The 57,671-nt window shown below is 45.2% G+C and carries 58 protein-coding genes and 3 pseudogenes (2 of these 61 cut by a window edge); 56 read left to right on the top strand and 5 right to left on the bottom strand.

The features are described 5' to 3' along the window. Positions 1-419, bottom strand: partial view of an O-antigen ligase family protein gene (locus NTW12_14270; GenBank protein ID MCX5847496.1) — the beginning only. It extends 586 nt beyond the left edge of the window; 419 of the gene's 1,005 nt are visible here — the first part of the coding sequence; its start codon is at positions 417-419; its stop codon lies beyond the left edge, outside the window. A gap of 450 nt (positions 420-869) precedes the next feature. Between NTW12_14270 and NTW12_14275 the strand changes: the two genes are divergently transcribed. The 47 genes and pseudogenes from NTW12_14275 to NTW12_14505 all read left to right on the top strand — a co-directional run bounded on the left by NTW12_14275 (position 870) and on the right by NTW12_14505 (position 45,875). Continuing rightward, entirely contained in the window at positions 870-1,793 is a 924-nt protein-coding gene (locus NTW12_14275) for a glycosyltransferase (protein ID MCX5847497.1), read from the top strand. Positions 1,794-1,964: 171 nt separating this feature from the next. Then, positions 1,965-2,735 carry a glycosyltransferase family 2 protein gene (locus tag NTW12_14280; protein ID MCX5847498.1) on the top strand — a complete coding sequence of 257 codons (771 nt, stop codon included), beginning with the start codon at positions 1,965-1,967 and terminating at the stop codon, positions 2,733-2,735. 185 nt (positions 2,736-2,920) lie between these two features. After that, complete coding sequence (locus tag NTW12_14285) at positions 2,921-3,118, top strand: DUF2191 domain-containing protein (protein ID MCX5847499.1); 198 nt, start codon at positions 2,921-2,923, stop codon at positions 3,116-3,118. Continuing rightward, the gene (locus NTW12_14290) at positions 3,108-3,512 is read left to right on the top strand and encodes a PIN domain-containing protein (GenBank protein ID MCX5847500.1); all 405 of its coding nucleotides are present in this window, start codon (positions 3,108-3,110) and stop codon (positions 3,510-3,512) included. Before NTW12_14285 ends, NTW12_14290 begins: the two co-directional genes overlap by 11 nt. Before the next feature lie 171 nt (positions 3,513-3,683). Further along, positions 3,684-4,118 carry a nucleotidyltransferase domain-containing protein gene (locus NTW12_14295; protein ID MCX5847501.1) on the top strand — a complete coding sequence of 145 codons (435 nt, stop codon included), beginning with the start codon at positions 3,684-3,686 and terminating at the stop codon, positions 4,116-4,118. Positions 4,119-4,314: 196 nt separating this feature from the next. After that, the gene (locus tag NTW12_14300; protein ID MCX5847502.1) at positions 4,315-5,241 is read left to right on the top strand and encodes a glycosyltransferase family 2 protein; all 927 of its coding nucleotides are present in this window, start codon (positions 4,315-4,317) and stop codon (positions 5,239-5,241) included. 117 nt (positions 5,242-5,358) lie between these two features. Continuing rightward, positions 5,359-5,727, top strand: coding sequence for a MarR family EPS-associated transcriptional regulator (locus NTW12_14305; GenBank protein ID MCX5847503.1), 369 nt, complete (start codon positions 5,359-5,361; stop codon positions 5,725-5,727). Between the two features lie 226 nt (positions 5,728-5,953). Then, positions 5,954-6,994, top strand: a complete 1,041-nt coding sequence (pseB, locus tag NTW12_14310) for a UDP-N-acetylglucosamine 4,6-dehydratase (inverting) (protein MCX5847504.1) — start codon at positions 5,954-5,956, stop codon at positions 6,992-6,994. 7 nt (positions 6,995-7,001) lie between these two features. Beyond that, a pseudogene (locus NTW12_14315) lies at positions 7,002-7,877 on the top strand (SDR family oxidoreductase). Between the two features lie 33 nt (positions 7,878-7,910). After that, positions 7,911-9,155, top strand: a complete 1,245-nt coding sequence (gene pseC, locus NTW12_14320) for a UDP-4-amino-4,6-dideoxy-N-acetyl-beta-L-altrosamine transaminase (protein ID MCX5847505.1) — start codon at positions 7,911-7,913, stop codon at positions 9,153-9,155. A gap of 2 nt (positions 9,156-9,157) precedes the next feature. Continuing rightward, complete coding sequence (locus tag NTW12_14325) at positions 9,158-10,474, top strand: aminotransferase class III-fold pyridoxal phosphate-dependent enzyme (protein ID MCX5847506.1); 1,317 nt, start codon at positions 9,158-9,160, stop codon at positions 10,472-10,474. Positions 10,475-10,495: 21 nt separating this feature from the next. Then, the gene (locus tag NTW12_14330; protein MCX5847507.1) at positions 10,496-11,383 is read left to right on the top strand and encodes an aldo/keto reductase; all 888 of its coding nucleotides are present in this window, start codon (positions 10,496-10,498) and stop codon (positions 11,381-11,383) included. A 95-nt stretch (positions 11,384-11,478) separates the two neighbouring features. After that, complete coding sequence (pseF, locus tag NTW12_14335) at positions 11,479-12,168, top strand: pseudaminic acid cytidylyltransferase (GenBank protein ID MCX5847508.1); 690 nt, start codon at positions 11,479-11,481, stop codon at positions 12,166-12,168. An 8-nt stretch (positions 12,169-12,176) separates the two neighbouring features. Continuing rightward, positions 12,177-12,956 carry a TIM barrel protein gene (locus tag NTW12_14340; protein ID MCX5847509.1) on the top strand — a complete coding sequence of 260 codons (780 nt, stop codon included), beginning with the start codon at positions 12,177-12,179 and terminating at the stop codon, positions 12,954-12,956. Beyond that, positions 12,953-14,005, top strand: coding sequence for a pseudaminic acid synthase (gene pseI / locus NTW12_14345; GenBank protein MCX5847510.1), 1,053 nt, complete (start codon positions 12,953-12,955; stop codon positions 14,003-14,005). Before NTW12_14340 ends, pseI begins: the two co-directional genes overlap by 4 nt. Before the next feature lie 126 nt (positions 14,006-14,131). Beyond that, entirely contained in the window at positions 14,132-14,992 is an 861-nt protein-coding gene (locus NTW12_14350) for a class I SAM-dependent methyltransferase (protein ID MCX5847511.1), read from the top strand. After that, on the top strand, positions 14,989-15,681 hold the full coding sequence (locus NTW12_14355) for a metallophosphoesterase family protein (GenBank protein MCX5847512.1): 693 nt from the start codon (positions 14,989-14,991) through the stop codon (positions 15,679-15,681). Before NTW12_14350 ends, NTW12_14355 begins: the two co-directional genes overlap by 4 nt. Beyond that, positions 15,678-16,649, top strand: a complete 972-nt coding sequence (locus NTW12_14360; GenBank protein MCX5847513.1) for an ATP-grasp domain-containing protein — start codon at positions 15,678-15,680, stop codon at positions 16,647-16,649. The genes NTW12_14355 and NTW12_14360 overlap by 4 nt, the downstream gene beginning before the upstream one ends. Next, positions 16,646-17,215: a GNAT family N-acetyltransferase gene (locus NTW12_14365; protein ID MCX5847514.1), complete on the top strand. Its 570-nt coding sequence runs from the start codon at positions 16,646-16,648 to the stop codon at positions 17,213-17,215. The genes NTW12_14360 and NTW12_14365 overlap by 4 nt, the downstream gene beginning before the upstream one ends. Positions 17,216-17,325: 110 nt before the next feature. Beyond that, positions 17,326-18,672 carry a radical SAM protein gene (locus NTW12_14370; protein ID MCX5847515.1) on the top strand — a complete coding sequence of 449 codons (1,347 nt, stop codon included), beginning with the start codon at positions 17,326-17,328 and terminating at the stop codon, positions 18,670-18,672. A 238-nt stretch (positions 18,673-18,910) separates the two neighbouring features. Continuing rightward, the gene (locus NTW12_14375) at positions 18,911-20,197 is read left to right on the top strand and encodes a DUF4910 domain-containing protein (protein MCX5847516.1); all 1,287 of its coding nucleotides are present in this window, start codon (positions 18,911-18,913) and stop codon (positions 20,195-20,197) included. A gap of 19 nt (positions 20,198-20,216) precedes the next feature. Further along, on the top strand, positions 20,217-20,984 hold the full coding sequence (locus NTW12_14380) for an AAC(3) family N-acetyltransferase (GenBank protein MCX5847517.1): 768 nt from the start codon (positions 20,217-20,219) through the stop codon (positions 20,982-20,984). A gap of 22 nt (positions 20,985-21,006) precedes the next feature. After that, complete coding sequence (locus tag NTW12_14385) at positions 21,007-22,938, top strand: polysaccharide biosynthesis PFTS motif protein (protein MCX5847518.1); 1,932 nt, start codon at positions 21,007-21,009, stop codon at positions 22,936-22,938. Beyond that, positions 22,938-24,416 carry an oligosaccharide flippase family protein gene (locus NTW12_14390; protein MCX5847519.1) on the top strand — a complete coding sequence of 493 codons (1,479 nt, stop codon included), beginning with the start codon at positions 22,938-22,940 and terminating at the stop codon, positions 24,414-24,416. The genes NTW12_14385 and NTW12_14390 overlap by 1 nt, the downstream gene beginning before the upstream one ends. A gap of 15 nt (positions 24,417-24,431) precedes the next feature. Next, positions 24,432-25,313 (top strand): 3-deoxy-8-phosphooctulonate synthase, encoded by an 882-nt coding sequence (kdsA, locus tag NTW12_14395; protein MCX5847520.1) that lies wholly within the window; start codon positions 24,432-24,434, stop codon positions 25,311-25,313. Continuing rightward, positions 25,294-25,719, top strand: a complete 426-nt coding sequence (locus NTW12_14400) for a CBS domain-containing protein (protein MCX5847521.1) — start codon at positions 25,294-25,296, stop codon at positions 25,717-25,719. Before kdsA ends, NTW12_14400 begins: the two co-directional genes overlap by 20 nt. 181 nt (positions 25,720-25,900) lie before the next feature. Beyond that, positions 25,901-26,686 carry an aldolase/citrate lyase family protein gene (locus NTW12_14405; protein ID MCX5847522.1) on the top strand — a complete coding sequence of 262 codons (786 nt, stop codon included), beginning with the start codon at positions 25,901-25,903 and terminating at the stop codon, positions 26,684-26,686. 17 nt (positions 26,687-26,703) lie between these two features. After that, entirely contained in the window at positions 26,704-27,486 is a 783-nt protein-coding gene (locus NTW12_14410; protein MCX5847523.1) for an SDR family oxidoreductase, read from the top strand. 57 nt (positions 27,487-27,543) lie between these two features. After that, positions 27,544-28,293 (top strand): SDR family NAD(P)-dependent oxidoreductase, encoded by a 750-nt coding sequence (locus tag NTW12_14415; protein MCX5847524.1) that lies wholly within the window; start codon positions 27,544-27,546, stop codon positions 28,291-28,293. Between the two features lie 8 nt (positions 28,294-28,301). Further along, the gene (locus NTW12_14420) at positions 28,302-29,072 is read left to right on the top strand and encodes an NTP transferase domain-containing protein (GenBank protein ID MCX5847525.1); all 771 of its coding nucleotides are present in this window, start codon (positions 28,302-28,304) and stop codon (positions 29,070-29,072) included. Positions 29,073-29,115: 43 nt separating this feature from the next. After that, positions 29,116-30,654: a hypothetical protein gene (locus tag NTW12_14425; GenBank protein ID MCX5847526.1), complete on the top strand. Its 1,539-nt coding sequence runs from the start codon at positions 29,116-29,118 to the stop codon at positions 30,652-30,654. A 12-nt stretch (positions 30,655-30,666) separates the two neighbouring features. Then, complete coding sequence (locus tag NTW12_14430) at positions 30,667-31,767, top strand: glycosyltransferase (protein ID MCX5847527.1); 1,101 nt, start codon at positions 30,667-30,669, stop codon at positions 31,765-31,767. Positions 31,768-31,772: 5 nt separating this feature from the next. Further along, on the top strand, positions 31,773-32,735 hold the full coding sequence (locus NTW12_14435) for an NAD-dependent epimerase/dehydratase family protein (protein ID MCX5847528.1): 963 nt from the start codon (positions 31,773-31,775) through the stop codon (positions 32,733-32,735). 20 nt (positions 32,736-32,755) lie between these two features. Next, positions 32,756-33,898, top strand: coding sequence for a glycosyltransferase (locus NTW12_14440; GenBank protein ID MCX5847529.1), 1,143 nt, complete (start codon positions 32,756-32,758; stop codon positions 33,896-33,898). Between the two features lie 82 nt (positions 33,899-33,980). Beyond that, the gene (locus NTW12_14445) at positions 33,981-34,883 is read left to right on the top strand and encodes an SDR family oxidoreductase (GenBank protein ID MCX5847530.1); all 903 of its coding nucleotides are present in this window, start codon (positions 33,981-33,983) and stop codon (positions 34,881-34,883) included. Positions 34,884-34,922: 39 nt separating this feature from the next. Next, positions 34,923-36,050 (top strand): UDP-N-acetylglucosamine 2-epimerase (non-hydrolyzing), encoded by a 1,128-nt coding sequence (gene wecB, locus NTW12_14450; protein MCX5847531.1) that lies wholly within the window; start codon positions 34,923-34,925, stop codon positions 36,048-36,050. 52 nt (positions 36,051-36,102) lie between these two features. Next, the gene (locus NTW12_14455; GenBank protein MCX5847532.1) at positions 36,103-37,299 is read left to right on the top strand and encodes a glycosyltransferase family 4 protein; all 1,197 of its coding nucleotides are present in this window, start codon (positions 36,103-36,105) and stop codon (positions 37,297-37,299) included. A gap of 1 nt (position 37,300) precedes the next feature. After that, positions 37,301-38,305, top strand: a complete 1,005-nt coding sequence (locus NTW12_14460) for an NAD-dependent epimerase/dehydratase family protein (GenBank protein MCX5847533.1) — start codon at positions 37,301-37,303, stop codon at positions 38,303-38,305. Next, entirely contained in the window at positions 38,302-38,862 is a 561-nt protein-coding gene (locus tag NTW12_14465; GenBank protein MCX5847534.1) for a sugar transferase, read from the top strand. The genes NTW12_14460 and NTW12_14465 overlap by 4 nt, the downstream gene beginning before the upstream one ends. A 15-nt stretch (positions 38,863-38,877) precedes the next feature. Next, entirely contained in the window at positions 38,878-40,788 is a 1,911-nt protein-coding gene (locus NTW12_14470) for a nucleoside-diphosphate sugar epimerase/dehydratase (protein MCX5847535.1), read from the top strand. 33 nt (positions 40,789-40,821) lie between these two features. Next, positions 40,822-41,937 (top strand): glycosyltransferase family 9 protein, encoded by a 1,116-nt coding sequence (locus NTW12_14475; protein ID MCX5847536.1) that lies wholly within the window; start codon positions 40,822-40,824, stop codon positions 41,935-41,937. A gap of 208 nt (positions 41,938-42,145) precedes the next feature. Beyond that, positions 42,146-42,508: pseudogene (locus NTW12_14480) on the top strand (NAD-dependent epimerase/dehydratase family protein). A gap of 17 nt (positions 42,509-42,525) precedes the next feature. Continuing rightward, positions 42,526-42,717 (top strand): annotated as a pseudogene (locus NTW12_14485) (type II toxin-antitoxin system RelE/ParE family toxin). Between the two features lie 109 nt (positions 42,718-42,826). After that, a complete protein-coding gene (locus NTW12_14490) occupies positions 42,827-42,997 on the top strand; it encodes a hypothetical protein (GenBank protein MCX5847537.1) in 171 nt (56 codons plus the stop codon). Beyond that, positions 42,994-43,503 (top strand): nucleotidyltransferase, encoded by a 510-nt coding sequence (locus NTW12_14495; GenBank protein ID MCX5847538.1) that lies wholly within the window; start codon positions 42,994-42,996, stop codon positions 43,501-43,503. Before NTW12_14490 ends, NTW12_14495 begins: the two co-directional genes overlap by 4 nt. 852 nt (positions 43,504-44,355) lie before the next feature. Continuing rightward, a complete protein-coding gene (locus NTW12_14500) occupies positions 44,356-45,054 on the top strand; it encodes an FKBP-type peptidyl-prolyl cis-trans isomerase (protein ID MCX5847539.1) in 699 nt (232 codons plus the stop codon). 143 nt (positions 45,055-45,197) lie between these two features. Next, positions 45,198-45,875 (top strand): transglycosylase SLT domain-containing protein, encoded by a 678-nt coding sequence (locus NTW12_14505; protein MCX5847540.1) that lies wholly within the window; start codon positions 45,198-45,200, stop codon positions 45,873-45,875. A gap of 3 nt (positions 45,876-45,878) precedes the next feature. Here the strand turns inward: NTW12_14505 and NTW12_14510 are convergent, their stop codons facing one another. Both NTW12_14510 and gspG read right to left on the bottom strand, forming a co-directional pair. Continuing rightward, positions 45,879-48,032, bottom strand: coding sequence for a hypothetical protein (locus tag NTW12_14510; protein MCX5847541.1), 2,154 nt, complete (start codon positions 48,030-48,032; stop codon positions 45,879-45,881). 121 nt (positions 48,033-48,153) lie between these two features. After that, positions 48,154-48,585, bottom strand: coding sequence for a type II secretion system major pseudopilin GspG (gspG, locus tag NTW12_14515; GenBank protein ID MCX5847542.1), 432 nt, complete (start codon positions 48,583-48,585; stop codon positions 48,154-48,156). Between the two features lie 477 nt (positions 48,586-49,062). On the opposite strand from gspG, the gene NTW12_14520 reads away from it, so the two are divergent. The 9 genes from NTW12_14520 (at position 49,063) to NTW12_14560 (ending at position 54,932) form a co-directional block, all read left to right on the top strand. Then, positions 49,063-49,302, top strand: coding sequence for a CDGSH iron-sulfur domain-containing protein (locus NTW12_14520; GenBank protein ID MCX5847543.1), 240 nt, complete (start codon positions 49,063-49,065; stop codon positions 49,300-49,302). After that, positions 49,244-49,384, top strand: a complete 141-nt coding sequence (locus NTW12_14525; GenBank protein MCX5847544.1) for a hypothetical protein — start codon at positions 49,244-49,246, stop codon at positions 49,382-49,384. Before NTW12_14520 ends, NTW12_14525 begins: the two co-directional genes overlap by 59 nt. 244 nt (positions 49,385-49,628) lie before the next feature. Further along, positions 49,629-50,114 carry a hypothetical protein gene (locus NTW12_14530; protein ID MCX5847545.1) on the top strand — a complete coding sequence of 162 codons (486 nt, stop codon included), beginning with the start codon at positions 49,629-49,631 and terminating at the stop codon, positions 50,112-50,114. After that, the gene (locus NTW12_14535; protein ID MCX5847546.1) at positions 50,107-51,108 is read left to right on the top strand and encodes a hypothetical protein; all 1,002 of its coding nucleotides are present in this window, start codon (positions 50,107-50,109) and stop codon (positions 51,106-51,108) included. The genes NTW12_14530 and NTW12_14535 overlap by 8 nt, the downstream gene beginning before the upstream one ends. A gap of 26 nt (positions 51,109-51,134) precedes the next feature. Next, positions 51,135-51,776: a hypothetical protein gene (locus tag NTW12_14540; protein MCX5847547.1), complete on the top strand. Its 642-nt coding sequence runs from the start codon at positions 51,135-51,137 to the stop codon at positions 51,774-51,776. A gap of 23 nt (positions 51,777-51,799) precedes the next feature. Further along, on the top strand, positions 51,800-52,993 hold the full coding sequence (locus NTW12_14545; protein ID MCX5847548.1) for an ABC transporter permease: 1,194 nt from the start codon (positions 51,800-51,802) through the stop codon (positions 52,991-52,993). Then, positions 52,990-53,736 carry an ABC transporter ATP-binding protein gene (locus NTW12_14550; protein MCX5847549.1) on the top strand — a complete coding sequence of 249 codons (747 nt, stop codon included), beginning with the start codon at positions 52,990-52,992 and terminating at the stop codon, positions 53,734-53,736. The genes NTW12_14545 and NTW12_14550 overlap by 4 nt, the downstream gene beginning before the upstream one ends. Before the next feature lie 169 nt (positions 53,737-53,905). Continuing rightward, complete coding sequence (locus NTW12_14555) at positions 53,906-54,436, top strand: nitrous oxide reductase accessory protein NosL (GenBank protein MCX5847550.1); 531 nt, start codon at positions 53,906-53,908, stop codon at positions 54,434-54,436. 19 nt (positions 54,437-54,455) lie between these two features. After that, complete coding sequence (locus NTW12_14560) at positions 54,456-54,932, top strand: nitrous oxide reductase accessory protein NosL (GenBank protein ID MCX5847551.1); 477 nt, start codon at positions 54,456-54,458, stop codon at positions 54,930-54,932. Between the two features lie 42 nt (positions 54,933-54,974). On the opposite strand, the gene NTW12_14565 is transcribed toward NTW12_14560, so the two are convergent. Together NTW12_14565 and NTW12_14570 are read right to left on the bottom strand one after the other, a co-directional pair. After that, complete coding sequence (locus NTW12_14565; GenBank protein ID MCX5847552.1) at positions 54,975-55,628, bottom strand: response regulator transcription factor; 654 nt, start codon at positions 55,626-55,628, stop codon at positions 54,975-54,977. Further along, positions 55,625-57,671, bottom strand: partial view of a PAS domain S-box protein gene (locus NTW12_14570; GenBank protein MCX5847553.1) — the 3' portion only. Its footprint extends 458 nt past the window's final position; the window shows 2,047 of its 2,505 coding nt (coding positions 459-2,505); the start codon falls outside the window, past its right edge; it ends in the stop codon at positions 55,625-55,627. Before NTW12_14570 ends, NTW12_14565 begins: the two co-directional genes overlap by 4 nt.

Here is a 57,671-nt window from a genome sequence, read left to right on the forward strand (position 1 = left end):
GATGCAATCACCAGAGATACGAAAGATCCTTTGCTTTGAGTCAAAAGCGTAGCGACAAGTAATGGAATCGTACAAGTAATGATAGTAACACGACGATCGAAACGAGACTCTTGAAAAAAAAAGTTCAGACAGATGAGAATGGCAAAAATGGTTAATGTTCCGATAAAATTTACGGGAAGTTCCGTAGACACATTAACCGAATCAAACAATAAATGGCCGAACCTTATCGTCTCAATCGGATTATCCATTATTGTATAATAATAGAACATTCCGGTAATTGAAAAAGTAGTAGCCGATATGACAATAATCCATGCCAGCGAAGTTAGCCGCTTTTTAGAATTAAAAGAGTTGATTAACAAAAAATATAGAATAATGTGGTTCAGCAAATGCCCCCGCACGTCATGGATAGTATTTTCCATATTCAGCGACCAGAAAATACTTAGAAATGACCATAACAAAAAAAGCATCAAGGGCAAGGTTAAAGGTGTTTTGAATATAAAGTTACTGCGTTTAAAAACAATTAAAACCAGCGCAATTAAAAGTGAAAAATAAAAACATAAATTCTTGATAGCGGTTGTATGTGGGAAAGGATTGCAAAAAATGAATATTCCCATCAATATGGGAATACACAAATTCAAGCATTCAAATAATCGGCTGTACTTAGTTTTCAATGTTAGCTCATTCATACAGTTACAATTTTAAATGCCTTCAGAGATTGGATGCAAATTAAGTGCGTTTCACTATCACACTCTCCTTTAAATTACACTATTTTAATGATACTGTCATTATGGTATAGATCGGCAGCGAACACGATAGAGAAATGTTGCTCGTGATTAAAAATTTAAAAAAGAATTGTGTAACCATCACCAATGATTCCTGATATTGCCTATCTGATTTTGAATTATAATCCGGCCGGGGAACAAAAAGCCACGGGAATTCTCGGTACGGTACTCGATACATTCTATAATCGTAAAAGTCGGAATTTGTCCTGCGATGTTTTTCTCTTAGATCAGGGTTCACCTGAAATCCATCGAAAATGGATTGTCGATAAACAGAACCAGTACGGGTTTTCTACAATACTTTTGAACCGTAACATTGGTATCAGCCGGGCGATAAACCTTTTTGTGAGGACCTGTAAATCTCCGGTTTTGGGGTTGATAACCTCTGACGTTCTTATTACTACCGGAATGGACGAGGATTTGTTCAGCAAGGTGCAAATTCCGGAGGTTTATCAAGCCACACCGTTTACGGATAAGAGTGACGTGGATTACCAAATGTGGCAGCCCAGAGAAGAATTCGGCGCTGATCACCTCGATCTAACGGATCTTAAAAAAACGAAAATATCTTTGCTCGAAAAACTAATCAATAAAGAGAAAAAAAGCTATCTCAGGTATATCGGTGTTGAATTTAATGTCATGTTCTGGCGAAGAGCCATATTTGATGAAATCGGCTATTTTGATGAACAGTGGAAGGCATGCTATGAGAACAACGATTTTTCGCTGAGGTGTTTTCTTGCCGGTGGCTGCACGGCACTGAGCCTGAATTCATTTGTCTGGCATTATCACAAGGTTACGGAGAAGAATAGATCAAGAAGGCAATGCTTCACCCATTATGGAAACGATTGGGCGCAAAAAATGAGAAGAATGTGGGATGATAAATGGCCTGGCTTAAATAATTATATTGATATCTACAAACCGCTAAAAGATAAAAATATCTCCCATTACCCGAAACTATACGAGCAATTCAAAAAAAACATATATTTGTCGTATGAGCAGGATATTGATTATTTTTAGACTTTTTAACTTTTATACTTTCTGTTTTACTTTGCCATTATACATGGAAGGAAATATTGAGAAGATCCTTCGTAATTCAGAAAAGTGGAAACAAATGCCGTAACGAAGTATCCTCAAAATATCCGAGTTTTATTTTTCCTGTTTAATTAATGCGGGTGATTTGAAAGGAATATGGAAAAGTTATCATTATCAGTGGCTGTCATCACAAAAAACGAAGCAGGAAATTTATCCGACTGCCTGAAAAGTGTCGATTTTGCAGAACAGATTGTGGTGGTGGACTCTGGTAGCATAGATGATACCGTTACAATTGCATCCGACTTCGGTTGCGATGTATTTATAGAACCATGGCGAGGTTTCGGTCCCCAAAAACAGTTTGCCATTGATCAATGCAGAAATTCATGGGTTCTTGTTCTTGACGCCGATGAACGTATTCCCAAGGATACTGCTCTGGCAATAAAAAAGCTAGTTTTAAGTCCGTTGACAGCAGCTAATGGTTTCAGTTTTCCCCGGAAAAACTTTTTTCAGGAGCGATGGATTAGACATGCAGGGTGGTGGCCGGATAGGGTCGTGAGGCTTTTCCGAAAAAATATGGGCCGTATGACGCAGGTAAAGGTTCACGAATCGGTAGAAGTCGACGGTCTCGTGGAAGCGCTTGTTTATCCTATAGAACATCTGACAGAAGGACGCCTGAGCCAGATTCTCCAAAAAATCGACCTGTATTCAACCCTCGGCGCCGAGGAAGCTTTCGTAGAAGGGAAAACAGCTACAATGTGGTCCGCAGCCTTCCGGGCAAAACTCACATTTCTTCAAAACTACATTTTGAGACTTGGTTGTCTCGATGGTTCTCAGGGCCTTACTCTGGCAATTACCGATGCAGTGAATAAATTTTTTAAATACGCCAAGCTGGCAGAAATGAACAAACAATTCAAAAAAAAGCAATGAATTGTGCTTCAATTTAGCACGATTTGTATCGTATAATTAGTGTACAAAAATGCATTTGACATATGAACAATTTTGGTGTAAAAACCTATCAAGAGAACTTTGAAGAGTTGCATTTCAAGCCATTGCGAGAAGCTGACCCCGGCTGGGAATTTACCAAATCTCTTATTCCAAAAAGGTGCTTTTTTATGAGATCCACTGTCACCATTGAAAAAGATATTCTTGATGAACTTCTCAGAGAAACAAAAGCCAGGAGCAAGGCGTCTGCTGTGAAGATAGCTATCAGCGGATACCTGAAACGAAAAAAAATAGAGAGGATCAGGTCTATGAGGGGCAAATTGGATTTTGATCTGACGGCTGATGAAATAAGGCACTATGAACGGTAGAAAAATCCTGGTCGATACTTCCATCTGGATTGATTATTTCAAAAATAAATCATCCGGTATTGCCGATAAAGTGGACGAAATGCTTGCCGGGGACGAAGTGTATGTGCCGAAAATCGTCATTGCTGAATTGATCCAGGGGGCTAAATCAGAACGGGAAGTTGCGGTAATAGAAGAATTTATCGATGCCTTCCATATTGTTGATCAAGGAGCAGATACCTGGATCAAAGCAGGTAAGCTGTCTTTCAGTTTGAAAAAGAAAGGCAAGAACATCAATTTGTCTGACTGTTATATTGCTGTCATAGCCGAGGAACATGGTTGCCACATTTTTACGCTGGATGGGCACTTCGAAGAGATTCAGAAATTTTTTGACATTCATTTAATGATGAGTTCGTAAAAAAAGTTATTTATTCAGTCATTTCCGTACTAACGACAAAAAGGGAGAATTTTTATAGTTCTCAGGAGGGATAGGCCAACGAGGCCCTCTCATGGGTTGTAAATGACCCAAAAAAAAGAAAGGGGGATTCTAAATTACCTCAATCCAAGTGGAGTAAGAGAGAAAGAGATAATGAAAGACATGATCCCAGCGCTGGTGCATTTTTTTCAGAATGAGGCAGAACGCTTCGGCGTAAGGGCGGCGTTTTTGTACGGTTCATTTGCACGTGGATTTCCCCGCCAGGATTCCGACCTTGACGTGGCAATCGTCTTCGATGACGACTCCGATGAGGACATCATTTACCGGCGACTTGTGGACATTTCTTTGCTTCTGTCGGAAAGAAGCGGTCGGGATGTCAATGTAATTCCCATCTATTGGGATTTCAGAAAACCTCTACTTTATTACAATGCCATCGTATTGGGCATTCCTGTTTTCATTAAAAATATCGATGACTTGAAATACTTTAAACTGGAAGCTCTGCTTCAAATGGAAGATTTCGCAATCTTTGGCCTGGAATGGCAGTCTAACATGGCCAGGCATAATCTGGAGGTTATCCGTCATGCCTGAATTTCGATACGCCAGGGGCAGAATCCTCGATTCCTTTGAACATTTACACCTGATGTCATTGTGAGCAACCGATATGCGTTACATCGAGGTTAATGAAAGTAACATACATATTGTCATCGCGAAGTGCACAGCGCCGTGGCGATCTCTTTAACTGGGGCTGTCCCGCCTGATCCGCAATGGCATTTTTTTTGACCGGATGGATATTTCAATCATCATCGTTAACTGGAACACCAGAGACCTTCTTCACAATTGTCTCGAATCTATTTATAAAACCATTCATAGTATAGACTATGAGGTTATCGTGGTAGACAACGCCTCTCAAGATGGCAGTTTTGCCATGCTGCAGGAAAAACATCCGCAGGTGAAAGTGATACAAAATACTGAAAACCGCGGCTTCGGAGCAGCGAACAACCAGGCGATGCATATCATGACTGGACAATATGCTCTTTTGTTGAATTCAGACACAATCTTAACAGATAATGCCGTTGCAGAATTGTTCACTTTTATGGAAACTCATCCCGATGCAGCCATGACGTGCAGCCAACTCCTCAATGCCGACGGGAGCAAACAAAACTCCGTTGCCAGCTTTCCCAATATCCTTACATTGCTGACCAACACACCACTGCTTGAATACTTATTCCCCAAGTATTACCCAAGCAAGCGTTATAACTATGACAAACCGATAGAAGTCGATTCGGGTATCGGCGCCTGCCTTCTGGTTCGTAAGAAGGCTATCGATGATGTGGGTATGTTTGACGAACGTTACTTTTTCTTTTTTGAAGAAACCGACTGGGCTTATCGAATGAAGTCTGCTGGTTGGAAGATATTTCATGTGCCGACGGCATTCATTTATCACTTACAGGGACAAAGCATCGGCAGAGACATCCGATCAAGAATTGAATTTTACCGTTCCCGCTACCATTTTTTCCACAAGTGGAAAAGCCAGCCTTATTATATACTTGTTTGCGTTGTGATAATGCTTCGGTTATGTTTCAACTGGCTGCTGACATCAATTGCGAACATCTTCTCACTGGGTATGAATCGGGAAATCCGTAATAAATTTTTTATCTACTCCAGGCTCATCCTATGGCATTTGCGTATTGCCTCTGATGTAAAGGGATAACCTTTGATCTTTTCAGCCATTATCTTTTGCTATCCCCAACTCTTTTTTCTTGACAATGCTTTTATATTAAATTAATCTCAACCCTGCGTTCATGGAGTGAACATATCGGATTTCAATATGCTTTTGTCAAATAAACACAATCTGGAAAGTGAAGAAGTCCTTAAAGTCCTCAGGGAAATAACAAAAAACCCTGAAATGACCCAGCGTGAATTATCTTCCCGGTTAGGCATCAGTCTCGGCAAGGTCAACTTCTTGATGAATGCCCTTATCCAAAAAGGTTTTGTCAAGGCTCATAATTTCAAAAATTCCAACAATAAAAAAGCCTATCTCTACTATTTAACGCCCAGAGGCTTTGAGAAAAAGGCGAGGATTACCTATAACTTTCTGAGAAGAAAAATGAAGGAATACGAGCAACTCAACGAAGAAATCAGACAACTGAGACAGGAAGTAAGCGATATTAGGATTACGCCTGAAATCCGTGATTAATCACGGATAAATTATATAACTCCTTGTAAAAATTATAAAAAGTCGATTCTTAAAGAAAAATTTTGCTCCTGATGTAACTCAGAGGGCGGAGCTGTATCTATAGAGACCTTTGAAAAATGCCCCATCTCTGTCATTCCCGCCTGCGCGGGAATGACAACTTAGACCCTATACGGAGAAATTCTAAGATCTCAATATCGCGTGAGATACCGTTATTTGGAGGAATGATATGTTGAATGGTAAAACAATTTTAATTACCGGCGGTACTGGATCATTGGGAAAGAAAATGACCCAGATTATCCTTGAAAGTTATGCCATAAATAAGCTCATCATTTTCAGTCGCGATGAGTTAAAGCAGTTTGAAATGGGGCAAAGGTGGAATCCCACAAAGCATCCCATAAAATATATTCTTGGCGATGTCAGAGACAAAGAAAGATTGATGCAGGCATTTCAGGGTGTAGATTATGTTATCCATGCCGCCGCACTCAAACAGGTGCCTGCTGCCGAATACAATCCAAGCGAATATATCAAAACCAACATCATTGGCGCTATGAATGTCATAGATGCGGCCCAACATAATAAAGTAAAAAAGGTGATCGCGTTATCAACAGACAAAGCGTGCAACCCAATCAATTTGTATGGCGCCACAAAGCTTTGTTCGGACAAATTGTTCGTTGCCGTTAATGCATACCGCGATCAGGATACCACACAGTTTGCTGTCGTCCGCTATGGCAATGTCCTTGGCAGTCGCGGCTCTGTTATTCCATTTTTTAAAGAAAGGGCTCAGACAGGGGTTTTACCTATTACAGATCCCCGCATGACCCGCTTTTGGATCACCTTGGATCAGGCAGTCCATTTCGTAATTAAAACCCTTGAGTTGTCAAAGGGTGGAGAAATATTTGTTCCCCGGATAGCGTCTATGAAAATTGTAGACCTTGCAAATGCAATTGCTGCGGACTGCAAACATGAAGTCGTTGGTATTCGACCCGGAGAAAAGCTTCATGAAATCCTCATTGGCGAAGATGATGCACGTAATACGGTGGAATTCAACGAGTGTTACATTATTCAACCGAATCCGCAGGCGAAGGAAGAATTCATTAAAAATAACGAAAATATTTGCGGTCATGCATGCGATGATGGTTTCAGTTACACATCCAACAATAATACAGACTGGATGACTGTGGATGATCTCAAGAACTTGATTGATTCGATAGCAGATGATTACTCCATCGAAAAATCCCGGTGGTCTATGGTTGACGTGCCTCAGTAAATTTTACATGAAAAACGCAATAAGAAAAAAAATATTAATTACTGGTGTAAGCGGGATGTTAGGAAGCAACCTCGCTTACTATTTTAAAGACTGCCATGAAATTTTAGGCCTGTATAATACCCATCCGGTTGAAATCGACAATGCCCAAACGCTCCCGGTCGATATTTTATCAGAAAACTCAATAAAAAATGCGATTAACGATTTTAACCCCGACATTGTCATCCATTGTGCATCACTGACCGATATTGATTATTGTGAGGGAAACAAAGGTGAGTCTTATCTTGTAAACGTTCTTGGCACAAAAAATATTGTGGAAAGTGTAAGTATCTGTAACGCCAAAATCATATACATCTCTTCAGATTCCGTTTATGACGGCAGCAAAGGCAATCATTTAGAAACAGACAAGGTAAATCCTCAAAATTACTATGGTATGACAAAATATCAGGGTGAGTCGGAAGTGCTGAAGAGGAGCAATTCGCTCATTCTCAGAACAAATATATTTGGTTGGAATGTCCAGGATAAGTTTAGCATAGCCGAATGGATACTTCATGAGTTGACTGAAAAAACTCAAATAAATGGCTTCAAGGACGTTTATTTTTCCTCTATTTATACCTTCGATCTGGCTAAAATATTGGATAAGGCAATTGAACAGGATTTGGCAGGAATATATAATTGCGGAAGCAGCGATTCTATTTCAAAATACGAATTTGCCCGGCTTCTCGCCACGCGCTTTACTCTCGATAAAAGACTGATACACCCCATTTCTATTGATGATTTTAAGTTTAAGGCAAAGAGAGGGAAAAATCTTTCCTTAAATGTCAGCAAGCTGGCGAATGCTTTAAATTGTAACCTTCCTCGGATTCATGACACAGTAGAAGCGTTCTACAAGGATTTTAAAGATGGGATCACCAGGAAAATGGGAAAGCAAATGCTGTCCGGCATAGAAGCCCAGCCCTTTTTAAACTATGGGAAACAATCTATTGATGAAGATGATATTCAAGCAGTTGTTGAAGTTCTTAAATCAACAAACCTGACCCAGGGACCTAAAGTTGCAGAATTCGAAGAAGAACTGTGCCGCTATACGGGGGCGCGTTTTGCGGTTGCCTGCAATTCGGGAACCTCTGCATTACATATGGCTTGTCTTGCTGCGGGAGTTCAACAGGGTGATGAGGTTATCACATCACCCATTACATTTGTTGCCTCTGCAAATTGCGCTGCGTATTGTGGCGCAAGACCGGTATTTGCCGATATTGATCCATTAACCTATAATCTTTCTCCTTCCGAACTCGAAAAAAAAATTACCAACAATACCAGGGTAATCATTCCGGTTCATTTTGCGGGACAGAGCTGTGATATGGTTGCCATTAAGCAAACCAAAGGGGATGCAGAAAAACGATATAACCGCAAGATATATTTGATTGAAGATGCTTCGCATGCACTCGGTTCCTTGTATAAAGGCAGCAAAGTGGGGTCCTGTACATTTTCAGACATGACAGTTACGAGTTTTCACCCTGTCAAACATATCACTACAGGAGAAGGAGGCGTCGTATTTACTAATGATGAAACATTGTATTGCAAACTGCGAAAACTCCGCTCCCACGGCATCACAAACGATCAAAGCGAATTTCTCAATCATGATTTGGCGTTTCAACCGCCCCAAGCAGGTGGCAGTAAAATGGTGAATCCCTGGTATTACGAACAAATCACGCTTGGCTATAATTATCGTATTACTGATATTCAATGTGCCCTGGGTCTTTCCCAGCTTAAAAAGCTCGAAATGTTCAAAAAACGCCGGCGTGAAATCGTTAAAACCTATAACGGGGGCTTCAGAAATTTAAAACATGTGAAAACTCCCTTTGAAACTAAGGATTGCGACAGCAATTTCCATCTGTATGTTCTTCTTTTCGATTTCGAGGAAATAGGTATGGACCGGGCGACCTTCATGACGAAATTAAAGGGAAAGGGTATTCAGGCACAGGTGCACTATATCCCGGTGCATCTGCAACCTTTTTATAGAAAGCATTTTGGCACAAACAGGGGTGATTGTCCCATTGCTGAAAATTATTATACAAAATGTCTTTCCATTCCCTTGCATCCGTCCTTGACTGATCGGCATGTTGAGCGAGTCATCGGTGAAATAAAGAATTTGATAGGAAAATAGTTATGAATATTCAAAAAAGTCTGGACACCCAGCGCAAAGCGCAAAATCTTATTCCCGGGATGACACAGCTTCTGTCAAAGAGGCCTGATATGTTTGCCCCCGGCGTATGGCCCGGTTATTTCAGCAAGGCAAAAGGTGTTGAAATCTGGGATCTGGATGGTAATCGTTATATCGATATGAGCATTGCCGGGATTGGAGCCAATGTGTTGGGGTATGCCGATCCTGACGTTGACGCAGCAGTACGATCGGCAATCGATGCCGGTATCAGCAGTTCCCTCAATTGTCCAGAAGAAGTAGATCTGGCAGAACTGTTATGCGATCTTCATCCCTGGGCCGACATGGTTCGTTATGCGAGGACCGGGGGGGAATCCATGACCATTGCGGTTCGAATTGCACGGGCCTATACGGGCAAAGATAAAATCGCTTTTTGCGGTTATCACGGCTGGCATGACTGGTATCTGGCGGCAAACCTGGGAACGGAGAACGCTTTGGGTGAGCATCTTCTGCCGGGTCTCAGTCCCAGAGGCGTTCCAAAGGGTCTGGAAGGCACAGCCCTGCCATTTCGTTACAATCATCTTGAGGAATTGCAGGCAATTATTCAAGAGCATCGGAATGAGTTTGCCGCAATTGTTATGGAGCCCATCCGTAATGAGCAGCCCCTGCCGGGCTTTTTAGAGGGTGTCAGGGCCTTGGCTGACGATACAGGGGCAGTTCTTGTCGTCGATGAAATATCAGCAGGATTCAGATTGAATACGGGTGGGGCGCATCTCCTGTTTAACCTGATGCCGGATATTGCCGTTTTTTCCAAAGCCTTGGGTAACGGATATTCTATTGCAGCCGTTATTGGTAAAAGGCACATCATGGAGATTGCACAGAGCACCTTTATCAGTAGCACGATGTGGACGGAACGCATAGGACCGACTGCCGCTCTGGCCACCATCAAGAAACACAGAAGTTGTAACGCCGGTAAGCATTTGGAGTCCATAGGAAAGAAAATCCAGGAAGGCTGGGCCAGTCTTGCGGAAAAGAACGCATTGAATATCAGTATTGGCGGCATTCCTCCGCTTAGTCATTTTACCTTCGATTATGACAACTCGCCTACCATGAAGGCCTTATTCGTGCAGCGCATGCTCGAAAGGGGATTTTTGGCAGCTACCCTTTTCTATTCCATGTACGCCCATACTGAAGAACATGTAAAGCAGTATCTACAAGCCGTTGATTCCGTATTTTCTGAAATATCAAAAGTGAATCAGGTGGGAGATGTTGGGAAACTGTTAAAAGGTAAACCTGCCAGCATTGGCTTTAAACGGCTAACATAACCTGCTTTCAAATTAACAATCATGCCTTTTACTAAATTGGTTTTAGGGACTGCCCAGCTTGGAATGATGTATGGCATTGCCAATCGGACTGGCCAGCCTGACCAGGAACTTGCCACGGAAATAATCAGGGTAGCGTGGGAAAATGGGATCCAGGAGTTTGATACCGCCCAAGGTTATGGAGAAAGCGAGCGAGTTCTCGGGAAATCACTCCTTCAGTTGGAGCTTTCGGATAAAGTAAAGGTTATTACAAAGCCCCATCCCCTCCTGGATCATCTTAATCCTGCTATACTGGAAAATGCCATCGCTGAATCACTGAAAAATATTGGCGTTGCCCGACTGTATGGTGTCATGCTGCACAGGGAGGAAATGCTTGCCCTCTGGCATAAGGGACTGGCCGAAATTCTTACAAGGTTGGTTGTAAAAGGCATGGTTCAGAAAATTGGTGTGTCCGTATATTCGCCGGAGAAAGCAATTGAAGCCATAAACACGGAGGGCATCGATATAGTCCAGGTGCCCACCAACATCCTTGACAGGAGGTTTGAACGGGCAGGCGTTTTCAAAATAGCAGAAGCAAAGAGAAAAGATATTTACATAAGGAGTATTTTTCTCCAGGGTCTGTTGCTGATGAATATCCGTACGCTTCCGGAAAAAATGACATTTGCTGCCCCTTTTATTAAAAGGCTTGAAAGCCTTTCAAAAGATTTTGGTTTAACACGGCACGAAATCGCATTTGGTTATATAAAGTCTGAGATGCCCACAGCCAAGGTTGTTTTTGGCGTTGAGACCAAAGAACAGATCACAGAGAATTTAGCGGCATGGCACAAAGATTTTCCCGCAAACTTAGGTGAAAAGATCCGAATGAATTTCTCCAACGTGAGTGAACAGATATTGAATCCTCATTTGTGGTGAAGGGGGTGCTCCTGTTACAGGGGCATTAGTCCGTAATCTGTATTGCTATTGAAGTCCCAAAAAACAATCCCACGAATCAAATTATAGAGGAACATATGCGACTTGCGGTTATACCTGCTCGAGGCGGCAGTAAACGAATTCCGGGGAAAAATATTATACCTTTCTGCGGAAGACCAATGATTTCATATCCTATCAGTGCCGCGAAGGCATCGGGCCTGTTTCATAAAATTCACGTTTCTACAGATTCAGATGAAATCCGACAGACGGTTGAGACTCTCGGTCTGCCGGTTGATTTCATGCGAGACCCTGCTCTTGCTGATGATTACACCGGACTACTCCCCGTCCTGAGATGGGTTGTAGATGAATATCAACAACGAGGAGAGATATATAACGAGGTTTGTTGCATTATGCCGGCAGCGCCTCTTTTACAGAGTAAAGACCTTAACGCTGCATTCGAGCTATTTCACAACCATAAATCTAAATATCCGCTCTTGGTGATGACCCGCTATCCTGTTCCCATAGAATGGGCTTTCCGGCGTGACAAAGATGGATTTATGACAGCGGTATCTTCCTCGCAACTTAACTGTCGCTCACAGGACCTTCCGGATACATATTATGAGAGTGGGCCTTTTACAATCTGGAGTACTTCCCAGCTGATAGCTGAAAATCCTCTGTCCGGTAAAATCCTTTCCTATGTGATGCCCGGCTATAAAGTAGTGGATATCGATACTCCAGAGGATATTGCTCGAGCGGAGCTTTTGTTCCGGCTCATTGAAAAAGAATGATAAACTTTATGAATTTTCGGTTCAAAGTAGGTCTTAAGCTTTATTCTACTAATACTGATTTAATACCAGAGGCAATTCTTTCAAAAAACAAATTTTTCAATTTTGTTGAATTATATATTATCCCGGGTTCCTATGACAAAACGATTAACGCATGGAAAGAATTTGATGTTCCCTATGTAATTCATGCGCCACACTTTTTTCAAGGTGTGAATCTTGCTCAGATGGAAAAGTGGGAAACGAATCTGTTATCTTATAATGAAACAAGGCTTTTTGCCGATGTTCTCAATTCGGATATAATCATTGCTCATGGAGGGAATAAGGGGTCTTTCGACGAAACAATTCGACAAGTTAGAAGTATTGGCGATAAACGAATAGTTCTTGAGAATAAGCCTAAGTTAGGACTTAACAATGAGATATGCGTTGGCTGGTCACCGGCAGAATTCAGGAAGATCTTTGATGAACATATTATTAACGGAATTGCTCTTGATTATGGTCATGCTTCTTGTGCTGCACGATCTTTAGATGTTGATGTTATGGACATTGTTAAAGAATTAATGTTGTTTAATCCAAAAATATTTCACTTGTCGGACAACGATAGCCTATCTGAACAAGATAAGCACTTTAATTTAGGGAAAGGGAATCTGAACCTTTTGCAATTTATTCGTGTCGTTCCCGTTAATGGGCTGTTAACAATTGAAACACCAAGAAACTCATCAAAAGGATTAACTGATTTTATAGATGATGTAAAATATTTGAAGAAACTGTTAGCGATTGAGGAAAATTTATGAAGAAGGAAATTTCCATCAAGGAAAAAAGCATTGGATGTGGACAGCCTGTTTACGTGATTGCTGAAATGTCTGCTAACCACGGTGGAGAGTTCGAGCAAGCGGTGAAAATAATTCATGCAGCGAAGGAAGTGGGTGCTGATGCTATTAAACTGCAGACTTATACTCCGGATACGATGACTATTGATTGTGAAAAAGTTGATTTTCTTGTTGGTAAGGGCACTCTTTGGGAAGGCCGCAATCTTTATGAGTTATACGGAGAAGCTTTTACTCCATGGGATTGGCAACCAGAATTAAAACGAATTGCGGAGGGTATTGGACTACATCTTTTTTCTACACCTTTTGATTCGACCGCCGTGGATTATCTTGAAAAAATGGATGTGCCGGCACATAAAGTCGCATCATTTGAATTGGTTGACATCCCATTGCTCCAGAAAATCGGCTCGACAAAAAAGCCGGTGATCATGTCAACCGGTATGGCAAACCTTACAGAAATTGAGGAAGCGGTGATGACATTGCGGGAATCTGGTTGTACGGAAATCGCAATATTAAAATGCACAAGCGCATACCCTGCCCCGGCTGAGGAAATGAATCTTAGAACGATACCGCATCTTTCGGAAGCATTCGGCTGTCCGGTGGGATTGTCTGACCATACCTTGGGAATAGCCGTCCCGGTAGCGGCTGTTTCTTTAGGTGCGTGTATTATTGAGAAGCACTTTACCTTATCCCGTTCAATTCCAGGACCGGACAGTGCGTTTTCCCTTGAGCCTCATGAATTCGGAGAAATGGTAAAATCAATCCGAATTGTTGAAAAGGCATTGGGGACAATAACCTATACGCCAAGTGCACAAGAGGAAAAAATGCGAGTATATAGACGCTCGCTTTTCGTGGTCAACGATATGAAAGCTGGAGAGAGATTTACACAAGATAGTGTGAGGTCAATACGTCCCGGATATGGTCTGCATCCCAAGTATTTAGACATTATATTGGGGCGTAAAGCAGCTCGATATATTGAGCGCGGGACACCCGTATCTTGGGATCTGGTTGGCTAGCTTTCAGAAGAGTACTGGAAATTCTGAACGACGACAGACCAAAAAAATGTGAACCATGAGCGGACCGACTATGGGCAGACGCCTTTTGATGCACCACGTAATATTATCAAAAACAAGGAGAACGGAATGAACGATAGTTGTCATGGTAAATTGCTATCGGAACGGGACGGACGCAGAATAATTGCATGCGACAAATGCGGCCATAATCATGTGGTGCCGATGTATACCGAGGAGGAATTGGAAAATTTTTATGAAAACGTTTATTCCGAGAGTACCCCGAGCTTTCTCTGGCATGAAAAGGTTGAAAACATTAAAAGATTTAAAAAAGCAGGAAAAGTGCTCGATATTGGATGCTGGGAAGGCCAACAACTTGAGCATTTTATAAAGACTGGATGGAAATGCGTTGGAACAGAGCTAAACAAGAGAGCCGCAAACGTAGCCATCTCTAAAGGCATTGATGTCCATCAAATATCTATCAGGGAATTCTTTCATCAATTTGAAAATGAGAAATGGGATGTCATTAACGTCGCTTACATACTTGAACATATTCCCGATCCAATTGATCTGTTGATCAAACTGAAGGGCAATTTGGAAAATGATGGCATCATAATTGTCGAGGTTCCCAATGATTTTAGTCCGTTTCAATTAGCCTATATTGCTGAACACAACATCGAACCATATTGGATTACGCTTCCTGATCATTTGAACTATTTTGATAGAAAGGGCATTGAAAATCTTTTGAAAAGAGCAGGATTTAGCATTATTCACGGAGAAACATCTTTCCCAATGGAGATGTTTCTTCTTATGGGTGATAACTATTTACATAATAGATCAATTGGCAAGGCGTCATTTCAAAAGGTAGTAGCAATGGAGAGAATCCTTCGTAATTATGATTCGACATTGGTTTCCGAATTGTATGCTTCTCTATATATGTGTGGTGTAGGTAGAAGCATTGTCCTTTACGTAAAGTCGTCTGACAATAAATGAGAATTTGTGTCTTTTCCGATATCCATGGAAATGGGCCTGCCTTCGCTGCCGCTGTAGGAAGTATTATCTCCGAGCATGCTGATATTAACGTTTTTTTAGGGGATCTTTGCGGCTACTACTATGACCAAATGGCAATATTTTATCGCCTCCAGGCAATCCCAAACCTCGTTTCACTCAGGGGAAACCATGATTCGTTGTTCATCAAAATCTATAATGGTGATGAGAATGTTCGACAGAATTATCGGAGCCGTTATGGAAATTCCATGGAGAAACTCCTTCAATCCGATTGTCATGAACTGGCTGACTGGTTATCAAATCTACCCGATTCCATAACATGGGATAACTATAGTATCTGTCTTTGCCACGGCAGTCCTTGGGCGCCATCAGACGGCTATGTCTATCCGGATGCGCCATTGGATCAATTTGAGATCGACACCGCATCAGTTTTTATCCTCGGAAACACCCACTATCCCATGCACAGAAAGTTGGGTGAAAAAATTATCATCAATCCGGGATCCTTGGGGCAACCACGTCATGGAGGATGGTCATCATATGCCGTGTTCGACCTTCCGTCCGGTAATGTCGTATTCCGGGAAGTTCGATACGATAAGGCCCCCCTGTATTGCCAGATTGAAGAGGCAATGGAAACCAATCCCTATCTGAAGGAGGTTCTCTGCAGGAGCAAATGAAGACCCGTCCTGTTATCCTGATATCGGCTGTCTGTGGAGATATCGGCGGGGGCGCTGTTCGCGCTCTCAGAGCATCAGCCTCAAGGCTCATCGGGTGCGATATGAGGGATGGGTGTCCCGTTAGCCCAATACTTGATTCTTTTTATAAGGCGCCTGCCGCATCTGATCCGGATTATTACATGTCTTTTCTTAAAGATATAATTAGTGCAGAGGAAGTTGACGCATTTCTCCCCATTTCGGAGCCTGAAATCGAAGTACTCAACGAACGAAGGGCAGAGATAGAATCGCTGGGAGTCAAGCTTCTTCTCAACAACCAACTTATTATTGATAACTTCCTCGACAAGTTCAAAATGATACACTTTCTCAATAGGCTTGGGATTAAGGTGCCGAGAACAATGCCGCTTCGCAACTACGATGGAACCATAGGATTTCCCCTTATCATTAAGCCAAGAAGAGGCTATGGAAGCAAGCGGCTCTGGATAGTAGAAGACGAGCATGATTTGGCTTATGTGAAGAAAAAAGACGAGGGGCTCCTCATCGTTCAAGAATACCTCGGCCGTGTTGAAGAAGAATACACAACGGGGGTGTTTTCCGACGGCCGCAATGTTTCTTCCATTACTTTTAAACGCCGTTTGGGTTTCGGGGGACTTTCAGCAGAAGCTGTTTATTCTGAATGCCCCTTTCTGGAGGAACTCTCCAAAAGAATCGCTTCGGCCACAGGTCTACGCGGCTGCATCAATATTCAGTCGCGGCGTCTCAACGAGAACCTCTTTGTTCCTTTTGAAATCAACCCGAGGCTTTCAAGTACGCTGCCTTTCCGTAAACATTTTGGGTTTGACGATGCTGTATGGTGGTTGAATATTCTTTTCGGGGGAAGCTATAATTACATCAAGAAATTCAAAGCGGGTAAGGTTGTACGCTTTGTATCGGACTACTATTTTGACATGGAAGAGACCGCTGGAAGATGATCAATAAACAGGAGATTCTCCTTCAAGCGGATAATATCTTGGTCCGACCCTTGAAAGTAACGGATGTTAGTGATGAATATATCGCAGGTCTGAACGATCCCGATGTGAATCGGTATCTTGTTGCAGTGCGTCAGCATCGCCAAACGAAAGAAAGTGTCACACGCTATGTGGAGGCGGACGGGGATAATCCCCTTTCGATTCTGTTTGGCATATTCGTTAAAAAAGATGAAAATCCTTTTGTTGGCACGCTCAGGGTTCATAATATTGATTTCTTCCACTTTTCTGCATCCATAGGTGTTTGTCTTTTCGCCAAGCGGGCATGGAAAAGGGGCTATGCTTGTCATGGACTACGGTTGATTAAAAAATATTTATTTGAAGACGTCAAACTGCATTATTTGGAAGCAGGGGTTTATGCAGAAAATGTGGATAGCATAGCATGTTTTTTAAACGCAGGGTTTGTTGAACAGTATCGCATCAATAATAAATATCGCCACATTGACAGCTTTGAAGAGGTAATCTTTTTTGCAGCAATTAATCCTCTATTCGACTCATCTCTCTTGAAGTAGCGAATACAAAACTGTCAATTTACTAAAATGATGCAAAGCTCTCGTAAGATAATGAATAGAAAGGAAATATTTTGAAAATACTTTTGATAAATATCTGTTTAAGGTCAGATGTGGAAAAGATACTCTATCCCGTCGGGTTGAGTTATATCGCCAGTGCCATTTATCGTTCATCGCATGAACTTAGCATTCTTGATATGGACGCAAACCGTATCGGATTTGTCGAATTGGAAGAACAGCTTCGTAAACTTAATTTTGATGCTGTTGGTTTCGGATGCATCGTGACAGGATATAAAATTGTAAAAGAAATTGCACTGATCGTAAAGAAGGTAAATCCAGTTGCATGGGTGATTGTCGGAAATTCTGTAGCCAGTTCGATTCCACAAACGCTGTTAAAAAACACCGTGGTTGATATTGCAGTTATCGGCGAAGGCGATATCACAATAGTCGAGGTTCTGGACTGTCTTGATAAATGTGGAAAATTACAAGAAGTTGAAGGAATTTACTACAAAGATAAAAACGAAATCAAAAAGTCCGCCGCCCGAAAAATCATTCCCGATATAGACGCGATACCTTTTCCTGAGTGGGATCTTTTCGATGTTCATAGATATCTGGAAATGTCTTGTAAATACGTGTCAGAGCCTTATCCCATGGAACTGCAAAAAATTAGGGCTTTTCCAGTAAATACCGCACGCGGATGTGCTTTTAAATGCACATTTTGTTATCACGTATTTAGAAATGATAAATACCGCTACCGTAGTGCCTCTAATATTATCCAAGAAATTTCTGAACTACAGAAAAGATACCAAGTCAACTACGTCAATTTTTGGGATGAGCTGACTTTGTTATCGATCAAACAGACGGAAATCCTTGTCGATACGATTCTTGCATCCGGACTTGAATTTTATTGGACGGCTGCTTGCCGGGGGGATCTGTTTAATATGAAAGATATTGATTTGCTGAAAAAAATGAAAAAAACCGGATGTATAGGGCTGGGCTACGCATTGGAGTCTGCCAATCGGAATATATTAAAAAGTATGAATAAAAAATTGGATCCCAATGATTTTATCGAACAGACTAAGGCACTGAAAAAAGCCGGAATTGTAAGCTGGACAAGCTTAGTGATAGGTTATCCGGAAGAAACCGAAGACACGATTCGGGAAACATTTGAATTATGTTATCAGAATGACATCTATCCGAGTTCTGGTTTTCTTCTGCCCCAACCCGGTACTCCGATGTACGAATATGCCGTAAAAAATGGGTTTATCTGCGATGAAGAATCCTACTTAATGGATATGGGTGATCGCCAGGATCTTAGGGTAAACCTTACCAAAATACCGAATGACCAACTTCATGATTATGTCAGTGCACACCTACGCAGGATTAGAGATAAGCTACAGCTTAATTTATCAGATGATCAGCTCCTCAAGTCTGGTAAATATCGCCGGAATCCTTCCTGAATGGTAAGGCATAAACTCAAAGAGAAACCTTTGAATAACTCCTCACGTGTAACAAAAATTGCGCTCTATCAGAATACAACGGGTCGTTTTGTCGATCTCAAGCTTTTTCCAAAGGCTCTCGCATACAAGGGATTACAAAGACGACCCCTCAAGATGCTAAAAGAAAAGCCATGGCATCAGAAGGGGGAAACATGCTCCATTGAGATGCCGCAACAGCCGACGTTTATGAGGAGGGTATATGTCCCAATTTGAGGGACAGGAAATGTACAGGCTCATTGAGAAGCTGTTTCCTATTCACCGGAGTATTACGGGAGACGGCGTCAGGGAAACACTGGCCATCTTGGGTGACTACATGGGTGGTCTCGATATCTCTGAGATTTCAACGGGGGAAAAGTGCTTTGATTGGACAATCCCCAACGAGTGGAACATCCGAGAGGCATTCATCGAAGACAGTTCCGGCAGAAGGATCATCGATTTCAAGAACAATAACCTTCATGTTTCGAGCTATAGCACACCGGTCGACGGCGTTTTCAGTTTGGAAGAGTTAACCCCGCACATTTACTCTTTGCCGGACCAGCCCGATGCCATTCCATACAAAACCTCATACTATGCCGAGCGATGGGGCTTTTGTATGTCCCATTCTCAATTTGAAAGTTTGAAAAACGACAACTACCGTGTCAAAATCGATTCCACGTTGGCTCCGGGCAGCTTGACCTATGCCGACAAGCGCATTCCCGGCCTCGAGGAACGTGAAGTTCTGATTTCGACGTATGTTTGTCACCCGTCTATGGCGAACAATGAACTATCAGGCCCGGCGCTGGCCGTAGGGTTGTATCATTTCCTTTTTCAGAGAAAGAACCGCTATTCCTATCGTTTTGTTTTCGTTACTGAAACAATCGGGGCCGTGGCTTATCTGAGCAGGAATTTGGTGGAGATGAAGAAAAATACCATTGCCGGTTTTCAGTTAACCTGTGTCGGCGACAACCGCAGCTACTCTTATGTGCCATCCCGCAAGGGCGGTACCCTCGCTGACAAAGTCGCCAAACATATCTTAGACAAGAAAATCAGAACCTACGTTCCGTATACGTATTTAGACCGAGGCAGCGATGAAAGGCAGTACTGTGCTCCGGGCATTGATCTACCGGTCGTATCTATGCCAAGGACCAAATACGGAAAATATCCGGAATATCACACGTCTCTTGACAATCTGGAACTAGTGTCTTCGGAAGGATTGCAGGGCTCGCTCGACCTGCACAAAGACTGCATTCGTCTCTTGGAAGAGAACCGGAAGTATCAGGTAACAACACTTTGCGAACCTCATCTGGGGAAAAGAAACCTGAGAAACAGTTTAGGTGCAGACAAAAGGATGCATGATCGGGACAGGATGATCAGCAACTTGATCGCGTATTGCGACGGGGACAACGATTTAATCGATCTGGGCGAAATCTTCGGCGTATGCGCCCTGGAGCTGATTCCCTACATTGAAGAACTCAGAGCTTGTGATTTACTGAGAATTGTAGAGTAAACGGAGGAGGTAGTAATCCATGTTGACAAAGCAACAATTACAAAGCCAGTTGGCAAAAACAGGGATTCGTCGTGGTGACCACATAATGGTGTACAGTTCGTACAAGTCCCTGGGCGGAGTGGAAGGCGGAGTGGACACGGTCATCGACGCCTTCCTGGAGCTTGTCGGCCCGGAGGGAAACGCACTATTCCCGACCTTTAATTTCAGGTCGTGGACCGAGAACCATTATTTTGACATTAATGAAACCCCGTCAGATGTGGGGGCCATTTCCGAGGTCGCCCGGCTGAGGAAAGAGGCGGTTCGGACACCGCACCCTATCTATTCCTTTGCGGCCATTGGAAAACACGCCGAAGAGTATGAACAATGCGATGACATCGAGGCGTATGGTGAGAATTCGGTTTTCTCCCTGTTTCATAAAATGAACGGATTGATTATCAGCATCGGTCTGGAGTGGAATAGCACCTTTTCGAATCATCATTACGTGGAATACAGGAATGGGGTGCACTACCGAAAGGTCAAGGGTTTCTCAGGAATCTATGTTGATAAGAACAATCAGGCGCAGATCAAAACCTACACCATGTACGTGAGAAGAACCTTAAAGGTGAAAACATACATTGTCCCCGCCATGTCGGAGCTATATGCCCGGAAAATCATAGAAGCCGTGGACGTGGGAAGCACCAAAGTGCATTTTTGCCGAGCCAGCACTTTTTTTGATCACATGGGCGAGATCATTAGAACCCACCCTGAAAAACTGCATTATATCGAGGGGTCTCCTTCCAAATCGTAAAATGACGAGATTCAGGTATTAAATGAGGATAACAACAAAACTTATACTGGAAGCGCCCAGTAACAAAGACCGGCGATTTGTCCTTGAACAAGTTAATCGTGGCGTTCCGGTGTATGTAATCGAACCCTTTTATGCGTATCATCACCAGGGAAAAATAATGTTTTTCCCTCCTCCGTTAGTTCCGTTCATTGAATCTTTGCTGGAAAAGGGACGTATTCAACTTATTAGCGCCGATTCACTATATTCTAGAGAGATATATTTATTGGCCGCCGAACGTGCGGTTGAGCATGTAGAGAAGGTATATCCATTTTATTTGTCGCAGCATAGAAATCTGATATCTGCTATTATACAGCAATTAGATTCCGAACAGGCGGAACGCATATTCAAAAAACGTTTATGTGAACAACTTGCCATATTTTTTTCTATAAACCTAACTTTTGAAAAAGTTAGGCATGTTTTAGGGGATGGAGAATTAATTGTTCATGCACCGATCGATGTGAATTTATACAAATCGCTTGAATACATGATCACTCAAACTGGCGGGATACCGATACAAACTGATAACCATATAAAATTTTCTACCATTTCACGAAGGCGATCTTCTGTCACGGCATTCAAAAAAAGTGCGAGTATTTTCATCAAAATAGTATGTCAATTTTTCGCTAGCCTCATTTTATCCCGGCAGCCGAAAATGTCTGGTAGAGGATTCAAATATGGCATCGCAGTTATTTCACCGCAACGGCAGTTCAGAGGAAATAATAGGGGACCGGATTTTCTGATAGACAATCATACAATCAAAAAATCAGAGGTTGCCTATTTTCCTTTGGTACCCATGCAACCAGAATATTTAACAGCTTTGCATAAACTTGGTTCCGATGTAATACCACTTCCAGCACCCGGACGGTTTTTTTCCGATGGGAAACAATGGAGGCATCTATTAGCGTGCTCATTAAAAGAACTTCCCTTTGGTTACAGAGAGGTCGAGACTGCGGCAGCTAACCTGTTTAATTATCTGCGTTGGAAGTATATTTTATCAAAAACAAAGGTTCAGCATTTTATTACCCATGCAGATTTTGGAGACTACCATATATCCAGAAACATCGCCTTGAATCAGCATGGTGCACAAACGTGGTATTATACCGATGCCAGCAATTTCAGCCTTAATTTCAGAGAAGATAATGGACGATGGAATCTTCATCCCTTCTGGACTTATCTTTATTACGACCATTTCATAACCTGGTATGAAGATCTTGGTAAATATTTTTCAATGCATCCTGGCACTTTTAAAAATATAGAAGTTGTTGGTTGTTTGTGGTCGCAGCACATTGAGAACAAAAATACATCGATTTATCCATCAGAATTCAAAATTGAAAAAAAGCTATTAAATAATAAGTTTAAAATCGTCGTTTTTACATCAACATATACCGTAAAAGGCATAACATCTTATGATGAGGCGATCACATTTCTACAGGATATCATCCGCCTTGCAAATGAATTAGAAGATGTTGTTATTATCGTAAAAGAAAAAAAAAGACAGGAATTCCATCTTCAACTCGATCCAATAAAGGGTACACGTCTACTTGAAATACTGAACGATATGTCTCAAAATCCTCGTCTGCGTGTACTCACAAGAGATGCGAATACATCACTATTAATAGGGGAATCAGATCTTTGTATATCCTTTCCGTTTACCTCCACCACTATTGAGGCGCTCAGCGTTGATCACCCTGCAATTTGGCATGATTCCCAAAGTTTTTACCGTCATAATGTCTATTCTGAATTTAAAAATATCGTTACTCATGGATATGATGAGTTAAAAGAAACCGTTTTGATGCATATGAAAAGCGAGGGGAAAACTTACCGTAATCCTATTCCTGAAGGTTACCCACTGATGGATCCGTTCCGAGATGGTAAAGCTATTGAAAGATTTCGGGATCTTTTCCACGTTTCATAATGATTAGCAAAAAAAAACAGATTAAAAACAGCCTTATTTATCTTCTCCCTGTGATCGTCGGCAATCTGATTCCCATCTTGACGCTGCCCATATTTACAAGAATTCTGACACCGGCGGATTATGGCGTATGGGCGCTGGCACAAGTTTACGCCATTTTTATGAACGGGGTTGCGAATTTCGGTCTGACTATCGGATACGAGAGGAACTTTTTTGAGCATAAAGAAACAAAAAATGTTGCTGGATTGTTATATTCAACCCTGCTGTTCGTCATTATAGCCTTTATTATCTGCGGATTATTTACCTATCTATTCAAATATCAGCTTTCAGGATGGATTATTGGTTCTCCGGATCATGCAAATATATTGTTCTGGTCTTATTGCGCTACCGGCATCGTGGGGTTGAAGATCTACTACCTGACATATTTCAAGAATACTGAAAACGCGAAGGCTCTTGTATGGTACACGATCGACGAGAGTTTACTTGGGGTTTTATTCTCATTGTTCATGGTGGCGTATTTACGGATTGGCGTCATTGGGCTAATATGGGGACAACTTTTGGCGAGTTGCATAATTTTCTCCATTCTTTCTTTTCGATTTGTCCGATTTCTTCCCGTGTCTTTCAACGGGGAAGCATTGAAAGATTCCTTGAAACTCAGTTTGCCTCTAACACCAAGGATTTTTTTTGGAGTAATCGGCAGTCAGTTTGACAAATATATGATAGGCCTTTTGAACACAGTGGGTGGCGTAGGCGTATACAACATCGGGCAGAAAGTGGGGTATATTGTGTTCAGTTACATGACGGCCATCCAAAATGTTTTTTCCCCGCAAGTATACAAGCGTATGTTTGATCTGGGCGAAAAAGGTGGCGAATCGGTAGGGCGTTATCTCACACCGTTTCTGTACATTTCAATTTCAATGGGCCTTATGGTTTCCCTTTTTGCCGAGGAAATCATAAGTATCCTAACACCAAAATCGTACCATGGCGCTATCGAAATTGTTATGATTTTATCTATGCTATATGGATCGTATTTCTTCGGGAAACAGCCTCAACTTATATATGCAAAAAAAACATATATTACTTCAGTCCTTACTGCGGTGAGCATTGGATTGAATATACTAATAAACATACCTTTTATTATGAAATGGGGTGCGGTTGGGGCTGCATGGGGGACTCTTTTAGCAGGACTTATATCTGGCACCGTCTCATTCATTGTTTCGCAGCAGTATTATGAAATCAAATGGGAGTATGGAAAGATAGCCTCAATTTTTCTAATATTTTTCGGTTCTACATTAGCCATGATTCTGCTGAGAAGTTTTAATATCCCTTATGAGATGAGAGTAGTTGTTAAACTGATATCATTGACTGGCTATTTGTATCTTGGCATTAAGTTAAATGTACTGACCAAACAGAATTATCTTCTTGTAAGAAATATGATCATTCCCGTAAAGGATGATTACAGATACTCAAAATCACTATAAAATAGGAAGAAATACATGCGGAAGATCACGATCGAAGTCGGTTATGGCACTGTTGCCAAGGTAAAGATTGGTGACCGATTGCCATTGGTATTTATCGGCGGCCCCTGCGCAATCGAAAGCCGCGATCATGCGTTCAAAATGGCGGAGATGATATATGCTATTTGTCGTCGCGTGAATATTCCATGGATTTACAAGTCCTGTTACGACAAAGATTGTCGATCTTCCCCAGATAGCTTTCATGGACTTGGGCTGGACCACGGTTTGCGCATCCTTTCAGATTTGCGTGAGGAATTCGGCGTTCCGGTTGTGTCCGATTTCTCAGATCCCTCTTGGGGGCCGGCAACCGGTGAAGTCTGTGATATGGTGCAAGTGCCTGCGTACCTTTGTCGTCAGACTTCCATGCTCCGAGCAGCGGCACAGACCCAACGACCAATTCATCTGAAAAAAGGGCAGTTTATGAGCCCCTGGAATATGAAAAATTCGGTCCGAAAGATTGAGGCAAGCGGCAATCACCAGATACTTCTGGCTGACAGGGGAACCTTTTTAGGCTATAATATGTTGGTGAACGACATGCGATGCTTGCCCATCATGGCGGAGACCGGTTACCCCGTGTGTTTCGACGCTACGCATTCTATTCAGTTACCAACATCCATGGGGAACATTTCTGGTGGTCAACGGGAATTTATTCCTCATCTGGTTCGCGCTGCGGCTGCGTGCGGCATCAATGCCTTGTTCATGGAGGTTCATGACGATCCCGACAACGCAATGTCCGATGCTAACACGGTGCTGGATATCAAGTATCTCGAAAATATTCTGTGTCAGGCAAGGGCCGTGCACGAATTGCGGTTAGAACTATTAGATAAATATGGAGAAGACAATGTCCATCAAGAAAAATGAGACTATGCGAGTCAGCCAGGTCATGCTGCTACCAGATCGGTTCCCGGTCATTGGCGAACGAGAGATCCTGAAAGAGGCTCTCGATGCCATGGGGCGATCAAGGCTGGGAATCGCCTGTATTGTCGATAGCAACGACAAGCTGTTGGGAATTCTCACGGATGGCGATATCCGGCGCAAGCTGCTCAAGGTGCAAAAGCCGTTCTCAGCCTTTTTTATAGATGATGCGCTCGTCCATTCAATAAAGTCTCCCATTACGATCCAGCCAACAGCCACGTTGGTGAAGGCGGTTGAGTTGATGGGCAATAAGCAGATATGGGATCTTCCCGTAGTGGATGAGGACGGTAAACTGGTGGGTTTATTACACCTGCACCCCGCCATTAAGGCATTGCTCAGTGAGCAAGAATGATTTATCCGGGACAGGCGGCAATCGAATATTGCAGCAACCGCAAGGAAAAGATGCTTCGGTATTACTGCCCTTTTACAGGCCTTATGACGGTCCAATTTGCCATCGGCTTGTGAAGTTGGCATCATAAAAGGCAGCTATGAACAGAACGCTTTGCATAATCGATTTTTGAAAGGCAGGAACTATGAACTCTTTTTTCCCAATACGATCAGCACTGAAAGAAAAGCTGCGGCGGCGTGAGCGCCTGTTTGCGGGCTGGGTGTCTTACGCCCACCCGTCAATTACGGAAACCTTTGCCCGTGCAGGCCTTGATTTCATCGCTATCGACATGGAACACTCCACCATCTCGTTAGAGCAGGCCCAACGTATCATCGCAGCCAGCCAGAGCGAGGGGGTGCCTTGCCTTCCGCGGCCGGTCTCTCAGTCGAATGATTGGATCAAACCCTTATTGGAGTCGGGGGCGGACGGTTTGCTAGTTCAGATGGTAAACACCGCCGAAGAGATCGAAACTCTCATTGGCCACTTGAAATACCCGCCGGTTGGTCGCAGAAGTTATGGTGTAAACCGTGCCCAGGCCTATGGCTTTGACTTTGACAGCTATATACAGAACTGGAACGAGACTTCAACCTTCATCATTCAGGTCGAGTCAATTCAAGCGGTAGAAAATATTGAAGAACTATTGGCCTTTGACGAGGTCGATGGCGTGATGATTGGGCCCTACGACATTTCCGGATCTCTCGGCGTACCGGGTCAGACCTCGCATCAGCTGGTGATTGAGGCGTCGCGCAAGGTGATCGCCGCGTGCGAACGTCGCGGCAAGAGCTGTGGAACGCAAGTGGCGGATGCAACAATAGAAAGCGTAAAAGCCATTTTTGATCTCGGGTATACCTATGCCATTTTGGGATCCGATCTGTTCGTATTATGGAAGTGGGCGGAACAGATGCAGGGTCTAATCAAATCACTGCGTTAGAGATTCAAGAATTTTTTATGAACTCTTATCTAAATCAATTATTTAATCTGGAAGGCAAAGTTGCGGCCGTGATCGGTGGCGGTGGCTCACTTTGCAGTGAGATGGCCAGAGGATTCGCCCGTGCGGGCTGTGCGATTGCGGTTCTGGACCTGAGGCCGGAAAAAGCCAAGGCGGTCGAAGATGAGTTGAGGGCGACAGGCTTTGATCAGGTTATTTCTATCGCCATTGATGTCGTAAAAAAGCAGGAACATGTTAATGCGCTCGAGCGAGTGCTTTCGGCCTTCGGACAGGTCGATATCCTCGTGAACGGCGCCGGTATTAACAATCCGAACCCTTTTCTGGAACTTTCCCTTGAGGAGTGGTATGCCGTTCTTGACTCTCAGATCACGGGAACCTTTCTCGGTTGCCAGGTCTTCGGGGGCTATATGGTTGAGCGCGGTAAGGGTTCGATTATTAATATTTCATCGGCTTCTTCAGGTCCCCCGCTTTCCAAAGCGTTTGCCTACTCGGTTGCCAAGGCAGGTATTAAGAACCTTACGCAGAACTTGGGCCGTGAGTGGGCAACAAAGGGGGTCAGAGTTAATGCATTACGCCCCGGTTTTTTCCCAACTGAATGGAATCGCAAGAACTTCATCACCCCAGAGCGCGAGGCGGCTATTCTGGGGCATACCCCGATGGGGCGCTATGGTGAACCTGTCGAATTAATCGGCGCCACGTTGTGGCTTGCTTCAGATGCGTCCAGTTTCGTTACCGGTGCGGAGATCGAAGTCGATGGTGGCTTCTCCTGTATGACCATATGAGGCTTTCGGGGATTATCGGAATGGACTTCAGGAACTACAATTTATAGGAATAGAATTATGAATCAAAGAACTGTTGTTGTTACCGGTGGTAATCGCGGCATCGGCTTGAGCATCACCGAAGCTTTTGTCAATGCAGGCTATTCGGTGATCGTTGGTGCGCGTCAGGAGTCTGGTTTGGGGAATCGATTTGGTAATAAGATAACCTTTGTTCACACAGATGTGAAGGATGCAATGGCGCATCAAGCTCTCGCTAAACGCGCACTCGATCAATTTGGCCGACTTGATGTATATGTTAACAATGCCGGTTTCTCTGAATGGCGTCCAATTGGTGAGATTGATGAGAAGTTTTTTGATGAAATGATCGGTACAAACCTGAAAGGCGCTTTTTGGGGTTGCAAAGCCGCAGTAAGTGCGATGACCAAAGGTGGCAGCATCATCAATATTTCCAGCATTGCCGGAAAACGCGGGAGCACGAACAACTCGGCTTATTGCGCTTCCAAGTTCGGGATGAATGGCCTGACTCAGGCGCTGGCGAAAGAGGTCGGTCCGCGCGGAATTCGCGTGAATGCCGTGTGCCCTGTGCTTATTCCTACCGAGGGTCTGATACATGCCTTGAAAAGTCCCTATGGGCCGGCAAAAGGAGATCCTGAAGCGTTCATTTCTAAATTCGCCGTCGATAATGCCGCATTAAAGAGATTGCCAACTGGCGCAGAAGTAGCTGCGATGTGTTTGTTTCTGGCATCAGAAGCAGCATCAGCGATTACCGGTCAATGCATCAACGTTGATTGCGGTGTCTTTCCGCAATAGTGAAGCCTATGACACTTAAAATTGTTGCCGTTATTCCCGCGCATCTCGCCTCGGTCAGGTTCCCTCGCAAAATTCTGTTCCCTTTTCATGGTCTGCCCATGATCGAGCATGTCCGGCGACGTGCGCTGCTCTCTAATGCTGTCTCGGAAGTCTACGTAGCGACGTGCGATGAGGAGATCGCCGAGGTAATCCGTGGATATGGCGGAAAAGTCATCATGACGGCTAATACACACACCAATGGCACCAGCCGGGTTGCCGAGGCGGTGAAAGATATTGACTGTACCCATGTGATGCTACTGCAAGGTGATGAGCCCCTTTTGTTGCCCCGCCACTTGGATATATTTGCGCAGGCAATTGCTGCTGAACCTGGGGGCGATGCTTGGAACGCTACTGGACCCATTGATAACGTCGAAGAACTTGATCGTCATTCCTTTGTGAAGTGCACTTTTTCGGGGTCAAATCGTATTATTTACTGCTTTCGTCGGTCGCCTTGCTACAGTTCCTTCGATGTGCAGAAATCTTTTGTGAGGAAGATCCTTGGGATTATTGCTTACCGCAAGGATTTCTTGCTGCACCTCACGTCTCTTCCTTCATCGCCGATTGAACGGGCTGAGTTCATCGAACAGATGCGCATAATTGAGAACGGCTACATCTTGCGGTCTATTCCTGTCAGTCCGAGCCTGCCTTCGGTAAATGAACCTGAAGAAGCAGATATTGTGCTGGATTACATTCGCTATAATGCTGAACAGCGGACATTGCTGGAGAGGATTTTGAGTTGATCGTGATGGGAAAAGATTTTCATAGTGTGTGGTGGGCCTTGGTTTGAACGATGAACAATATCGAAAGCTCTGCGAGGCCTGCGATCAAGTGCTGCTGGCGCCGGATCCAACGATTGAGCGAGTTTCCATCCCATGGTTGCATGTCATTCGAGAGCACCCGGTTTTTCTGAGCACTTACATTGATCTTTTTGAACCTTCCAAGGGTGGCAGTTCGATTGTTCGTAAGTGGTGGTCGTTTTTCCGCAACAGGGCAGGGTGGTTTAAACAGATTATGAGCACGCTGCGTGCGAATGGGCAGCCGTGGTTCGGGCCGAAGGAACTCCCGAGAGGCGTGGATTTTTTATTTGTTTCCCACCTTCTGAACGAGTCTCATGCGGGTAATGCAGAAGACTTTTATTTCGCCGGATTGGCCAACGAACTTGTTGCCCGCGGGCACTCTGCGGTGATCGCCCTGATCAACCATACCGGCAAGGATGCCAAGCCAATAGCTGCCAGATGGAATGGGAGTCCGGTCCCGCGGGTGATCATCTCGGATTCACTTCGGTTATTGGAAGAGGTGACTCTTCGTCGGCGCCTCAAGAGGGAGTTCCGCCGTTTGAGAGAACTGACCAAAAAGGAGAACCCAGGATTGGCAAGGCGCGTTCTTGCCCGGGCAGCTGAAGAAGCCTTGTCGGGCGGATCGCTTATAGTTTTACGAATGGCGTCGCAGATCGGCGCACTGACAGCCATACTGCAACCGAAAGCAATCGTGATCACCTATGAAGGCCATGCCTGGGAGCGCGTGGCTTTCGCTTCTGCACGCAGATCACTCACGGATGTGCGTTGTATCGGCTATCAACATGCCGCGCTGTTTAAGCTTCAGCACGCCATCAGGCGTAACCTCAGTCCACAATACAATCCCGATCATATCCTGACGGCAGGAGAAATTACACAGGCACAACTTTCGAGGTCGCCCGGGCTCCGCGGGATTCCGGTAACTGTTCTAGGCTCCAATCGTGGTTTGGTTGGCCATCACGAAAAAGATAAAAACGCAGGCCGTAAGCAGAGAAGGATTCATGCATGTAAGCCCACATGTCTGGTCATTCCGGAGGGCATCGCCAGTGAATGCGACATCCTGTTCAATTTCGCCATAGTGTGTGCGCAAGCTCTGCCGAATATTCATTTCGTTTGGCGTCTGCATCCGATCCTGTCCTTTGAAGCCTTGGCAGCGAAAAATCAAAATTTCCGGCAGCTCCCTTTCAATGTCGAAATGTCCCGTATGCCCATCGACCAAGACCTGGAGCGATGCCGGTGGGCCCTCTATCGGGGGACAACGGCTGTCATGCAGGCTGTGCTGTCCGGTCTGCGGCCTATCTATCTGAAACTGGCGGATGAACTATCCATCGACCCGTTGCATGAACTCAACACTTTCCGAGTCACGATCGAATCTCCGGAAGATTTCCTGCGCATTATCAATGTTGATCTTAATGATGATCGAAACTCTCAAGCGAAGGAGTTCAAAGTTGCCTACGATTATTGCAGACGCTATTTTCTGCCCTGGGATGTTACGGTGTTGGCGAATATTCTCTCGAGAGTATCGTAGCATCGAGCTGCAATGAATCATACTACTAAAAATAAAAGAATATCGGTTGTTATGGCTGTGTACAATGGCGAGCGTTTTCTGAAGCCCACCATCGCCTCGACATTGTCACAATCATTTGAAGATTTCGAGTTCATTATAGTGAACGACGGAAGCGAGGATGAAACACAAAACATTATCGCAGAATATCATGATGATAGAATTATTTTGATCAACAATACCCGGAACATGGGTCAGACTGCTTCACTTAACATTGGTCTCCAAAATGCCCGTGGAACATACATAGCCCGGACCGATGCAGGCGATATTTCTACTCCGGAGCGTTTAAAAAAACAGTTCCAATATCTTGAGAATCATTCAGATGTTGATATCCTGGGAACAGCGGCATTTCAATACGATATGGCAGGTAACTTGTGTGGCAATGTTTTTATGCCAAACAGACCGTCAACAATTTTGCAAAGGATTTTTTTTGCCTCTCCTGTGGTCCATGTAAGCGTGATGATGCGTCGCGACAGGATCCTTGAGTTGGGCGGATATGATGATTCCTACAGGATTCTCGCTGACTATGGTCTCTGGGCCCAGGCATTGCAAAACGGTTTCAGGTTCTGGAATCTGAGAGACGTTCTGACGGGTTATCTTGTAGATCAGGATAGTTTTGGATCATCGCATGGTAGAGGGCGATCCATCCAGGAAGCATCACAGATTATTTGTGACCTTGCCCTGGCCTTGACTGGCGATACTCTGTCTTTTGATCAAGCAGAAGATATTTACCGCTTTTTTGTTTTTGGCCCGCAGGATCTGGACAGTGATCGGTTGCGGAAGAACGAAGCACTATTTGAAGGGCTTTTATTAAAGCTTCATACTGCCCGGAGAGATATAGATTATCTGTTATTGAGGAGTTACTTAAAAATGCTCTTCGGAAGACGGTCCTATACTTCTTCTCAAAAGCACGAGTTGAAAGATGTGTTACATAGCATATTGAGCAAGTGGCGAGGAGGATTGTCATTTCACTTGTTTGAAGATATGCACAGATATATTCAGACTTTCAGATACATAAACTTTTCAACCATAGGGGTGAAAGTTCCCAACTTTATTTGTGAAGTTGCCGACAAATAGCAAAAATGAATCCTAATCGTAAATGCATTGCCATCACAGGGGCAACAGGTTTTATCGGACGGCATCTTTTCGGGGAGCTGTCTGATCGGCAGGATGTGGATATTCGCCTCCTTTTTCATTCAAATACCATTGAAAATCTGATGAAAAAGGAAAACATAATCGTCTTCGAAGGTGACCTGCTGAAACCGGAAAGTCTGTCCGGATTTCTCAAACCCGGATGTACAGTCATCAATCTGGTTAATTTGAGGAATGCTTCGGAAAAAGACAACCTTGCGGTCATGACCAATCTTGCCATTGCCTGTCGCAGCGCTCAGATCAAAAAACTGGTACATTGCAGCACGGCTGTGGTTGTGGGTGCTGTTTCTGAAGATGATATTACAGAAGAGACACAGTGTCATCCAACACCAGGCTACGAGAGTATAAAATATAAGATAGAATCCTTGCTTGTGGCTCTATCGGCCAATCATTTTGAGCTGGCCATACTACGACCGACAGCAGTTTTCGGAAAGGGTGGAAAAAATCTGCTGAAAATGGCGGACGATTTGATCCAGGGCAACCGGTTTATCAACTATCTGAGATCATCTCTTTTTAATCATCGCAGGATGAATCTCGTTTTCGTCTTAAATGTAGTATCGGCTCTGATTTTTTTAGCAGACATGAATCGGAAGATGAACGGAGATGTCTTTATAATCTCTGATGACGACCCCATGAACAACTACCGAGATGTGGAGAGATTGCTGATGAGTCATCTTGGCTGCAGGGATTATGCTATCCCCAGATTACCAGTACCCAGTCCGATTCTTAGAACCCTTTTAAAATTAGAGGGAAAATCAAACGTCAATCCCAACCGGATATACCATTCCCGGAAAATGCTGAATGCCGGTTTTAAGAAAGTTGCATCTTTGGAGACGGGTCTGGTGTCATTTGCAAACTGGTACAAAGAACGTCAAGCTTCAGCCATCGGATGATGGTTGATAAGTACTCCTTTATGAAGATTTTAAATGTAAACATGTCGATTGATCCACTGACAGGTGGCGGAACGGCCGAACGAACATTTCAAATGAGCCTTTATCTGACTAGGGCAGGTGTGGATTGTACGGTACTAACGACGGATGTGGGATTGACGCCGGAGCGTCAGAATTCCATGGAGAACGTAAAGATTGTAGCACTACCGGTTTTATTTAAGCGATTTTACATTCCCCGGAAGATGTGGGGACCAATTAGTAAGATTGTGGCAGAGGCGGATATAATTCACCTGATGAATCATTGGACCATTTTAAATGCTTTAGTTTACCAAGCAGCGTACCGCCTTCAGAAGCCCTATGTAATATGCCCTGCAGGTTCACTTCCAGTGTATGGGCGATCCAAGGTGATAAAAAAAATTTACAATACCCTTATAGGCAACCGCATCATTCGCCGGGCAAATGGTCATATTGCGGTTACGACTGAAGAAGTTAAGCATTTTCGTAATTATGGGATTTCTCCTTATCAGGTATCGGTCATACCCAACGGGATCAGCAATGAGGTAAGCTGGGAAGGAGAGCAGAAGTCCTTTCGAAAAACTTTTCACCTCAATGATTTTCCATTCATTTTGTTTGTTGGACGATTGAATCCCATTAAAGGACCTGATCTGCTTCTAAGTGCTTTTTGCAATATTAAGGACCGCATCAAGAATGTCCATTTAGTTTTTGTGGGGCCGGATGAGGGATTATTGGCTAATCTCAAAACTACTGCAAATCAGTCAGGGGTTGCTGAACAAGTTCATTTTCTGGGATATTTAGGGGGTACGGAAAAGCTCCAGGCTTATAAAGCCGCCTCGCTTCTTGTTGTGCCTTCTCGTCAGGAGGCCATGTCAATAGTCGCACTTGAGGCGGGTATTAACGGAACCCCAGTGCTGTTGACAGATCAATGTGGTTTTGACGAAGTTGCTCGTATTGGCGGCGGGATGGTCGTTCCCGCCTCTGTGGATGGCATACAGGAAGGCCTCTTGATTTTGCTCAATAATCTCCTTCAACTCAAAACAATGGGGGAAAAGTTGAAAAGATATGTCTCTGAAAATTATCTATGGGAAAACGTTATACATCAATATATAGCCCTCTATAGCCGGATATTGTTAGAGAGAGCTTCATAAGATGCATCCATATAATCGCTATGCGATGTCCATTTTGCAGTATTGATGGGATAATATCTAAACAATATTAAAGGAATTGACGATGCAAAGAAAAGTACTCATTCTCGGTGGTACCGGGATGCTTGGACACACACTATTCAGGGAGTTATCACAGCGGGAAGATATGGATGTTTACGCGACGGCCAGAATCGGAAATAACCTGTCGCGGTGGTTTTCTGCCGAGTTGTTGAAAAAAGTGCATGTTGATGTAGATGCCGACAACTTTGACACAGTCATCCGCTCCTTTGCATCCGTACAACCCAGCCTGGTAATTAATTGCATTGGTCTTATCAAACAACAGTCAATTGCCAGCGATCCCCTTTCGGCAATTACCATCAATTCACAACTGCCGCATCGAATTGCGCTGGTTTGTCGGACCGCGGGGGCAAGGCTGATTCACATCAGCACGGACTGCGTTTTTGACGGACGTAAGGGCCAATACACAGAAGCGGACCCATCAAATGCCGTTGATCTTTACGGGAGGTCGAAATTTCTTGGAGAAGTGGATTATCCACCTCATTGCATCACCCTGCGTACATCCATCATTGGGCATGAATTGAAGGGGAAGCTCGGCTTGATCGAATGGTTTCTCAGCCAGGCGGGGAGGGTTCGCGGATTCACCAGGGCGATCTATTCCGGCTTTCCCACCTTGGAATTTGCACGAATCATCGCCGAGTATGTGATTCCCAACGATCACCTGACAGGCATTTATCACGTCTCTTCGGACCCAATCTCCAAGTATGACTTATTGAGATTGGTCGCCGAAAGGTATGGGAAGCAAATCGATATTGAGCCTCATGACGATTTTTTCATGGAACGATCATTGGATTCGACCGTTTTTCGCCGCCTGACCGGTTATAATCCGCCGTCCTGGTCAAAGCTGATTGATCTTATGTATCAGCACTATCTATCATCTTATGATGATAAAGAACAATTAACACGTTAGAGTTTAAAATACGGGTTTTGCCGGAGAAAGGATTTAGAGATGGCCATCAAGGTAATGACTATAGTTGGAACGCGCCCCGAGCTGATTAAGCTCTGCCGTGTGATTCATGAGCTTGATCAGTATACTGAGCACGTTCTGGTTCATACGGGTCAGAATTTTGACTATGAGCTGAACGAGATATTTTTCCAGCAGCTGCAAATCAGGAAGCCGGATTATTTCCTCGATGCCGCCGTTGAAAACGTGGCCGAGACCATCGGCAATATAATTGCGCGATCAGACAAGGTCATGGAAAAAGAGAAACCCGATGCGGTGCTCATTCTCGGTGATACAAATAGTTGTCTTGCCGTGATTGCTGCGAAGCGCCGGAAGATTCCGGTGTTTCACATGGAAGCGGGAAACCGCTGTTTCGATCAAAGGGTGCCGGAGGAAATTAATCGAAAAATCATTGATCATATAAGTGATATAAATATGCCCTACACGGAGCATGCCCGGCGTTACCTGCTGGCTGAAGGTATAAAGCCTGAGACGGTGATCAAGACAGGTTCTCCCATGAAGGAAGTTCTGTCCTATTACCGGTTACAGATTGATGAATCCGACATTCTCAATGCTTTGCAGCTGGAAGAGAAAAAGTATTTTGTTGTCAGCACGCACCGCGAGGAGAATGTCGATTCTGAGGTCAACTTCAATAATCTACTCAATTCATTAACCGCCATAGCCGAGAGGTATAACTATCCTGTGATTGTTTCGACCCATCCGCGAACCCGCAAGCGTCTGGAAGATATGGGTGTCGGCCAACTTCATGCTCAGGTTCGGTTTCTAAAGCCCCTCGGACTCCTTGATTATGTGAAGCTTCAACTGCATGCCTTCTGCGTTGTTTCCGACAGCGGCACGGTTACGGAGGAGTCTTCAATTTTGAGTTTTCCGGCTGTAACCATCCGTCAGGCCCATGAGAGGCCTGAGGGGATGGATGAGGGCACGCTCATTATGTGTGGGTTGAAGGCTAAGAGCGTCATGGAAGCCATCGACGTGGCAACATCGCAGTCTGCTGCTTGTGATCGACTCTTCAGACTTGTGCAGGACTATGATACAGAAAATGTTTCGAAAAAAGTTCTCCGCATAATTATGAGTTATACAGATTACGTAAATCGGACGGTCTGGTTTAAATAACCCTCAATGCAATAAATCTTTATATATTCAAGAGCATATCATAATTTTTCCCATGCGCATCTTACTTCTTGTCGTTTATTATCTGCCCAGCACCATGTCGAGCGCAAAGCTTATTCATGACCTTGCAACGGAATTTCTTCGACTGGGTCATGAACCCGTAGTCGTCGCCCCTGATGAGAACATTCTCAAAGATACGGAAATAACGAGTGAAAGCGGCATCAAAGTGTTGCGGGTACGCACAGGAAAAATTAAAACAGCGTCCAGATTGGTGCGAGGCTTCAACGAAGCCAGACTTTCAAACATCATCTGGGAAAAGGGGCGTCGTTTTTTTGAAGAAAATCCCTGTGATCTGATTGTTTACTATTCTCCCACAATCTTCTTTGGTTCACTCGTAAAGGGGCTGAAGAAGCATTTCGCCTGCCCATCGTATTTGATCTTGCGTGATATCTTTCCACAATGGGCGGTGGATGCCGGCGTGTTAAGTCACGGAATGGTTTACAAATATTTCAAATTAAAGGAACGGCAGAATTACGACGCGGCAGATATAATCGGCGTTCAGTCGCCGGCGAACCTTCGTTATTTTGAAGAAAATGGTCTTGATAAGAAATATCATTTAGAAGTGCTATTTAATTGGACAGCCTTAGTAGAGGAGAGTATTCAGCCGAGTGCATACCGGGAGCGGTTGGGATTACAGGGGAAAGTCGTCTTTTTTTATGGCGGCAACATTGGTGTGGCCCAGGACATGGACAATATTATCCGCCTTGCGAAAAATTTACGGGGTGAAAAATCTGCTTATTTTCTACTGGTGGGCGATGGAAGTGAAGTGCCCCGATTGAGGACAGACATTGCATCAAAGGGTTTGACGAATATAGCCATACACGACGCGGTGGGACAAAGAGAATACCTGTCCATGCTTTCTGAATTTGATGTCGGCTTGATCTCGCTCGATTGCGGTTTGAGAACCCAGAATTTTCCAGGTAAAATGCTTGGCTACATGTATCATTCAATGCCCATTCTGGCCAGTGTAAATCCGGGAAATGATTTAAAAGAAATTCTGGAAGGTCAACAATCTGGACTGGTTTGCATGAATGGGGAAGATGATCTGTTTGCTGCCTATGCCAGAAGATTAGTTAGGGACGAAAATTATCGCCGGCAGTTAGGTAAAAACTCCCGCACCCTTTTGGAAAATTCTTTTTCTGTTTCAAGAGCAGCAGGACAAATCCTGGCTCATTTCAGTCAGGAAAATTAGCATGGCTTATTCTCCTCTCATTCTCATTACCGGCGCCACCGGCGCCGTAGGGCCTCTTGTCGTAAAGGCCTTCCATGATGCAAGTTATTCCATCCGCACCCTGTCCATCGATCCGCCGCCTGTTAACATGTGGCCTGATGATGTGGAAGCCCTTATTGGTGATGTTACTGATTCATCGGTTGTGCGTGCTGCGATGGAAGGTGTTGAAATGGTTATCCACCTGGCCGCTTTACTGCATATTGTCAATCCGCCACTCGCGCTTAAAGAAAAATATGAGCGGATTAATGTGGGGGGAACGGCGACGGTAGTTGGTGCGGCCATTAAGGCTGATGTCAGGCGTGTTGTGTTCTTCAGTACGATTGCTGTTTATGGGCAGTCCGATGGCCGGATTGTAACGGAAAATACGCCCCCTCGCCCAGATACGTTTTACGCCAAGACAAAGCGTGAAGCGGAAGAAATTGTGCTCGAAGCCAAACGAGCGGACGGCAGACGGTTGGGAACTGTCCTGCGGCTTGGTGCCGTGTATGGCGGGCGAATCAAGGGGAACTATCAGCGGCTTGTGCAATCTTTGGCAAGGGGCCGCTTCGTCCCTGTGGGGAACGGTTCCAACCGGCGCACACTGGTTTATGACAAGGATGTGGCGCGCGCTGCCGTGGTGGCTGCATCACACGATGCTGCGGCAGGTAAGATTTTCAATGTCTCGGATGGCCGTTTCCATACCATGAATGAGATTATTGGAACGATCTGCGCTGCCATTGGTCATAAGGTGCCGCGATTGTCGTTGCCTGTCGGAGTCTCGCGCATTGTTGCAGGTATAATAGAAAAAGGTGGCCATTCGATGGGTTTAAAACCCCCGGCAATACGGGCGATGATTGACAAATATACCGAAGATATCGCCATGGACGGCAGCCTCATTCAAAAAGAACTGGGTTTTGTTCCCCACTATGATTTAAAGACGGGTTGGGAAGAGACGGTCAAAGAGATGCGGGAAGGCGGCGCGCTTTGAAACGTATCTGTGATGTCTTGTTGAGTCTTCTTCTGTTATGTTTTTTATCCATCCCCATGATTCTTATTGCCTTGTTTGTTAAACTAACTTCCAAAGGCCCGGCACTATACTGGTCCGACCGGGTGGGTATCAACAATACCATATTCAGAATGCCTAAGTTTCGCACGATGAGATTGGATACTCCTGAGATGGCAACCCACCTGATGGATGATCCCAGTCTCTACCTGACATCCGTCGGATCATTACTCAGAAAATTCAGCCTTGACGAACTGCCGCAACTATGGAGTATATTGAAAAGTGATATGAGTTTTATTGGGCCGAGGCCGGCCTTGTATAACCAGGATGATCTCGTTGACCTGCGGATGAAAAAAGGAATTCACAAACTTGTTCCCGGTATTACAGGGTGGGCTCAGGTAAACGGCAGGGATGACATTCCGATTCCACTTAAAGTAGAATACGATGAGTATTACATGAAAAATAAAAGTATTATCCTGGATTTAAAAATAGTATGGATGACAACTGTCAATGTTTTAAGAAAAAGAGGAATTAAACACTAACCATTTGATAAAATTATGCACCGGCAACTGAAAAATCCTAAATTATATTTGATGATTTTAAGCGATTCGCTTCTCTTTGCGATTGCGCTTACGGCAGCCTACTTATTTCGGTTTGAATTTAGATTAAGTCTGGAAGAAATCAGTCAAATTAAAACGATATTGATTTGGCTTATACCACTGAAACTTTTTATTTTCTTCGGCTTTAGTCTCTACAGCGGTATGTGGCGGTATACGAGTGTCCGAGATTTCTGGCGATTAGCCCAGGCTTGCTTCATATCTATGCTTTTAATCATGGCGGTGATCCTCTATTTATACCGTTTTCATAATTTTTCTCGGGCTGTATTCTTAATGGATGGAATTCTGACATTTGTTCTTGCCGGTGGGTTGCGTCTCATGATCCGTGCTTATTTTACTTCCTTCCCGCCAAGCCTTAACTCCGATCGCATGGCGGCTTTCCATAAAAGATACAAAAAACGTATCTTGATTGTCGGTGCGGGCGATGCCGGTGAAAAGATGCTTCGAGAAATATTTGAAAATAGAAACCTTGTTTATGATGTTGTGGGTTTTATTGATGATGACCTGCAGAAACAGGGCCGTTCGATTCATGGCGTTCCGGTACTGGGGATAATTGGGAAACTGCAAGAGTTGGTGGAGGAAGAAAGGATTGAAGAAATTCTCATTGCCATTCCTTCGGCCAGTGGTGAACAGATGCGGCACATCGTAGAACTCTGCAAGGGATGTGATATTACCTACAAAACGCTGCCGGGTATTGGTGAAATTATCGATGGCCGCGTGAGCGTCAAAGTCTTACGTGACGTGAAATACGAAGATTTACTGGGACGGCCCCCCGTTCATCTGGATAGTGCGGGTATCCGAAACTATATAAGCGGACGTGTCGTGTTAATTACAGGCTGTGGTGGTTCCATCGGGTCGGAACTGTGCCGCCAGGTAATCAAGTATCAACCCCGTCAACTTATCCTTGTGGATGCGGGTGAGGCGAATCTCTTTCACATTCAGATGGAACTTCACCATGAGCTTGATTATCAAAACTGCCGGGTCATCCTGGGGCATGTGCAGGATAAGACGCTCATGCAATCGATTTTCCAAGAATTCAACCCTCAAGTAGTGTTTCACGCGGCAGCCTACAAGCACGTGCCTATCCTGGAAAAGAATCCCTGGGAGGCAGTCACGAACAATATTATTGGAAGCAGGGTAGTTATGGGGCTGGCTGTTGAACACAACGTGGAGCGATTCGTGCTGGTTTCAACCGATAAGGCCGTGCGTCCCACAAATGTCATGGGAGCAAGCAAACGCGTAACTGAACTCCTCCTGCAATCATTCCAGGGAAACGGTACACGTTTTATGGCCGTCCGTTTTGGTAATGTGGTAGGTTCATCAGGTTCGGTGATTCCCCTGTTCCGGCGCCAGATCGAGCAGGGCGGCCCGGTTACGGTGACCCATCCCGAGGTCAATCGGTATTTTATGACCATACCTGAGGCCGCCCAGATGATCATCCAGGCAGGCGCCCTGGGGAGGGGCGGCGAGGTTTTTATTCTCAAAATGGGTACTCCTGTGAACATTGCAGACATGGCACGGGACCTGATCCGTTTATCAGGGAAAGAGCCGGATAAAGACATCAAGATCATTTTTACCGGCCTCCGGGAGGGAGAAAAACTGTACGAAGAGCTCATTACCGTAGGGGAAGGTATTGTGCCGACGGAGCATGAAAAGATCATGGTGCTTCGGTCCGATGGGTTTTTAAATGGATTGAGAAGTGCCAGCGCTCTTCAGGAGTGGTTAAATACCGAGCTGATACCGCTTTACGATGCAGCACTGCGGCACGATGCAAAGGCCATAAAGCGAAAACTTCAAGAAATTGTCCCCGAGTATACTCCCCACGATACGGAATCCGTCCTCGAAAAATAGCATATTCAAAAAAAGGGTCAGCGCCCAATTTTTATGATTATCGGCGATCATCACACGATTAGCACAGATATCCACAACATTCTTATTATTCAATTGGGTGATATAGGGGATGTTGTCTGGGCAACACCGACACTATGGGCGGTTAAGGAAACCTATCCACAGGCCAATGTATCGGTTCTCCTTCGAGAGGGATTTGGGTGCCTTCTGGAGCCAGATCCGTCAATCTATAAAACGTTTGAAGTGAAGCGTGATCACGAAGGTCATTTGCATAATACTATTGATCAAGTACGGTTGATCAAAGAGTTGCGCCAGGAGCATTTTGACCTGGTGTTTGATCTTCGTGCCGGTGATCGCGGTGCAATTGTGGCCCGCTTAACCGGGGCTCCTATGAGGGCGTCGCTCTACTATCATGACGTTCCCTTCTGGCGAAACATGCTGTTTACCCACCTCTTAGTCGAACCTGCTCCTCCGAAGGAACGGGTCTATGGCGCCGCGGAACAGTCCCTTCGTATAATCCGGGGTTTTGGCATTGTCGCAAAAACGATGGTCCCCAGTCTCTGGGTTTCAGATCAGGTCATGATGCGGGTTTACCAGCTTTTAACTGAGTGCAACATGAAACCTTTATCGTCCGAATCTTCCCATCGGTGGATTACCATAAATCCATTCTCGCGGTGGTCGTACAAGGAATGGGCTTATGATAAATGGGTAAGTGTTATCAACTGGTTATGGGATGAGTTTCAATTTCCTACAGCCATTGTCGGAAGTAAAGAGGAAGGGGGAAAGGCATCCGAACTGGAGAACAAATGTTCAGGAACTGTATACAACCTTGCCGGCAGAACAACGCTGGCTGAACTGGCCGGTGTGCTCAGTTTGGGCAGTTTTCATATTGGAGTGGATAGTGCTGCACCGCATATCGCCGCTGCTGTGGGAACGCCGACGATAATTATTTATGGTCCGTCCGATTGGCGTGATTGGGCGCCTGTAGGCAATCAACACCGAGTCGTCGTTCCTGATATGGAGTGTGTACCGTGTTATAAAAAGGGATGCGATGGGTCAGGACTAAGTCAATGCCTCGAAACCCTCGAAGTCGAAACAGTACAAAAAGTCATCCAGGAACAGATTAGAGAGCAGGCCGCAAGTCATTGTTGAAAAGGTATTTATTGTTTTGCATCTGAGCATGATAGAGAAAACGTTTTTTTAATCAAAGCCTTATCGGGCGAGACCTTTGAAAATCTACACCAAATGTCATTGCGAGGAGCGAAGCGACGTGGCAATCTCGTGGAGCTGACCATGGGGGAGATCAATGAAAGGAATAGACTGGTAGAGACCATTGAACGGGTTAAACGGTAGGAGGTAAATGAGCGTATTCGTTACCGGTGGAGCGGGGTATATCGGTTCTCACGTAGTCAAAGCCCTCGGAGAAGAAAAACACGAAATTCTTGTGTTTGACAATCTTTCTACAGGGCACGAGTGGGCGGTGCTAGCCGGCAGGTTCGTCAAGGGTGATCTTGCGGATAGAGACTTTCCGGATACGGTAACCGGAGATTTCAGGCCGGATGCGGTCATGCACTTTGCCGCCTCGATCCAGGTAGAGGAATCAGTCCGGGAGCCTCTCAAATACTACCGCAACAATGTTGTCGGCACTCTGAATCTCCTGGATGCCATGGATTGTAATGGGATCAGGAATTTCATCTATTCATCGACCGCCGCAGTTAGTGGCAGACAGCACCAGGCTGCGCCGAATCTCCGGAGCGTGGCGCCTATCCGAAAGAACTGCCGGCATTGGGAATTCGTGAGTATCGGGAGATTTTTTTCAAACCCTACCGTGTGATTTACCGGGTCACGGGCGACACCGTGTACGTCTTACTGATTGTCGACGGACATCGCGACATGCAGACGCTATTGCAGCAAAGACTTCTGGAAGCGTAGAGAAATCGGGACAGCGGCCAACAGCCATAATAAATCCGGGAAAATGAGGGACTGCGCCCTTTTCCCCCCATCACCCATAACCTGCCGTGACGCATGAGGGAGATGCAAGATGAAACGCATTGTTAAGAAGTCGAATGATTTCAAAGATGCCGAGGAATGGGATATTCTTCAGCACATTAAAATGAGTCCAGAGGAAAGACAGAAGGCAGCATCGGAACTTCGAATAAGGGTTTATGGGAAAAATGCGCCGGATGTGAAAAAAGGTTGTCGAAAGAAATGAAAGCGTCCCACTTCTCAAAGGACATACAGGATTTCATCAGGCTGCTGAACCAACACCATGTCAGGTACCTCATAGTGGGCGGCGAAGCGGTGATCTATTACGGGTACGCTCGCCTCACCGGTGACGTGGATTTCTTTTTTGAAACGACAAGAAAAAACGCACTGAATATGTTTGAGGCCCTCAAGGAATTCTGGCAGGGAGATGTTCCGGGAATCGAAGGTTTTGAAGCGCTAATGGAGCCAGGCGTAATTTTTCAGTTTGGAGTTCCTCCCAATCGCATCGATATTCTTACACATGTTGACGGTGTGACCTTCAAAGAAGCATGGCACGGGAGGGCAACAACCAGCATGGAGATTCGCGGAGAGCAAGTCTCCATTTATTTTATCGGATTGGACGAACTCATTGCGAATAAGAGGGCGATCAACCGTCCCAAGGATCAGGAAGATTTGAAATATCTTGTGAAGGCAAAAGAGAAATCAGGTCTCCACAGCTCTGCAAAACGCTAAATTTCAAGACCTGTCCCCCAACTTCAATTCGAGGCTGCTCAAGCGGATGACGATCCCCATTGAAGGCGTGCGGCCGCTCCTGCTGTCCCCCTTTATTTCATCTCTAAAAAAGAGATAGAAATCGATTGCGGTATCTCTCCCATGCTCTGACGACTGTCCTGGAAGCTGAGGGTAATGTGGTGGGGTGCATCACACAACCCGATGCAGGTATAAACACAGATTATATGCATATTTCCTCAATCTGCAAACTAAAGGGAATACCATTATTTAAGACAAGAGATGTTAACTGCACTGATGCAATGGATTGGGCGCGCAATATGAAGCCGGACATAGTGTTAAAGGTTTTGAATAATGACGTTTTTTGATGGAAACCTGTTGCATCGAATATAAAAACCGTCAGAGGTTGTGCAAAGGTCTCAGAATGTGAATCCACACCTTCTTTAGTAAAAAGGGGGTGTGGATTTTTTTTAAAGCTCTCAAAACATTTTCTAATGCGACTTTGTGAGCGTTTAAGAGTCAGGCTTAATCCATATTATGAAGCCAAAATAAGATATTTAGAACAAAGGATCAAGTCTTTCCCCGATGGACTAAATAAGTGGGCATTATATAAATAATACTAAATATTCGGCAGGTAAATATACAAATTACAGACTTTGTAATTCCGAACGAACATGAAGAATCTTCAAGATCCCTCCTTTCGGTCGGGACAAGGATTTCTCTTTTCACGCAAAATGACAAAAAAGAGAATTATGGCACAGGCTCTACGCGGGAGTGGCAGGAAGGACGAGTATTTCAGAGGTTTTTCAATACTTATGTTGACCTAAGGTGGATTTCATTCTGTAAGGAGAAACTATGACATTTAAGATGACTTTGAAGTGGATGGCGTTTTTGGTAGTCGTGCTTATGACTGCTCAGGTGTGTGCCGAGGAGCCGCAAGTTCTGAAGACGCAAAAAGACAAGGTGAATTACGGCATCGGAGTCAGTGTAGTGAGAAACTTCAAGCAGCAGGGATTCGAGATCGACCTCGATGCTGTGGTAAAAGGCATGAAGGACGCACACTCGGGCGTAAAGCTTCTCATGACCGATGCGGAAATCCATAAAACCATGGCCTCGTTTCAGAAGGAACTGAGGTTAAAACAGAGGCAGACCAAGATAATAGCGGCGGCTGATAACAAAAAAGAAGGGGACGCCTTTCTGGCTGAGAATAAGAAGAAGGTAGGCGTGGTGACCCTACCGAGCGGGCTACAGTATATAGTCCTCAAGGCGGGAGATGGCAAGAAGCCGACAGACGCAGACACGGTAGAGTGTCACTACCGGGGCACCCTCATCGATGGGACCGAATTCGACAGCTCTGATCGCAGCAAGCAACCCGCAACCTTCACGGTCACAGGGGTCATCCCCGGCTGGCGGGAAGCGCTGAAGCTCATGCCTATGGGTTCGAAATGGCAGCTCTTCATTCCTCCTCAGCTCGCGTATGGAGAGCGGGGATCTGGCAGTATCGGGCCGAACGCGACACTCATCTTTGAGCTGGAACTCCTTGCCGTCAAGTGATGTGAGGTTAGCCGTGCGGCTGTCGGGCGGAATTGCAATTGTAAATTGTTCATGCCAAGAAAATGAACGCAAGAGATTCTTCGGTTTTTCAAAAGTCTCAAAATGGGAATAACTTGAGAACGGGAAAAGGCAGGGAGTCAGGGATGTTCGCAAATATCATCAAACATATATCGGGGATCACCGTGTTGTTTGGCTTCCTGATCCTCTCTCTCGTGCTGACATCTTCCTCCCTTGCCGATGTGTACAGGTATGTCGACGAGAATGGGGTCATCCATCTGACCAATGTACTCATGGGCCCCCGGTTCAAGGTCTTGATCAAAGAGAGGCCGGATAATAATTTTAAACAGGGACGTGATTTAGGGACGTACGATGAACTGATCGCCGGGGCGGCCGGTAAATACGGTGTGGATATCTCCCTGGTGAAAGCTGTCATCAAGGCTGAATCAAATTTCAACCATAAAGCAGTTTCGAGAAAAGGCGCCAGAGGACTCATGCAGCTCATGCCTCAGACAGCCATAGCTCTTGGCGTGAGCGACTCCTTCCATCCCGGGGATAATATCGACGGTGGTATTCGTTACCTTTCCTCCCTGATCGGTCTCTACAACGGTGACCTGCTGCTGGCGCTTGCTGCCTATAATGCCGGCGAAGGAGCTGTTGCCAAGTACCGGGGTATTCCGCCTTATGCCGAGACCCGTACCTATGTCCGCTGTGTCCTGGATCATTACAAGCGATACAAAAAAGAGTCAAAGACCACGGCTACTGTATTGGTAAAACAGCCTCAATCGGAAGAGAGCCAGACTTATTCTCTTCATTCATTTTGATCATCACTTTGCCGACGGCTTGACACCCTCCTGTTTCTGCTGCTTTTCCTTGATTAGCTCTTCCTTCTTTATCCTACCTTTGCTTGATTCGGACATTTTGTCAACAAGCTCCGAGGATATGTCCTTTGCCTCTTTCTGGTTTTTAATCACGTGGGGTGTCAGCAGGATAATGATTTCCTGTCTTTTTGTTTCGTCTTCAGTATAACCGAATAGCCACCCGAGGATCGGTATTTTGGACAGGAGCGGTATACCTGATCTTGATTTTGACGTGTCTTCCCGAATGAGTCCGCCAATAACAATCGTCTGGTTATCCTGTACGACAAGATCCGTTGTCACATCGGTCTTGTTAAGGAGAATCTGAGATTCACCGGAAAGTGTGATAGTCTCGTAGTTTGAGATTTCCTGATAAAGCTCAAGAGAAACAAGGCCGCCCGCGTTAATCCGGGGTTTTACCTTCAAAATGATACCGATGTCCCGGTATTGAAAGTTTCGCTGGGGGGAAACACCGGGTGTGCCATAGGTTTCTGAGGTCATGAGAGGGACCTGCTGACCGACCTGGATCTTTGCCTCTCTGTTGTCCGAGACGAGTATATGTGGAGCCGCCAATACCTTGGCTTTCGCCTCGGTGGCGAGGGCTGTGATGAGGGCTCTCACGGCGCCCGCAGCGTCGACGCCGATAAAAGTGAATCCCGTCATAGATAGTTTGTTCGGATCTACATTCAGGGCATTGGGATTTAGTATAAACTTAGAGTCAAGATTCAACACATTACCTTTAAAAAGGGCAGAAATGCCGAAGCTGAGGTTGTCCGTGAGCGATACGGAAGCTACCATGCCCTCGATAACCACCTGCCTCGGAATGACATCGATCTCTTCGATAGTTTTTTTGATGGCGGCATAGTCTTCCGGTGTAGACAGAACTATGACGGTATTCGTGATTTCATCGGGGATGATTCTCGTGAAATCGGCAACGATGGCTTCTCCGCCGGTCGATATCGTTGAAACCTGTGGCTGTGAAGAAATCGCAGGGAAAGGAGATGGTGATGATTGAGCGGCTTGAGGCGCCGAGCCTGTTCTGGAAGGGGCGGAGGCCCTTTCCGGCGCAGACGTTTTACTGCCCAGGAATATCTGCTGTAAAAGCGAGGCGATATCTTTTGCCTTGCTGTTCTGGACTTGATAGACAAATACCTGAGGTTTTCTCTGCTTGAGTTTTTCGTTGTCAAAAATCTCGATAAGTTTGAGCATACGCTTTACATTGGCATCGGTATCCACGATAATGATCTGATTGCCCTTCGGCACGTCAATGAGGACGGCATTATTCGAAGAAAAGGGTGTAATAAGTTTGAGGACTTCTGATGACTGGACGTAGGTGATCGGTACCACCTGAAGCAAGGACTTTCCTGTTATCAGGATCTTCTCCGGATCCCGGCCGAAACTGACGGGCGAAGGTTCCTTGGAGATGTCACTGATTGGGACAATCCTGTAAAGACCATTGTCCTCAACAATCCCAATGCCGTTGAGCCTCAGGATGACTTCCATCAAGGGCAGCACATTATCCATGGGAACGGGTGCAACGGCCCTGAAAGTAACTCTTCCTTTCACACGTGGATCAACCACGTAGTTGACCCTCAGCGCCTCGCCAAAGATAGTCTGGATGATCGTGTACACATCAGCATCATCGAAATTCAAGATGAACTGGCCTCTGCGGGGGACCGGGATAGCCGCGGGTTGCATCGCAGGAGGAGCAGGTTGCACCACAGGAACCGAAGGTTGCATCGCAGGAAAAGGAGGTTGCCCGGCGGGCGGCTGTCTCATGCCCGGAGGTAACAGTGGACTCTGTTGCGGCTGCTGACCTGGTGGCATGGCGGTCTGCGGGGGCTTGCCCACAACGGGTTTGACCGGTTTAATTTGTTTCGGCGGCACTTCATTTTTCAATGGCTCCGCAGGCATCTTTGCTGCAGGCTGCGGGAATGTTCCCTGCGGCGTCGAGATAGTTGTTGGCTGGGTCTTTGAAGGTTGTGTATCAGAAGATTTTGAAGGAATTAATTCCAGCGAAGGGGAAAACGGCTGTTGCCCTGGCTTCACATCGGTCTGATCTGTCTTTTGATCTTGCGATTGCGCCTGCGCCCAACAGCATACTTCTGTGCCGGGTATAGGCACGAGTAAGCTTACACTACTTAAGGAAAGAATGAATGCAGTCTGCCAAATCAAGAAGGACTGTCGAGTAAACAAAATACCCCCAAAATTTCTTTCTGTCCAGAGTCTTAAAACCTGCATTTCATTATTTCCAGCTTACTACGTCCTGGTCCTCTCCCTCGCCACCAAGAGCACCGTCCCTGCCATAAGAAAAGAGGTCATATTCCCCGTGTGTACCGGGACACTGGTAATTATAGGCTCTTCCCCACGGGTCATTGGGAAGTTCTTTCTTGAGATAAGGTCCATCCCATTTTTCGACACCGGGATTGACCGTGAGCGCGTTTAACCCCTCCTGTGTTGTAGGATACCTTCCCACATCAAGCCGAAACTGATCCAATGTCTGACCAAGAAGTTCTATCTGCGCTTTCGTTGCCGACTGCTTGCCTTTGCCGAGTTTCGGAAAAAGGCGGGGTCCAACGAGGGCGGCGATAAGACCGATGATCACCATGACGACAAGAATTTCCACAAGCGTGAACCCTTTTTTGTTGGGCTTCCAGTGAATATGGCGCCGGATCATAGATATTCCTTGGGTGAATGAAAATTTCTTTGTCGGGTATTCGATGCAAGTCAAGCAGAGATTCTAATCTACCGCCCTATAAGAATATTTTTTTCTTTTATTTGCAACGAAAAATTTCAATATGGATATATTGTATCATATAAATAGCTTATTTGTTTAGTAATATTTTACATTTTCCCAGCTTATATTTCCATAGGGAGTAACCTTGATCAACATAGCCAAATGTCTTATTTATTCGTCAGGGAATGGATGATAAGTAACAGCGAAGAGAAATGTTGGTTCTATTCCGATCAGAGGGCGCCTGACTAAAAGGCCTTGCGCCTCTGCAGGCACATGAAGGGCTCACCTCCCCGTACTAGAAATCACGCCTGCCGCTATAAATTAAGGACTTTCGAAGGTATAAATCAGGTTATTCCTGATTGTGAATCGTTGCATAATTTTGTATTCATGATTACAAGGGCAAGGGAAGGAATAACCATGGAACCTAAAATAGCACAAAAGGGACCTTACTTGATGGAGTTGAAAGCCGGCAAATATTATTGGTGCAGCTGTGGTCATTCTCAATCGCAGCCATTCTGTAACGGCTTACACGCAAAGCTCAACACAGCCATGACTCCCGTGGAAACGGTTATCGCTAAAGATACAGTAGTAGCGTGGTGTGGCTGTAAACGGACTGGAGCTCCGCCGTTCTGCGACAGTACGCATAATTATCTATAGAAGATCATGGAAGATGATGTCCTTTATGGCAGGCACTGCCATTCGTGCTTCAGATAAAATGGAAAATATCTTCAGTGATTGAGACCTTTCTTAATACTTGCAGAACTCCACGACTTCCGGTTCCCCATGAAATACGCAATGTGCGAAAGATTCACTTTCTCTCAGGGCCTTACGCCTGATTGCCATAATCTATAAGGATTTTCAAAGTCATAAATAAAGATATTCCTGATGGTAAAGCACACCACCATTATGTTTAACTAAACAAGAAAGTTGAGAATGCTGACTTTTGAAGAAACGTACTTTAAAATGAAAGGGGAAAGTATGGTATGAAAAAATGCATCTTTATTATTATAGTCTTGTTAATTATCTCGATTCTGCCATTACCACTTTATGCTCAAGGGCATAAGGGGCAAAAATCTATAAGTAAAAAAGATGTAGCATCCGCTTCAGGAAAAGAACAAGCAAAGGCTTATTCTCCAATGCCCGATCCCGGTAAAAAGGTCCCGATCGGGAGCGGCTATTATTTGATATACAGCTTTGACAAGAAGCCCAAGCTGGGCACATTAATCATGAAGGTCGAGATTTTTACCGATGAGGGCAAAAAAGACACCTCTTTCGAGGCTAAGGCCGATGCCGGTATGCCTTCCATGAAAGGCGCCCATGAAACAGGAAACCGGACATTTAAACTTTCCAAAAGAGGGGATTATCTCCTGCCGATAAGTATTGTCATGCCCGGTGACTGGGAGATAAGGCTCACTATATTAAAGGACGGAAAAGTTATTTTCAGGGGCAGCTGCAACTTCGATGTATAGAACCGTTATCATATGCGTGGCCCTGATATTCATGACCGGTATGGCGCAGGCGGCGAACCAGCTCCTCTATTTCGAAGCGCAGGGAATTGCCGGTTATTCGTCTGAGATTAAAAAAAAGATCTATTCCTCGATGAACCCGGATGCGGAGATGCAGAAGCCGAGCCTGGGCTTTGATTACTTAAAACGATTTTCCGGCGAGTCCGGAGATTGGGCTACCTTTGCGCTTCAGGGCCGTCTGGCCCTGACACAGGATCTTGAAAGCAATGAGAATGGGAACGCATATAAGTTAGAGCCTCAGGTATATAACGCCTATCTGAAAACGAAGACACCCTGGACTTATGTCTGGGTCGGACATAACCGTCCCGCTTTTGGGCTTTCCTCCTATTTCGACAGCCACGGCCTCATACTGCGGACCCTTGCCATACAGGGTTTCGGTTATGACCGTGACTGGGGAGGCGGGCTCTACAGAGACTTCTCATGGGGGGATGTTTCAGCCTCCGTCACGACAGGATCAGGGATGCCTGTATATTTCAAAGGGGGCAATTATATGACGGCCGCCAGGGTCTCGTATGGCGTGCAGAGTCAGGATAACTTCAATTTAGGTTTTTCCCTGGGTTATGGCAGTACGCTTGATACAATGGGGTATACACTGAGGGATCCGGAGCCCCGGGAGATGAGGCTTGCGGGAGCCGACCTGACCATCCTCAGGGATAACCTTGAACACCGTTTTGATCTGCTTGCCGGGACTTGGCTCGACAAGGATACATATTCCTTGTTTTACCGTTTCGGCGTGAACCTGGACCAGGAAGGTCGGCTTAAGATAGAGGCCCAGCCGACATACTGGAAGTTCGGGGAAGAAAATAATTATCAACTGTCACTCTGTTTTTCAAGTCAGGTGACCTCAAATTTGACGGTTCGTTTAGGTTATACTTACGATCATAACGCTGACGACAACAGGGTACTTTTGCAACTTTATTACTATCGACCGATATGAAATCAAGATTACCGGACATTTACAGAATGAGAAAAACAAAGGTTACCCTTTTGATTAGGCACACGATATTAGCAATTTTCCTTGTCCTTGCCGGCTACACAGCCCTCTGGGCTGCGGTAGGTTGCGATCTGAATGACCCTGACCGTGATGTGGCAAGGCTCTTCCCGGAATCCACAGGGTATAGGACGGTTTATACCTCGATTTTGAAAAAGGGCGGAGAAAAGCTCCTGGTGACGGTAGAAACGCGACTTGGGGAGAAATTCCGGGGCATTTTTGAAACCATCGACGTGCCCTATACAATCTATGAGATTTTCAATAATAAGAAGAAAATCGGATATATACATGGAGTAAACCAGAAGGGCCAGTTCGGGGGCATCCAGGTATTCGTGGTGCTTGACCTCGAAGGACGGATAAAAGGTTTTTATATACAGAAAATGACAAGCAAGTATGCCGGGAAATTACGCGATGCGAGATTCGGCAGGCAGTTCATCGGTCTGACCCTCAAGGATTTTAACTATTACGATGTTGTTTCAGGAAAGGCATCCGGAAAGGTCGATAGGATAAAGAACCCGGCGCCTGAAGCGGAAGCAGATTTCAGGGCCGCACTCAGGGCCACGAAAAAGAATCTTATCCTTATGGATGAGTTTGTCTATTCGTCCAAGCCTTAATCTTATCCGGGAGGTTCTCAAAAATGATCACAAAATTTCAGGTTGCGTATAAAAACCTGCTCAGAAAAAAAATCCGCAGTCTTCTTACCCTGATCGGCATTGCCCTTTCCTCATGGGTGCTTGTAAGCCTGCTGGGCTTCAATCAGGGCTACGAAGCCTCACTCAATAAAGACATAGACAACATGGGCTTTCAGTTGATGATCATGGCCAAAGGATGCCCGTATGAGGCGGCCACCATGATGCTGAAGGGAGGAACAGGGCTCCGTTATATGGATGAGTCCATTATGAAGGACATCGTTAAAGAGCCGGAAGTAGATAAGATCACGCCGATCCTTATGTCGGCCGTCTTCGATCCGAATAAAGGGGAAAGCGGTGGGATAGCCGGATACTTTGGCATAGAACCAAAGAGCTTTGCCGAAATGAAGCCCTTTCTCAAATTCAGGCAGGGGGGCTGGTTTGCCGATGAAAATTCCTATGAGACCGTCATGGGGTTCGAGGCGGCCGAGCTTGAGCAGCGAGAGGTAGGCGACATGATCCTCATGCCCGAGATGAACGTCGAATTCAAGGTGGTGGGCATACTGGAAAGGACAGGCACACAGGATGATGGGACCATCTTTGTACCCCTCAAGACGCTGCAAAAGATATTTAACAGACCCGATGAAATTACCACAATAGGCATCAAATTGAAAAAGGGCGTCGACAGCGGCCCCCTCGAGGAAAAGCTGTATCAGCTCCCCGATGTGCAGATAGTGAGCCTGGCGCAGGTGAAAGAGACCATCATGAAGCTTATTTCCACAGCCAAGGTAATGGTACTTTCGATCGCCGTCATTGCTATTTTGATCGCTATGGTCGGCGTCATAAATACGATCCTGACATCGGTATGGGAAAGATTCCAGGAAATCGGCATTCTGAAGACCGTCGGCGCTATGCCCTGGGACATATTCAAATTGATCTGGATCGAGACCCTGATCCTCTGCACGACGGGAGGCGTCGTTGGTATTATTCTGGCGCTGATACTTGCGCGCGTAACGGATATAGTGATGCGCAGTCTGCTGCCTTACGCCCCCGGCGGAGGTCTCGTGCTCATAGACCTGAAACTTGTACTGGTCACGTTGGCCGGAATCATTTGTATCGGCCTTCTCAGCGGCGTTTATCCCGCCTGGAAGGCCGGAAGGATCAGGCCCTTAGAGGCCATCAGGGGGGAGGCCGGCAGATGAGAGAAAACGGTATATCGATCACAGCAACAAACCTGACAAAGGTCTATCCCCGTGGAAATGAAAAAGTCATTTCCGTCAATAATGTTTCATTCGAGATACTCAAAGGGGATTTCGTATCTATCATCGGTCCATCGGGGTCTGGCAAAACCACACTGATCAATCTTCTGGGCTGCCTCGACAATCCGACGGCCGGAGAACTTTACCTCGGAGGCCGGTCGATCTTCGGCAACGGGAAACGTCTTTCGGAACGGGAACTGACGAAAATAAGGAGGGAGACATTCGGATATATTTTCCAGAATTTCTATCTCATCCCCACCCTGACCGTCATGGAGAACGTCATGCTGCCGCTCACATTCTACCGAAAACCCGGTACGGAGCATGAGGCGATCAAACTATTGAAACTCCTCGGGCTGGACCACCGGCTGGACCACCTCCCGGACCAGATCTCGGGTGGTGAGATGCAGCGGGTCGCCATAGCCAGGGCCATGGTGAATATGCCTGAAATCCTTCTCGCCGATGAGCCTACGGGAAACCTGGATACGAAACGGTCAGAAGAAATTGTGAATGTCCTAAAGGGGCTTAACAGGGATGTGGGATTGACAATCATCATGGTCACACACAACCAGAAATGGGCCCGGTATGCAGACCGGATGTTCGAGATGCGAGATGGCCAGATTTATCAGATTGATCGTGAATCAAACAAATATATTGAAACAGAGCAACAGCGGGCCTGTAGTGAATAGGCCATTAAGATACATCGACATATTATTACTCCGGCAACAAAATATCTAAAATTCCGTCATTCCGGCGAAAGCCTGAATCTACTGAAAAGACTGGATGCCGGATCAAGTCCGGCATGACAATCTTTGACATGTTTACTTGCCGGAGGAATAAAAAATGAGGAGGAATACGATGAAAAAAATGTATATTCCGAGTATTGTATTGGTTGTCTGTTTCATCTTCGGAGGAATGGCCTATGCCCAGACAAATGATGACGTCAATCTTCATAAAGCATGCTGCTATTGCGGTATGGACAGGGGCAGTTTCAATTTTTCCCGCATGGTGATCGAATATAATGATGGAACTGTCAATGGCATATGCAGCATCCATTGTGCTGCCATAGACCTGGCAAACAACATCGATAAGACGCCGAAATCGATTAAGGTCGGCGATTTTAATGGAAGACAGCTTATCGATGCAGAAAAAGCCTTTTGGGTTATTGGAGGTAAGAAGCCCGGGGTTATGTCCAAGAGGGGAAAATGGGCCTTTGAAAAAAAGGATGATGCAGAGAACTTCGTGAAGACAAACGAGGGGAAGCTCGCCTCCTTTGAAGAGGCAATGAAAGCGGCCTATGAAGATATGTACGCAGACACTAAAATGATAAGGGAAAAAAGGAAAGCGAAGCGGATGAAGATGATGGAGCACAAACCTGATGCTCGCTGACAGTGGGGCAGGAGGTCAAATGAAAAGAGTCATGTCTTGGGTAATCATTCTTTGTCTTGTTGCCGTTTCATTGGCAGAGGGATCTGATACTACAACTCTTCCACCAAAAGATAAATGCCCTGTCTGCGGAATGTTCGTTTCAATGTTTGCCGACTGGAATGCCCGGATCGCGTTTAAAGACTCAACACGTGCAATATTTGACGGATCCAAGGATATGTTTAAGTATTACTTGGATATAAAAAAATATAATCCGTCAAAAAGTAAAGAAGAAGTGACTGCAATTATTGTGAAGGATTACTATTCCAAAACGGATATCGACGCTCTGCAGGCATTTTTTGTGATTTGGAGCGATGTGTATGGTCCAATGGGTCATGAACCCATACCTTTTGAAAAAGAAGTCGATGCGAAGAAGTTCCTGTGCGAGCATAAAGGTAAAGACATTCTCAGGTTCAAGGATATCAGCACAGATATGATTACATCACTCGATAATCCCTGAAGACAAGATCTTACTGGAATGGAGCTTCCTGACGTGCATACATCAATCATCGAGTGTAACCAATCCCTCTCGAATGGCGTGTTTCGTAATCTCAGCGATGCTATACATATTCAGTTTCTCCATGATATTCCGTCGATGGGTTTCGACGGTCTTGATGCTCAGATATAAATGAGCGGCGATTTCCTTCGCTGTCATACCCTCCGCAATCAGTTGCAGGACTTCGCGTTCCCTCGGACTCAGTATGGAATGTGTTTTCAGGGAAGAAGTATGCACTTTGTTGAGATATCCCTTCACAACCACGTCTGCAATGCTTGGGCTCAGATAGGTATGTCCCGTTGTAACCTGACGAATGGCAGTGGCAAGCTCACTAAAGGCGCAATCCTTCAGCAGGTAGCCCGATGCGCCGGCTTCCAGCATACCGAGTACAAACCGGCGGTCCGAGTGCATGGAGAGACCAATCACCTTTACATTAGACAATCCGGCCATGATTTTTCGAGTGGCATCTATCCCATTCATATCCGGCATGCTTACATCCATAACGATGACGTTGGGCGCCAGCTTCTCAGCCAGCTTGACTGCTTTTCTGCCGTTTTCCGCTTCGGCAACAACCTCCATCCCTGCTTCTTTTTCTATCAGGGTGCGCAGGCCATCGCGAATAATCTTGTGATCATCGGCAAGAAGAACTCTGATGGTCATTTTTTATACCTCCTTTTTTTCGGGTTTTTCCGTGGCGCCACGAGTGTGACACAGGTACCATATCCCCTGCCGCTTCTGATCTCTACGAGGCCACCGATATGTTTAATGCGCTCCTTTATGCTGAGAAGACCAAAACCCCCGGTTTCTTTTGTTGTCTCATCGATAGTGGAGATATCAAAGCCAATCCCTTTATCTTTAACGGTAATCCGGATGTTTTTGCCTGCCGTCTGAAGAGTGAGATAAGCTGTGCTTGCCCTCGCATGTTTGACAACATTCAGGAGCAGTTCTCTCACGGCCCTATAGAGGAGCACCTGAACTTCTTCATCGATATCGCGCTTTTTAAGATCATCATTCAGGATAATCTGAAGACCGTAGTCGGCCTCCATCTGTTCGCTCAGCCAATCGATGGCTTCGGTGAATCCAAGCTCATAGAGAATGGAAGGACTGAGTTCTGTCATCAGCGACCTTGCCTGTTGAATGGATTGGTTGACGAGATCCCCGATTTGATCCAGGATGATCGTGAATTCATGCTTTGAAGCCAGCTGCTTTAGGGATTCCAATTTGATTTTGGTCAGGGCCAGGGTTTGCCCGATATTGTCATGGAGATCAATAGAGATTTTCCGCCGTTCCCGCTCCTCCGTCATAATTAGTTCCGTCGTAAGCAATCCAAGCTGTTCATTGATATCTTTGAGATTCTTTTCCGCATCCACCAGCTCGGAAATATCGACCATGGTTCCCTCAATCATTATCAGATCACCCTTATATTTACGGGCACTTGCATTTAAGAGGACCCATATGCGTTTTCCATCCTTGTGCTGGAGAGAAAGCTTATAATTTCTGAGGATTTTCTTTTCCAGAAGATCATGGATATAATTTTTAAACTCGTGACCAGAAGAGAAAATATCTTTTATATCGAGGCCTGACGCATCTTCCCGCCTGTCGTAGCCCAGCATCCTCGCGTGGGCTTCGTTGCAGTCGATACGCCGGGCATCTCTGGTGGACGGATTATAAATGGTGCGAAAACTTCCGGCTACGCTGTTTTGAAAGAACTGGTGGTATAGAGTCTCCGATTCATGAATGGCCTCTTCCATTTTTATATGGTCTGTCATGTCGCGGGCGGCGGCTAAGATACCCTTGATGTCCCCTGACTCGTTTCGGTACAACGATGCATTGTAAAGCACCTCCATCACCCTTCCCGAAACATTCCGGATAGCCAGCGGATAATCGCGGACAAAACCTTTTGAGAAAACCTCCTGGTATCCCTTCCGCGCCATGTCCGGTTCTGTGAAATAATCAGCAAAATCGCTACCGATCAATCGTTCACGGGACAGACCTGTTGCGTTCTCTGTCGCTTTGTTAACGTCCATGATCTTGCCGTCAGAACTGATCGTCACAAGGGGGTCGAGGCTAGCCTCGATGAGACTGCGGGCATAGAGGGCATCATCGAGACGCTTCCGTTCGGCCCGCTTGAGCTCCGTTATATCCTGGTTGACGACTATGGCGCCTGTAACGTTGCCCTCTTCATTGATCAGAGGCACCGCTGAGTGAAGAATAAATTTGTGGGACCCGTCAAAACACTCAATTTCGATCTCTTCATTGAGGGAGATCTCCCCTTTCGTTACAGCCCTCGCTGCTCTCCACTCATGTGGTTTTATCAGCTTTCCCGTGTCAATCCACCAACACTTATACTCGCCGTAGCGCTCGATATCCACATACCTGGCTCCGCCCCAGATTTCCTGACTTGCACGATTTCCCGAGATGATTTTCCCATTGTGGTCTACTATCAAGACACCGACTGGCAGATTTTCCATTATTTTCTGCAGGAGTGTCTCGCTCTTTTTTAATGACCCCTCAATAGATATCCTTTCAGTGGTTTCTTGTTTGACCTTATCTTTTACCTTATCCAGCTCCCGTGTCCGCTCCTGCACTCGTTGATCCAGTTCTTCGTTTAGCTTGCGGATTTCGTCCTCAGCCCATTTGCGTTCGGTTATGTCATAATTGATCCCTGTCATGCGCAGGGGCCTGCCCTCTGAATCCCGAATA

This window comes from Deltaproteobacteria bacterium, from assembly GCA_026388545.1.
Lineage (GTDB): Bacteria > Desulfobacterota > Syntrophia > Syntrophales > UBA2185 > JAPLJS01.

What these genes read in the sequence shown, in the direction of transcription:
- NTW12_14415 (MCX5847524.1), top strand. Translation starts at nt 27,544, where the DNA reads ATGAATCAAAGAACTGTTGTTGTTACCGGTGGTAATCGCGGCATCGGC.
- gspG (MCX5847542.1), bottom strand. Translation starts at nt 48,585, where the DNA reads ATGATCCGGCGCCATATTCACTGGAAGCCCAACAAAAAAGGGTTCACG.
- NTW12_14275 (MCX5847497.1), top strand. Translation starts at nt 870, where the DNA reads ATGATTCCTGATATTGCCTATCTGATTTTGAATTATAATCCGGCCGGG.
- NTW12_14445 (MCX5847530.1), top strand. Translation starts at nt 33,981, where the DNA reads ATGCAAAGAAAAGTACTCATTCTCGGTGGTACCGGGATGCTTGGACAC.
- NTW12_14380 (MCX5847517.1), top strand. Translation starts at nt 20,217, where the DNA reads ATGTTGACAAAGCAACAATTACAAAGCCAGTTGGCAAAAACAGGGATT.
- NTW12_14555 (MCX5847550.1), top strand. Translation starts at nt 53,906, where the DNA reads ATGAAAAAAATGTATATTCCGAGTATTGTATTGGTTGTCTGTTTCATC.
- NTW12_14435 (MCX5847528.1), top strand. Translation starts at nt 31,773, where the DNA reads ATGAATCCTAATCGTAAATGCATTGCCATCACAGGGGCAACAGGTTTT.
- NTW12_14550 (MCX5847549.1), top strand. Translation starts at nt 52,990, where the DNA reads ATGAGAGAAAACGGTATATCGATCACAGCAACAAACCTGACAAAGGTC.
- NTW12_14385 (MCX5847518.1), top strand. Translation starts at nt 21,007, where the DNA reads ATGAGGATAACAACAAAACTTATACTGGAAGCGCCCAGTAACAAAGAC.
- NTW12_14300 (MCX5847502.1), top strand. Translation starts at nt 4,315, where the DNA reads ATGGATATTTCAATCATCATCGTTAACTGGAACACCAGAGACCTTCTT.
- NTW12_14280 (MCX5847498.1), top strand. Translation starts at nt 1,965, where the DNA reads ATGGAAAAGTTATCATTATCAGTGGCTGTCATCACAAAAAACGAAGCA.
- NTW12_14365 (MCX5847514.1), top strand. Translation starts at nt 16,646, where the DNA reads ATGATCAATAAACAGGAGATTCTCCTTCAAGCGGATAATATCTTGGTC.
- NTW12_14460 (MCX5847533.1), top strand. Translation starts at nt 37,301, where the DNA reads ATGGCTTATTCTCCTCTCATTCTCATTACCGGCGCCACCGGCGCCGTA.
- NTW12_14430 (MCX5847527.1), top strand. Translation starts at nt 30,667, where the DNA reads ATGAATCATACTACTAAAAATAAAAGAATATCGGTTGTTATGGCTGTG.
- pseB (MCX5847504.1), top strand. Translation starts at nt 5,954, where the DNA reads ATGTTGAATGGTAAAACAATTTTAATTACCGGCGGTACTGGATCATTG.
- NTW12_14540 (MCX5847547.1), top strand. Translation starts at nt 51,135, where the DNA reads ATGAGAAAAACAAAGGTTACCCTTTTGATTAGGCACACGATATTAGCA.
- NTW12_14285 (MCX5847499.1), top strand. Translation starts at nt 2,921, where the DNA reads ATGAGATCCACTGTCACCATTGAAAAAGATATTCTTGATGAACTTCTC.
- NTW12_14375 (MCX5847516.1), top strand. Translation starts at nt 18,911, where the DNA reads ATGTCCCAATTTGAGGGACAGGAAATGTACAGGCTCATTGAGAAGCTG.
- NTW12_14560 (MCX5847551.1), top strand. Translation starts at nt 54,456, where the DNA reads ATGAAAAGAGTCATGTCTTGGGTAATCATTCTTTGTCTTGTTGCCGTT.
- pseI (MCX5847510.1), top strand. Translation starts at nt 12,953, where the DNA reads ATGAAGAAGGAAATTTCCATCAAGGAAAAAAGCATTGGATGTGGACAG.
- pseC (MCX5847505.1), top strand. Translation starts at nt 7,911, where the DNA reads ATGGGAAAGCAAATGCTGTCCGGCATAGAAGCCCAGCCCTTTTTAAAC.
- NTW12_14520 (MCX5847543.1), top strand. Translation starts at nt 49,063, where the DNA reads ATGGAACCTAAAATAGCACAAAAGGGACCTTACTTGATGGAGTTGAAA.
- NTW12_14340 (MCX5847509.1), top strand. Translation starts at nt 12,177, where the DNA reads ATGAATTTTCGGTTCAAAGTAGGTCTTAAGCTTTATTCTACTAATACT.
- pseF (MCX5847508.1), top strand. Translation starts at nt 11,479, where the DNA reads ATGCGACTTGCGGTTATACCTGCTCGAGGCGGCAGTAAACGAATTCCG.
- NTW12_14290 (MCX5847500.1), top strand. Translation starts at nt 3,108, where the DNA reads ATGAACGGTAGAAAAATCCTGGTCGATACTTCCATCTGGATTGATTAT.
- NTW12_14330 (MCX5847507.1), top strand. Translation starts at nt 10,496, where the DNA reads ATGCCTTTTACTAAATTGGTTTTAGGGACTGCCCAGCTTGGAATGATG.
- NTW12_14475 (MCX5847536.1), top strand. Translation starts at nt 40,822, where the DNA reads ATGATTATCGGCGATCATCACACGATTAGCACAGATATCCACAACATT.
- NTW12_14490 (MCX5847537.1), top strand. Translation starts at nt 42,827, where the DNA reads ATGAAACGCATTGTTAAGAAGTCGAATGATTTCAAAGATGCCGAGGAA.
- NTW12_14495 (MCX5847538.1), top strand. Translation starts at nt 42,994, where the DNA reads ATGAAAGCGTCCCACTTCTCAAAGGACATACAGGATTTCATCAGGCTG.
- NTW12_14545 (MCX5847548.1), top strand. Translation starts at nt 51,800, where the DNA reads ATGATCACAAAATTTCAGGTTGCGTATAAAAACCTGCTCAGAAAAAAA.
- NTW12_14360 (MCX5847513.1), top strand. Translation starts at nt 15,678, where the DNA reads ATGAAGACCCGTCCTGTTATCCTGATATCGGCTGTCTGTGGAGATATC.
- NTW12_14530 (MCX5847545.1), top strand. Translation starts at nt 49,629, where the DNA reads ATGAAAAAATGCATCTTTATTATTATAGTCTTGTTAATTATCTCGATT.
- NTW12_14305 (MCX5847503.1), top strand. Translation starts at nt 5,359, where the DNA reads ATGCTTTTGTCAAATAAACACAATCTGGAAAGTGAAGAAGTCCTTAAA.
- NTW12_14565 (MCX5847552.1), bottom strand. Translation starts at nt 55,628, where the DNA reads ATGACCATCAGAGTTCTTCTTGCCGATGATCACAAGATTATTCGCGAT.
- NTW12_14505 (MCX5847540.1), top strand. Translation starts at nt 45,198, where the DNA reads ATGTTCGCAAATATCATCAAACATATATCGGGGATCACCGTGTTGTTT.
- NTW12_14455 (MCX5847532.1), top strand. Translation starts at nt 36,103, where the DNA reads ATGCGCATCTTACTTCTTGTCGTTTATTATCTGCCCAGCACCATGTCG.
- NTW12_14350 (MCX5847511.1), top strand. Translation starts at nt 14,132, where the DNA reads ATGAACGATAGTTGTCATGGTAAATTGCTATCGGAACGGGACGGACGC.
- NTW12_14295 (MCX5847501.1), top strand. Translation starts at nt 3,684, where the DNA reads ATGAAAGACATGATCCCAGCGCTGGTGCATTTTTTTCAGAATGAGGCA.
- NTW12_14355 (MCX5847512.1), top strand. Translation starts at nt 14,989, where the DNA reads ATGAGAATTTGTGTCTTTTCCGATATCCATGGAAATGGGCCTGCCTTC.
- NTW12_14440 (MCX5847529.1), top strand. Translation starts at nt 32,756, where the DNA reads ATGAAGATTTTAAATGTAAACATGTCGATTGATCCACTGACAGGTGGC.
- NTW12_14420 (MCX5847525.1), top strand. Translation starts at nt 28,302, where the DNA reads ATGACACTTAAAATTGTTGCCGTTATTCCCGCGCATCTCGCCTCGGTC.
- NTW12_14405 (MCX5847522.1), top strand. Translation starts at nt 25,901, where the DNA reads ATGAACTCTTTTTTCCCAATACGATCAGCACTGAAAGAAAAGCTGCGG.
- kdsA (MCX5847520.1), top strand. Translation starts at nt 24,432, where the DNA reads ATGCGGAAGATCACGATCGAAGTCGGTTATGGCACTGTTGCCAAGGTA.
- NTW12_14535 (MCX5847546.1), top strand. Translation starts at nt 50,107, where the DNA reads ATGTATAGAACCGTTATCATATGCGTGGCCCTGATATTCATGACCGGT.
- NTW12_14500 (MCX5847539.1), top strand. Translation starts at nt 44,356, where the DNA reads ATGACATTTAAGATGACTTTGAAGTGGATGGCGTTTTTGGTAGTCGTG.
- wecB (MCX5847531.1), top strand. Translation starts at nt 34,923, where the DNA reads ATGGCCATCAAGGTAATGACTATAGTTGGAACGCGCCCCGAGCTGATT.
- NTW12_14410 (MCX5847523.1), top strand. Translation starts at nt 26,704, where the DNA reads ATGAACTCTTATCTAAATCAATTATTTAATCTGGAAGGCAAAGTTGCG.
- NTW12_14390 (MCX5847519.1), top strand. Translation starts at nt 22,938, where the DNA reads ATGATTAGCAAAAAAAAACAGATTAAAAACAGCCTTATTTATCTTCTC.
- NTW12_14325 (MCX5847506.1), top strand. Translation starts at nt 9,158, where the DNA reads ATGAATATTCAAAAAAGTCTGGACACCCAGCGCAAAGCGCAAAATCTT.
- NTW12_14400 (MCX5847521.1), top strand. Translation starts at nt 25,294, where the DNA reads ATGTCCATCAAGAAAAATGAGACTATGCGAGTCAGCCAGGTCATGCTG.
- NTW12_14470 (MCX5847535.1), top strand. Translation starts at nt 38,878, where the DNA reads ATGCACCGGCAACTGAAAAATCCTAAATTATATTTGATGATTTTAAGC.